This window comes from bacterium (assembly GCA_023150945.1).
In the GTDB taxonomy this organism is placed as follows: domain Bacteria; phylum Zhuqueibacterota; class Zhuqueibacteria; order Zhuqueibacterales; family Zhuqueibacteraceae; genus Coneutiohabitans.
Genome location: JAKLJX010000001.1, coordinates 230686 through 288356, shown reverse-complemented (window position 1 = coordinate 288356; position 57671 = coordinate 230686). Strand labels below are relative to the sequence as shown.

General features: G+C 59.0%; 34 protein-coding genes, 3 tRNA genes, 3 rRNA genes and 1 pseudogene (2 of these 41 only partly in view). 6 read left to right on the top strand and 35 right to left on the bottom strand.

The window, feature by feature from the left end; translation table 11 throughout:
* Positions 1-598, bottom strand: partial view of a 23S rRNA (adenine(2503)-C(2))-methyltransferase RlmN gene (gene rlmN, locus L6R21_01160; protein ID MCK6557778.1) — the 5' portion only. Its footprint begins 455 nt before the window's first position; the window shows 598 of its 1053 coding nt (coding positions 1-598); the start codon lies at positions 596-598; the stop codon falls past the left edge of the window.
* 799 nt (positions 599-1397) lie between these two features.
* Here rlmN and L6R21_01155 point away from each other — a divergent pair.
* The gene (locus L6R21_01155; protein ID MCK6557777.1) at positions 1398-3767 is read left to right on the top strand and encodes a multicopper oxidase domain-containing protein; all 2370 of its coding nucleotides are present in this window, start codon (positions 1398-1400) and stop codon (positions 3765-3767) included.
* Between the two features lie 142 nt (positions 3768-3909).
* On the opposite strand, the gene glsA is transcribed toward L6R21_01155, so the two are convergent.
* The 8 genes and pseudogenes from glsA to L6R21_01115 form a co-directional block, all read right to left on the bottom strand.
* Positions 3910-4854 (bottom strand): glutaminase A, encoded by a 945-nt coding sequence (gene glsA, locus L6R21_01150; protein MCK6557776.1) that lies wholly within the window; start codon positions 4852-4854, stop codon positions 3910-3912.
* 15 nt (positions 4855-4869) lie between these two features.
* A complete protein-coding gene (gene cdaA / locus L6R21_01145; protein ID MCK6557775.1) occupies positions 4870-5652 on the bottom strand; it encodes a diadenylate cyclase CdaA in 783 nt (260 codons plus the stop codon).
* Positions 5653-5741: 89 nt separating this feature from the next.
* Complete coding sequence (gene folP / locus L6R21_01140) at positions 5742-6959, bottom strand: dihydropteroate synthase (protein MCK6557774.1); 1218 nt, start codon at positions 6957-6959, stop codon at positions 5742-5744.
* On the bottom strand, positions 6956-8515 hold the full coding sequence (locus L6R21_01135; protein ID MCK6557773.1) for a tetratricopeptide repeat protein: 1560 nt from the start codon (positions 8513-8515) through the stop codon (positions 6956-6958). The genes folP and L6R21_01135 overlap by 4 nt, the downstream gene beginning before the upstream one ends.
* Positions 8516-8565: 50 nt before the next feature.
* Positions 8566-10506, bottom strand: a pseudogene (ftsH, locus tag L6R21_01130) (ATP-dependent zinc metalloprotease FtsH).
* 146 nt (positions 10507-10652) lie between these two features.
* Positions 10653-11195, bottom strand: coding sequence for a hypoxanthine phosphoribosyltransferase (gene hpt, locus L6R21_01125; protein ID MCK6557772.1), 543 nt, complete (start codon positions 11193-11195; stop codon positions 10653-10655).
* Positions 11196-11240: 45 nt separating this feature from the next.
* Positions 11241-12674, bottom strand: coding sequence for a tRNA lysidine(34) synthetase TilS (tilS, locus tag L6R21_01120; GenBank protein MCK6557771.1), 1434 nt, complete (start codon positions 12672-12674; stop codon positions 11241-11243).
* 173 nt (positions 12675-12847) lie between these two features.
* Positions 12848-12920: transfer RNA gene (locus L6R21_01115), tRNA-Met, on the bottom strand.
* 276 nt (positions 12921-13196) lie between these two features.
* Here L6R21_01115 and L6R21_01110 point away from each other — a divergent pair.
* Positions 13197-13661 (top strand): hypothetical protein, encoded by a 465-nt coding sequence (locus tag L6R21_01110; protein ID MCK6557770.1) that lies wholly within the window; start codon positions 13197-13199, stop codon positions 13659-13661.
* Between the two features lie 117 nt (positions 13662-13778).
* On the opposite strand, the gene L6R21_01105 is transcribed toward L6R21_01110, so the two are convergent.
* Together L6R21_01105 and L6R21_01100 are read right to left on the bottom strand one after the other, a co-directional pair.
* On the bottom strand, positions 13779-14861 hold the full coding sequence (locus L6R21_01105) for a DUF2270 domain-containing protein (GenBank protein ID MCK6557769.1): 1083 nt from the start codon (positions 14859-14861) through the stop codon (positions 13779-13781).
* A 13-nt stretch (positions 14862-14874) separates the two neighbouring features.
* On the bottom strand, positions 14875-15054 hold the full coding sequence (locus L6R21_01100; GenBank protein MCK6557768.1) for a hypothetical protein: 180 nt from the start codon (positions 15052-15054) through the stop codon (positions 14875-14877).
* Between the two features lie 701 nt (positions 15055-15755).
* Here L6R21_01100 and L6R21_01095 point away from each other — a divergent pair.
* Both L6R21_01095 and L6R21_01090 read left to right on the top strand, forming a co-directional pair.
* Positions 15756-16793 (top strand): DUF3298 and DUF4163 domain-containing protein, encoded by a 1038-nt coding sequence (locus L6R21_01095; protein MCK6557767.1) that lies wholly within the window; start codon positions 15756-15758, stop codon positions 16791-16793.
* A gap of 28 nt (positions 16794-16821) precedes the next feature.
* Positions 16822-17808, top strand: a complete 987-nt coding sequence (locus L6R21_01090) for a cytochrome c (GenBank protein MCK6557766.1) — start codon at positions 16822-16824, stop codon at positions 17806-17808.
* Positions 17809-17947: 139 nt separating this feature from the next.
* Here L6R21_01090 and L6R21_01085 read toward each other — a convergent pair whose 3' ends face one another.
* The 16 genes from L6R21_01085 to L6R21_01010 all read right to left on the bottom strand — a co-directional run bounded on the left by L6R21_01085 (position 17948) and on the right by L6R21_01010 (position 46943).
* A complete protein-coding gene (locus L6R21_01085) occupies positions 17948-19828 on the bottom strand; it encodes a T9SS type A sorting domain-containing protein (protein ID MCK6557765.1) in 1881 nt (626 codons plus the stop codon).
* A 994-nt stretch (positions 19829-20822) separates the two neighbouring features.
* Positions 20823-23924, bottom strand: coding sequence for an efflux RND transporter permease subunit (locus tag L6R21_01080; protein MCK6557764.1), 3102 nt, complete (start codon positions 23922-23924; stop codon positions 20823-20825).
* Positions 23925-24376: 452 nt separating this feature from the next.
* On the bottom strand, positions 24377-25330 hold the full coding sequence (locus tag L6R21_01075) for a ring-cleaving dioxygenase (GenBank protein ID MCK6557763.1): 954 nt from the start codon (positions 25328-25330) through the stop codon (positions 24377-24379).
* Positions 25327-25539, bottom strand: coding sequence for a hypothetical protein (locus L6R21_01070; GenBank protein MCK6557762.1), 213 nt, complete (start codon positions 25537-25539; stop codon positions 25327-25329). Before L6R21_01070 ends, L6R21_01075 begins: the two co-directional genes overlap by 4 nt.
* Before the next feature lie 30 nt (positions 25540-25569).
* A complete protein-coding gene (locus tag L6R21_01065) occupies positions 25570-26007 on the bottom strand; it encodes a GNAT family N-acetyltransferase (protein ID MCK6557761.1) in 438 nt (145 codons plus the stop codon).
* 131 nt (positions 26008-26138) lie between these two features.
* On the bottom strand, positions 26139-26288 hold the full coding sequence (locus tag L6R21_01060; GenBank protein ID MCK6557760.1) for a hypothetical protein: 150 nt from the start codon (positions 26286-26288) through the stop codon (positions 26139-26141).
* 22 nt (positions 26289-26310) lie between these two features.
* Complete coding sequence (locus L6R21_01055) at positions 26311-27222, bottom strand: hypothetical protein (GenBank protein MCK6557759.1); 912 nt, start codon at positions 27220-27222, stop codon at positions 26311-26313.
* Between the two features lie 166 nt (positions 27223-27388).
* A complete protein-coding gene (locus tag L6R21_01050; GenBank protein MCK6557758.1) occupies positions 27389-28480 on the bottom strand; it encodes an efflux RND transporter periplasmic adaptor subunit in 1092 nt (363 codons plus the stop codon).
* 406 nt (positions 28481-28886) lie between these two features.
* Entirely contained in the window at positions 28887-38222 is a 9336-nt protein-coding gene (locus tag L6R21_01045) for a T9SS type A sorting domain-containing protein (GenBank protein MCK6557757.1), read from the bottom strand.
* Positions 38223-38767: 545 nt separating this feature from the next.
* The gene (locus tag L6R21_01040) at positions 38768-40576 is read right to left on the bottom strand and encodes a protein kinase (protein MCK6557756.1); all 1809 of its coding nucleotides are present in this window, start codon (positions 40574-40576) and stop codon (positions 38768-38770) included.
* 249 nt (positions 40577-40825) lie between these two features.
* A 5S ribosomal RNA gene (gene rrf / locus L6R21_01035) occupies positions 40826-40942 on the bottom strand.
* A gap of 87 nt (positions 40943-41029) precedes the next feature.
* Positions 41030-44041, bottom strand: a 23S ribosomal RNA gene (locus L6R21_01030).
* Positions 44042-44127: 86 nt separating this feature from the next.
* Positions 44128-44200: transfer RNA gene (locus tag L6R21_01025), tRNA-Ala, on the bottom strand.
* A gap of 26 nt (positions 44201-44226) precedes the next feature.
* A tRNA-Ile gene (locus tag L6R21_01020) sits at positions 44227-44300 on the bottom strand.
* A gap of 115 nt (positions 44301-44415) precedes the next feature.
* Positions 44416-45975: ribosomal RNA gene (locus tag L6R21_01015) — 16S ribosomal RNA — on the bottom strand.
* Together the 16S, 23S and 5S rRNA genes with 2 tRNA genes alongside form the textbook arrangement of a ribosomal RNA operon.
* A 506-nt stretch (positions 45976-46481) precedes the next feature.
* Positions 46482-46943: a hypothetical protein gene (locus L6R21_01010; GenBank protein MCK6557755.1), complete on the bottom strand. Its 462-nt coding sequence runs from the start codon at positions 46941-46943 to the stop codon at positions 46482-46484.
* 373 nt (positions 46944-47316) lie between these two features.
* Between L6R21_01010 and L6R21_01005 the strand changes: the two genes are divergently transcribed.
* Complete coding sequence (locus L6R21_01005) at positions 47317-48981, top strand: amidohydrolase (protein MCK6557754.1); 1665 nt, start codon at positions 47317-47319, stop codon at positions 48979-48981.
* A gap of 128 nt (positions 48982-49109) precedes the next feature.
* Here the strand turns inward: L6R21_01005 and L6R21_01000 are convergent, their stop codons facing one another.
* Positions 49110-49859, bottom strand: coding sequence for a CDP-alcohol phosphatidyltransferase (locus L6R21_01000; protein MCK6557753.1), 750 nt, complete (start codon positions 49857-49859; stop codon positions 49110-49112).
* 334 nt (positions 49860-50193) lie between these two features.
* Between L6R21_01000 and L6R21_00995 the strand changes: the two genes are divergently transcribed.
* Positions 50194-51366, top strand: a complete 1173-nt coding sequence (locus L6R21_00995; GenBank protein MCK6557752.1) for a citrate synthase — start codon at positions 50194-50196, stop codon at positions 51364-51366.
* Between the two features lie 35 nt (positions 51367-51401).
* On the opposite strand, the gene L6R21_00990 is transcribed toward L6R21_00995, so the two are convergent.
* The 7 genes from L6R21_00990 to L6R21_00960 all read right to left on the bottom strand — a co-directional run.
* Positions 51402-52181 (bottom strand): hypothetical protein, encoded by a 780-nt coding sequence (locus L6R21_00990; GenBank protein ID MCK6557751.1) that lies wholly within the window; start codon positions 52179-52181, stop codon positions 51402-51404.
* Positions 52182-52341: 160 nt separating this feature from the next.
* Positions 52342-53046, bottom strand: coding sequence for an SDR family oxidoreductase (locus L6R21_00985; protein MCK6557750.1), 705 nt, complete (start codon positions 53044-53046; stop codon positions 52342-52344).
* 131 nt (positions 53047-53177) lie between these two features.
* Positions 53178-53588, bottom strand: coding sequence for a hypothetical protein (locus L6R21_00980; protein ID MCK6557749.1), 411 nt, complete (start codon positions 53586-53588; stop codon positions 53178-53180).
* 153 nt (positions 53589-53741) lie between these two features.
* On the bottom strand, positions 53742-55100 hold the full coding sequence (locus L6R21_00975) for an aminotransferase class V-fold PLP-dependent enzyme (protein MCK6557748.1): 1359 nt from the start codon (positions 55098-55100) through the stop codon (positions 53742-53744).
* 102 nt (positions 55101-55202) lie between these two features.
* On the bottom strand, positions 55203-56129 hold the full coding sequence (gene phnD / locus L6R21_00970; protein MCK6557747.1) for a phosphate/phosphite/phosphonate ABC transporter substrate-binding protein: 927 nt from the start codon (positions 56127-56129) through the stop codon (positions 55203-55205).
* A 358-nt stretch (positions 56130-56487) separates the two neighbouring features.
* Positions 56488-56976, bottom strand: a complete 489-nt coding sequence (locus tag L6R21_00965; GenBank protein ID MCK6557746.1) for a hypothetical protein — start codon at positions 56974-56976, stop codon at positions 56488-56490.
* Positions 56973-57671, bottom strand: the 3' portion of a protein-coding gene (locus L6R21_00960; GenBank protein ID MCK6557745.1) for a pyridoxal phosphate-dependent aminotransferase. Its footprint extends 468 nt past the window's final position; only the last 699 of its 1167 coding nucleotides appear in the window; the start codon falls outside the window, past its right edge; it ends in the stop codon at positions 56973-56975. Before L6R21_00960 ends, L6R21_00965 begins: the two co-directional genes overlap by 4 nt.

The window sequence follows — 57671 nt, the reverse complement described above, 5'->3', positions numbered from 1 at the left end:
TCTTGGGGATCAGCCCGCTGGTGGAAATCACAATGTGCCGTTGCCCAAGATTCGGGCCTTCGGCATCGGCCATGAGCTGGCAGGCCTTGATCACTGCCTCATAGTTGTTCAGCGGCTCTCCCATTCCCATCAACACGACATTGGTGACCTTCCTGCCGCACACGCGCTGCGCAGTCAGCAGTTGATTGATGATCTCGCCGGCGGTGAGATTGCGCAACAGCCCCATTTTGCCGGTGGCGCAAAACGCACAGTCAATCGGGCAACCGACCTGCGAAGAAAGGCACAGCGTGTGGCGCCCCTCCTCGGCCATCATCACACTTTCGACCTGCAGACCATCCGGTAGACGAAACAACAGTTTTTCAGTATCGCCGTTGCGGGAGATTTTGCGCTGCACGAGTTCGAGCGGCGCCAGTTCAGCGACTTCCGCCAAGCGTGCGCGCAACGCCAGCGCCAGGTTGGTCATCTCCGCAAAATGCGCGGCCGAGCGGCCATAGATCCACTGAAAAAGCTGGCGAGCGCGATAGGGTTTTTCGCCCAGCGCAACGCAGAAGGCGGCAATCTCTTCTCGGCTCATGCCGAGGAGGTTTTGCTTGGTCATGGTACTTGAAAAATGGCTTGACTTTGCATTCGTGACGGTTTACTGGCCCTGACCCACCGGAGGCGGGGCGTTGACTTGCGGACTCCACTCGCAAAGCACGCCGGCGATGGCCTTTCGAATCCTGCCGCTTGTGGCCGACCACATCTGGCCAGCAACATAATGAAGACGGTCGCTCCAAAAAGTTCCGCGGGATCTGGAAGGCCGGCCGCGGCCGGCAAACCGGCAGTCCGTGAGTGCCTGTGCCTTTCACCCAACTGAACGGAATTCAAAATATTCGCATTCTTGAAAAAATTCTCGTACCGCTTTCCCAATCATGCCAATTCAATTCATTCCAATTGTATTGCGGTTGCCGGTACATAATGATGCAGCGCTCATGGAAACACATGCTTAACTCTTGCAAATTATTCCCTGCTTATGCCGCAAAAACTGGCATCAATATTGTCTATCGAGGTACCCAGGTGGCTCCGGGTTTTGCTCAAACTCAGCAATTGACAGTAGATTGTGACTTGGAACTACAATCACCTCTCAACGCATTTGTGCGACCACACATTTCGGGTCGACTTTGTTTGATTCTGGCTGTCCCACCTACCAGGTTGTGATTTCAGTTCGCAGTAACGAGTTCATACCTTCTTTGGGAGTTGGCGTTTTTTCAATTCTATCCTGACCATGCCTGTTCTTTGCGACGGGAGGTGATGCCGGCAACTTGCGAGATGAGAGAGCTTCTGTTGTCGCTAATCAACGCACAGGTTTCTGGAGGTCGATTTTCCAATGATCGGCCACTCGAAAGAGGTGAAGCATTATGGATCGACGCGAATTCATCAAGATCACCGGCATTGCCGGCGCCGGCCTTTTTCTGCCCACAAAATGGTTGGGGACAAAGAAGCTCTTTGCTGCTCTGCCAGGCGGAACACTGGACCCCACCTTGCTGTCCAAGTACGTATCGCCGCTCGCCAAGCCGCCGGTATTCGCCCGCACTACCCAGATCAAATTCGGCAAGCTTGTCAAGGTGCAATACTATGAACTGGCGGTTCGGCAATTCCAGCAACAAATTCTGCCAGCCGGGCAACCAAAGACCACGGTGTGGAGCTACGGTCCGGCGAATGACCCGCGAACCGTGGCGCAGGGCGGGCAATACTTTTATCCCGCCTTCACCATCGAAAACCAGTGGCTCAAGCCGACGGCTATCAAATGGGTCAACGGCCTGGTTGATGCCAATGGCAATTATCTTCCTCATCTTCTTCCCATCGACCAAACGCTGCATTGGGCCAACCCGCCGGGCGGAGCCATGATGCGCGACATGCGCGGCAGTGACCCAACGCCTTACCTCGGGCCGGTGCCGATGGTCACCCATGTGCACGGCGCCCACACAACGGAAGAGAGCGACGGCTATGCCGAGGCTTGGTACCTTCCCGATGCCAAGAATATTCCGGGCGGCTATGCTCGCACAGGCACGTTCTACGATTACTTTGCACAGAAGTACGGGCTGCTCAATCTGCCCAAGTATTGGGGTCCGGGCAAGGCCACTTTCGCTTATCCCAACAACCAGCGCGCCACCACGCTATGGTATCATGACCATACGCTCGGCATGACGCGCTCCAACGTTTATGCCGGACCCGCCGGCTTCTACTTGATTCGCGGTGGCCCGAGCGATGCCGTTGGCGGCAAGTTGCCCGGCCCGGCACCCAGCGTCGGCTCCAATCCCTTCGGCACCTTCTATGAGATTCCGCTCGCCATCCAAGACCGCGCCTTCAATGCCGACGGCTCGCTTTTCTATCCCGAGCATCGCGCCTTTTTCGAAGGCTTGAACCCCGCGCAGTTGCAGATTCCCTTCATCCCGGAGGAAGCCTGCGATGGCCTGGCCAGCGAGGTCTCGCCCATTTGGAATCCGGAGTTTTTTGGCAACACCATGGTGGTCAATGGCCAGACCTGGCCCTATCTGGAGGTGGAGCAGCGGCGCTACCGTTTCCGGCTCCTGAACGGCTGCAATTCCCGCTTCCTGATTCTCAAAATGGACAACGGCCTGCCGTTTTACCAAATCGGCGCGGAAGGCGGTTTTCTGCCAACACCCGTGCAGCTTGATCGACTGTTGCTGTCACCCGCTGAGCGCGCGGATGTCATTGTCGATTTCACCAATGTGCCGGTTGGTACGGAGATTATTCTGTTGAACCTCGGGCCGGATGCGCCCTTTGCCGGCGGTGTGCCGGGAGTGGATTTTGATCCGGCCGATCCCTCCACCACCGGCCAAGTTATGCAATTCCGCGTCATCTCTTCGACCGGCGTGGACACCAGCACGCCGCCGATGCGATTGCGGCTGCCGGCTGTGCCTGCGCTGGGCGCCTCAGTGACCACCCGGCAGGTCTCTCTCAACGAGGAAGAATCCAGAACCGTGCGCGCCTCCGAGGATGGTTCGGGCAACATTGTGCTGGATTGCGAAAACGGCGCGCCCTTTGGCCCGACTGCGGCACTGTTGGGCACGCTCACTCCCGCCGGCACCGGTGCGCCACTCATGTGGATGGACAATATCTCGGAAAATCCCGGCGTCGGCGACACCGAAACCTGGGAAATCCACAACTTCACCATGGATTCCCACCCGATTCATGTGCATCAAGTTCAGTTCCAGGTTGTCAATCGGGAAAACAAGATGACCGGCATGGTGCGTGGGCCGGAGCCCTGGGAAATGGGCTACAAAGACACCGTCATCGCCTATCCGGATGAGATCACCCGCATCAAGGCAAAGTTTGACCTTCCCGGCTTCTACGTTTGGCACTGCCACATCGTGGAGCATGAAGACAACGAGATGATGCGGCCGTTCCATGTTGGGCCGATTCCGGCAAACGCGCCGGCACACAAGGCGTCGGCAAGCAATGCCACCGCAGAGGCCAAGCCACCGCGCGAGTTTGTTCTGGAGCAGAATTATCCCAATCCCTTCAATCCCTCGACCAACATCCGATTCCAGATGCCGGCCGCGGAACAAGTCGAGCTCCGCATCTTCAACGCGCTTGGACAGGAGGTTCGCACCTTGGCGAACGGAAGATTCGAGGCCGGCCGTCACACTTTCATGTGGGATGGCAGGGATAACCAAGGCCGGACCGTCGCCAGCGGCATCTACATTTGCCGCATGACTGCCGGCAAATTCACCCAAAGCCGGCTGATGAATCTCATCCGTTAGTCCTGAGTATCAGCGACCGGCCTTTCTGCTTTTCATCAAGCGGGCCGGAGGCGTGGTTCGGTTGACCTGGTGTCGCCGGGCTGCTGCCTCTGGTCCGCTTTTTTGAGGAGGAGGCCAGCATGCCAGCCGGTTGCCACCGGCCTCAACGCGGCAAAGCGAAGTGCCATCCCAATTGCTGCGCCAGAAACTCGAGCATGACATGGCCGCGCACGCTGCCGCCTTTGCTGTTGATGCGCGGGCTGGCCACAGCAATGCCGCCGCAGCCCGTGGCCACCGCCACGATCACGCCCGAAACGCCGCTCTTCGCGGGCAAGCCGGTGCGCACGAGATGGCTGCCGGATTCATCATACAAGCCGCAGGTTGCCATGATCGCGACAATCGAGCTGACGGTGCGGGCCGACAGCAGGCGCACGCCTGCCGCCGTCAAGCCGCCGTGCGCCAAAATCATGGCCAAGTGGGAAGCGTGCGCGACATGGGTTTCCAGCGAACACAGCGCGAAGTAGGTATCGAGCACGTCCTCGACTTCACCCATAACCACGCCGTTGCTTTTCATCAAATACGCCAGCGCGCGGTTGCGGTCGCCGGTGCGGCGCTCCGATTCATAAACGCTGAAGTTGAGGTTGGGCCGCATGCCGAGCAGCCGCTCCGCCCATTTCTCGACCCACGGAAAACGCTCCGCCATGTTGGTGCCGGGCAGATGGCTGCACAGGGCAATCGCGCCGGCATTGACCAGGGGATTGGGCGGCACCGGGCCGTGAAAATCAAGCTGGGCCACGGAGGCGAAGGCACTGCCGGAGGGTTCCACGCCGATCCAGGAAAATACCTGATTCTCGCCAAACTCTTCCACCATTCCCAACAACAGAATCAGCTTGGCTACGCTCTGCAGCGTGAAGCGATGTGCCGCGGCATCGCCGGCGGTCAGGCAGGTGCCGTCCAACAGCGTGATCGCCACGCTGGTCAATTCGGGATCGACGCGCGCCAACTCCGGAATATAGGACGCCAGCGTTCCGGCGTGATGAGCACGCGCCTGCGCCACAGCTTGATCAAGCACGGACTGAATGCGATCGTGTGACAGCGGCAAGCTCATGCCCGCTCTCCGGTTTCACTTTTTGGGCAACACATGCAGCGAGGTCAGCAAAATATTCTCCAGCTCTTCTTCGCTCAAGTCCGCCAGCAAATGCCCGTCTTTGGCAATGGAAATCTGCCCGGTTTCCTCGGAAGTGACGATCACCAAAGCATCGGATTCTTCCGACAGCCCCAGGGCGGCGCGATGGCGCGTGCCGTAGCGCCGTTCCAGCATGTCACTTTGCGACAGCGGCAAAATGGCCTTGGCGGCGATGACTTCTTCGTTCTCGATGATAATGGCGCCGTCATGCAGCGGCGATTTGGGACTGAAGAAGGCCAGCAGCACCGGCGCGGAAACCGCGGCTTGCAGCTTGATGCCGGTCTCCACCACCGAGCGAATGGCGTGATTGCGGACGATCACAATCAACGAACCGTGTCGCACGCGCGACAATTCCTGCACCGCGCGGACGATTTCATCGACCAACTGTGAGCCGGTGACTTTGACGAAGAAGCGAATCAGCGGGCTTTGGCCGAGATGCACCAGCATGCGGCGCAGCTCCGGCTGAAAAAGAATGACAAAGGCTATGAGCCAGATGGTTTCCAGCCGGCCGAAAATCCAACTCAAGCCGCTCATGCCCAAAATTTGCGCGAGCAGCGAAACGGTGAGAATGAGCAGCAGCCCGACTGCCATCTGCGCCGCGCGCGACCCTCGAATGAACAAATAGAGGCGATACATCACGAAGCTGATCGCCAGGATGTCGAGCACATCCAGCAGCGTGACGCGCAAAAACGCGATGCGGAAGAGTTCGAGGTCAGGCATAGACGGTCAATGGATGAGGGCGCCGGCAGAGGCGGCGCCGGAATCTGGCGGCGGGCTGCTCCCCCGCGACGTACGGCGGTCGCCGTGGTTTATGCGGTATATCCGAAGCGGCCGGCAATCAGGTCGGCAATGTGTGCCACCCGCCGCATTTCTTCGACGTCATGCACGCGCACGAGGTGGGCACCGTTGTTGACGGCGAGCGCCACGGCCGCGGCCGTGCCTTCCAGCCGCTGATCCGGCGGCAGATTCAGCACGGAGCCGACGAATGATTTGCGGGAAGGTCCGACGAGAATTGGGCAGCCCAGTCCGTGCAACTCCTCCAGGCGGCGGAGGATCTCGAAATTGTGTTCGAGACGTTTGCCGAAGCCGATGCCGGGATCGATGAGAATGCGTTCATGTGGAATGCCCGCCTGCATGGCGGCTTCCACCCGCGCCTCCAGATGCAGGTAGATTTCATCGAGCAGGTTTTCGTAAGTGGGGTCCGACTGCATGTTCGCCGGCGTGCCCTTGAGGTGCATCAAGATCACTACGGCCTGATGCTGCGCCACGACCTCCGCCATGTGGGGATCGAACAAGAAGCCGCTGATGTCGTTTACGATCGCCGCGCCGGCTTGGAGCGCTGCCTCCGCCACGGCTGCTTTGTAGGTGTCGATGCTGAGGGGAATTTCAGCTTTTTGGCTCAGGGCTTCGATCACCGGCAGCACCCGTGCCATCTCTTCTTCTGCCGATACCGGCTCGGCGCCTTCGCCATAAACACCTTTCGGCCGGGTGGATTCGCCGCCAATATCGATGAGATCCGCGCCGGCCTCCGCCATCTGCAGGCCGTGGGCGATCGCATGCTCGTGGCCATGATAACGCCCGCCATCATAGAAGGAGTCCGGTGTGCAATTGAGCACGCCCATCACCAGTGTCGGTCCCCCCACGATCATGCTGCACTTTGGGCTGTCGATGACGAATTCGGTGCGCGTTTGATTTTCAAGGAAGACGCGCAACTCGCGCGCAAAAGCGGCTTCATTGCTGGCGAACAACTGGCGGCCCAGCGCCAATTGCCGCAGTTGCTCCTCATCGGTGAAGAGATAGGCAAGGCCGGGTGCGGCGAGCCAGCACGGTATGTCACGCAATGAAAATGCCGAGAGTAGATTCTTGGAAAACTCCTGCTCCCGGCAGATGACTTTCAAAACCCAGGGATAACGGCGCACGCGGCGGGCAAACTCCTCGGCGCGCAGGCCGCGCTCGCCCTTCAACTCGGCCTGCAGATCCGGTTCATGGTCGAGAAAGAGGCGGCGGATCGAATAGCTGGCCATCATTTCTTCTCGAGTTTCTCCGGCAGCAGGTTCTCGGGCACCTCGCCGCGCTGCAGCAGGAGATTGTAGAGATGCTCGCGCGCCTCGCCGGCAAACGTATCGTGATCGCCCGTGCTCAAGCGAATGCGTTCGCGCAAGTACTGAATCGCCCGGTCCATCTCCTGCCGTTTTTCATAGATATAGGCAAGATAGAGCCGCGCATCGGCGTGATCGTTGAGGCGGAGGGCGCGTTCGAACAAACGAATCGCCGTGTCGAAATCATCCTGGTTGTAATAGGCAATGCCGAGATTGTAGTAGGCATCGGCGTTGCGGGGATCCAGCTTGAGAATATGCTCGTACAGCGGCAGGATTTGCAGCAAATCGTTGCGGGTGAGGTAAATGCGGCCCAGCATCATGAGCACCGGCAGATGATTGGGATTGAGGCGGCGATACTTTTCCAGCAGCGCGACGGCTTCCTCGCGGCGATTTTCCAGCAGAAGCTGATTGGCCGTGGCAATGGCGGCTTCGACATCCAGCGGATTGAGCGCCAGCGCCTGCGCGCACAACTCGTATTCGTCTTCGAATCCCAATTCACCGAGGCGGCTGGCATGCAACTGCGCGAAGCGGAGATAGATTTTGCTGTGCAGCGAATCCCGGGCGAAGGCGCGGCGCAAGGCTTGATCGGCCTCGTTCCATTTTCTCGCATAGAGATAACATTGGCCGAGCGCCAGCCAGGTTTCGGCGCGCAGAGTGTCCCGTTGCACCGCCGCAGCCACAACCGGAATCAGCGGACGCAGAGAATCCTGCCAGGCCCGTTCGGACAGCCGCAGGCGCGCCAGGTGTTGCAGCGTGCTGCGCGCCGCCAACACCGCAAACTCCGGCGTCAGGCTGTCACTCGCGGCCAGCGCGCGGGCGGCCGGCGCAGCCTGCGCGTAATCGCCGCGCAGGAATTCGAGATAGGCTTGGTAGTAACGAGGGTCCGCGGGAAGCAAATGAGCCGGCGACTGTGCCTGGGCATTATGCGGCTCAGAAATATCGAGATGTTGGAGAGTCTTTGTTTTGATTTCGGCAATCGCCGCGGGAGCATGGTTGCCGGCGGCCGCAGCGTCTTCCTGAAACAGCGGCTGCAACCGGCCCGCTGCGTAGAGTTGGAATTCGAGCTGCAGATGGCCATTCGCGCGGTGATAAACGCCGCGACCAACGTAATCCAGCCCCAGCTCGCCGGCGAGATGGACCAGATAGCCCGGCCGTGACAGCGAATCAAGGGCGGCGATTTCGAAGAGGGATTCCACCGGCAGAACGTGGATGGCCTGCCGGCCGGAACTGCGCAATTGTGCAGCCAGCATGTCCGCAAACGCCAAACCCTCTGCCGTGAGCGCAAGGGTATCGCCTTCTGCATGCAGGAATGGCGCCAGGACCAGCCGTTTTTCCACATCGGCGAAGCGGCGGTGTTCGCGCAGAGAGAGGGCGAATTGCGCCGCCGCGCCGGCAGCCACCACCAACAAGGCCGCTAGCAGGAATGCCCTCGTGCTGAGGGCATTGCTGTAGCGGCGGAGATTCCACAGGATGAGTAAGACCACTCCACAACCAATCAGGATGAAAATTGTCCCTGGCGGGATCGTCATGGCGGTCAGGCTTCAGTGGCGGGTTGAGTGGGTTGCGTGGGTTGCGCCTCCGTGCTTTCACTGCCGGCGGTGGGACGGCCGTTGCCGGCTTCCCCGGGGCCTTCCAGTTGCAGCCGGGCGCTGTTGAGCACGGCATCGATTTCCGCGCCGTCGAGCAATTCCTTTTCCAACAGCGCGGTGGCGAGCGCGTGCAGTTGCCGCACGTTTTCGCTGAGAATCTCGTACGCTTTTTGCGAAGCTTCCGTGACGATCTTTCTCACTTCATCGTCGATCTTCTGCGCGGTCAGTTCGCTGTAGTCGCGATGCTGGGCGATTTCGCGGCCGAGAAAGATCTCTTCCTGCTTCTTGCCGAAAGCCAGCGGGCCCATCACGTCGCTCATGCCCCAGTCGCACACCATGCGCCGCGCCAGTTCGGTGGCGCGCTCGATGTCGTTACCGGCGCCGGTGGTGGTTTCCTGAAAAATGATCCGCTCGGCTTCGCGGCCGCCCATGAGATGAACCAGCAGGGCTTCGCAATAGCTCTTCGAGTAGTTGTGCTTTTCGTCCATCGGCAGGGAGGTGGTGAGACCCAGCGCCCGGCCGCGGGGAATGATCGTGACTTTGTGAATCGGGTCGGAGCCCGGTGTGTACTTCGCCACCAGCACGTGGCCCGCTTCATGGTAGGCGGTGATGCGCTTTTCCTTGTCGCTGATCAACAGGCTGCGGCGTTCGGCTCCCATCAACACGCGATCCTTGGCTTCTTCCATGTCGCGCATTTCGACGAGATTCTTGTTCTTGCGTGCCGCCAGGAGCGCGGCTTCATTGACCAGGTTGGCGAGATCCGCGCCGGAGAAACCGGGCGTGCCCTTGGCCAGCACGGTCAGATCGACGTTGTCAGCCATCGCGATTTTTTTGGAATGCACTTTCAGGATGCCTTCGCGGCCGCGCACGTCCGGCCGGTCAACCACGATTTGGCGGTCGAAACGGCCGGGCCGCAGCAGTGCCTGATCGAGCACATCGGGGCGGTTGGTGGCGGCGATGAGAATCACGCCTTCATTGGAGTCGAAGCCGTCCATCTCCACCAGCAATTGATTCAGCGTCTGTTCGCGCTCATCGTGGCCGCCGCCCAGGCCGGCGCCGCGATGGCGGCCGACCGCGTCGATCTCATCGATGAAAATGATGCAGGGCGCATTGCGCTGGCCCTGTTCGAACAAGTCGCGCACGCGCGAGGCGCCGACGCCGACGAACATCTCGACGAAGTCGGCACCCGACATGCTGAAGAACGGCACACCGGCTTCGCCGGCCACGGCTTTGGCGAGCAGCGTTTTGCCGGTTCCGGGCGGACCGAGCAGCAGCGCGCCTTTGGGAATTTTGCCGCCCAGGCGCTGGAATTTCTCCGGGTCGCGCAGAAATTCGATGATCTCGCGCAATTCCTGCTTGGCTTCGTCCGCGCCGGCGACGTCATCAAAGGTCACCTTCGGCCGGTTGTTGCTGGCCAGCCGCGCACGCGAGCGGCCAAAAGTGAAGATGCTCTTGGTGCCGGCGCCCTGCATGCGGCGCAAAAGGAAAAGCCAGAAGAAGGCGACCAACACCCACGGCAGCAGATTCAGGAAATAATTCCACCACTCCACCGTTTTGGGTCGCACGTCGACTTCGAGGTTGTACTTCGAGTTCCAGGCGCTCACCGTCTCGAAGGAGAGCTCGCGCGGCAGAAAAACTTTGATGTTGGCATACTGCTTGGTATCATCGGCCGCCAGTTGCAGGGGCGTGCGCAACTGGCCCTGAATCTCGTCGCTGCGAATCACCACCTTCTGCAGCTTCTGGCCCTCCAGCAGCTCGATGAATTGGCTGAAGGTGATCTGTTTTTCCTCCGGCTCCTGCCGTTCCCAACTGAGCGTGATCCAAATCGCCAGCAGCAAAACCGCCAGCCAAAAGGTCAGGGTGCGCGAAGCGCGAGCCCACTGGAAGTTGTTGTTGTCATCCCGCCGCGGCGGCTGCGCGGGGCGTTTCCGCTTCGACGAGTTATTCGAATTGTCTTTTTTCTTGCTGTTACTGTTCATCAGATCCAGAAACGTTTAAAGGTAACAGGAAACGGCCGGCGGGCCCATCCGCTTCAGTCCATGGTGTAGATTTCGGGAAGATTGCGGAACTTCTGGGCATAATCCAAACCGTAACCCACGACGAAGCGCGTGGGTATGTGAAACCCGACATAGTCACAATGATAATCAACCTGCTTGCCGCCGTCTTTGACCAGCAGCGAAACGAAACGCAGCGAGGCCGGGTGCATCTCGCGCAGCTTGCGGTCAAGATACGTAACCGACAGGCCCGAGTCAATGATGTCCTCCACCACGATCACGTGGCGGCCCTCGATGTGGCAGTCGATCTCCTTCTTCACTTTGACGACGCCCGAGGACTTCATGGCTTCTCCGTAGCTTGAAATCTTAATGAAATCGACTTCGCAATCGATGGTGATTTCCTTCATCAAGTCGGCCATGAACATGAAACAGCCGTTGAGCACGCCGATGAACACCGGACACTTGCCGGCGTAATCGGCGGAGAGCTGCCGGCCCAGCTCCTGCACTTTGGTCTCGATCTCTTGCGCGGACAGCAAAACCTGGTAATGACCTTGATGAAAACGGGCTGTTTGCTCAGACACTCATTTCCTCCCGGGGAAAATCGCCGTGCGTGCCGCGGTTCCGAGTCACTGCCGCTCGGCCTGCAGATGCAGCACTGCCGTGGTCGTCGCGTCGATCTTGAAGCGCTCATCCAGCCGGTAACCGCAAACCCAGACGATGCCCGTACTGCACGCCACCACCGGAATCCGGCGGCGTTGATGCAGCGGCACCTTCCGGTCGATGAGGAAATCCGACAGCTTCTTGAAACCGGCCATGCCCAACGGCTGAAAGCGGTCGCCGGGTTGTGGGAAACGCACGCACAGGTCGCCGGTCACGGCGGCCGCGTCGATCCACTGAGAGTAGGCCGTCACATGATTCCGCCAATCCGGCGGGAGGCTTTGCCGCGAAATGGTGACCACCATTCCGGCCTCTGGAACCGGGCAGCGCATTCCGATTTCGAGCAAACGCGTGGGTAACGCAGGATGGATTCTGCTGAAGGCAACCTCGGTCTGCGCGACAACGACCTCGACCTCTCTCCGCCAGAGGTAACGCCGAGACCCGCGGGGAGGGCGAACCCGTGCCGCGTCAATGAGGGAAAGAATGCGATCGGTCTCGTCGAAAGTCAAATCGCAGCGAGACTCGGTGATCTGCTGCATCACACCTCGCACGACGTACGCTTGAATCGAGCGAAAATACTTCCAAAATTGCTGAAGATCAAGGACTATTTTCTCCGGCCCACGGCTGCGCATCACGTCGCGCAGCGCGCGATCGGCTTGTTCCTGCAAATCAGCATCGACTTGCGCGGCAATCGCCGCCAGCCGCAGCAGACTGTGATCAAAGGCGGGCTGAAAGCGTGTACGCAGCAGCGGCATCAGCTCGTGGCGGATACGGTTGCGCAAAAAGGCGGGGTCGGCGTTGGTGACATCTTCCCGCCATTGCAAGCCGCGCTGCCGGGCATAATCGTGCAGCTCGGCGCGCGAGAACGGCAGCAGCGGCCGCATTAACGTCGTTTCGCCTTCCGGAGAGGGCCGTCGCGCAGCCATGCCGGCGAGTCCGGCCAAACCACTGCCGCGCAGGAGATGCGCCAGGATCGTCTCAACTTGATCGTCGCGTGTGTGCGCGGTCACCACCGCATGTCCCCCAACCTGCCGGCACATCTCCCCAAGCGCACGATAGCGCAGCTTGCGGCCGGCTGCTTCGAGGCTCAAACGCTGCTCCCGGGCAAACTCCCGCACCGCGACCCGTTGAGCCATGAACGGCAGGTGATATTCCCGGGCGAGTGCTTCGACCAGCCGGGCATCGGCGTCAGCTTCCTCCCCGCGCAGTTGATGATGCACATGGCCGACGACGAGCGCCAACTCCCATTCGCCGCCTAGCGCGCAAAACAAATCCAACATCACCCGCGAATCCAGCCCGCCGGACACGGCCAGCAGCAGCCGGGCGCCGTGGGGAACAAACTGCAGGCTCTGCCAGTGGCGACGAAACCGCCACAACAAATCATCCTCTGCCGTTCTTGCCATGTCATCATGCCTGGGGTTGCGGCCGCCGTGCCAGCGGCACGTTTGGCGCGTGTCGTTCGCAAATGGTGAAATCATCCGAATGATCCTGCTCTCAAACGGAGATCCACGATGATCCGGCACCAAAAAAATAATCCCGACTTTCCACGCAGGAACCGTCGGGATCTTGCTTCAGGTAGCGGCGGAGGGACTTGAACCCCCGACCTACGGATTATGATTCCGCTGCTCTACCGACTGAGCTACACCGCCATTTCCAAACACCACCTAATCTAAAAATGCCGGAACGAAACGCAAGGGCTTTTTCCCGAGGCTTGCAGGCGAAAGCAGACGTTCGCTGATCTCTGCTGCCATCACAGCGCGCGGCAGCTCGGCAAAGTCGCAGGGGACAGCACAGATTGGCGGTCTTGTGCCATTTTCGCCAGGGCCACCTGCTGCTTGGAATCCTGTTGCCGCTTTGTTATATTTCGCCGGTCGACAATCATTGCTTGGAGAAAAATGCACTTGCCTTCGCAACCCGCGAGGACCATGACAACTTCTCTGATCTGCCGGAGCCTGCTGTTGAGCCTGGCATTGAGCACGCTCGCTTGCGGCGTTTCCCAACGCGAGCCGGCCGCACCCAGCCGTGACTTCACCATCATCTGGGGTACCGGCGGCGGCTTCACGGGATTTGCCGACGGCTTCATTCTGTACAGCGATGGCAAAATGGAGCGCTGGTCAGGGCAATATTTCCGCCGCGAGAAAATCCAGCCGCTGGGCGTGACCGGCGCGGCGCAACTCGAGTCGCTGCGCCGCACGCTTGCCAAGCACAATCTGAGAAAGTTGCATTACCAGGAAACTGGCAACATGACCACGCGGGTGTGGTGCATCACCGGCTCGGATACCACCGTCGTCTCCTGGAATGGCGTGGAACCCGGCGCCGAGGTTCCGGCCGCGCTGCAAGAATTGTATGAAAATCTGCAAATGGCTGCGGCTGCGGCGCAGCAGCGTTGACGCGAGGCACAAGCGTGCGTGCTGCCAATTGCGCGCACGGCACTGCCTTATTCTTCTCTGACAATTGCGCTTGTCAATCGCCGGGCCGTGATGCCGCTCCGCCCGGAGCACCTCGCCTCAACCTTCCAATGCCTGAAACCCGCGGCCCATCACTTCGTGCGCCGGCATGACGATGACGAAAGCGTCGGGATCCTCGGCTTTGACCGTGGCTTTGAGTCCCGGCATTTCACTCACCGTGGCGGCGACCATCAACACCTCGCGTGCCTGTTGCGTGTGCATGCCCGTGCCGTGGAATTCGGTCACCCCGCGCTTCAATTCCCGCATGATGCGGCCGGCAATGGCTTCCGGCCGGTTGGCGATGATCAAACACAGCAGTTGTTGGCGCTTGCGCGGACGCGGCCGGCCGCCGTGATGGTTGGCCTCCTTCTCACCGTTGTCCTTGACTTCCATGGCTTGCCACATTGCCGTCAACACCGGATAGTCGCTCGCCTTGGGCAGCACTTCGCCGGTCGCTTGCTGCAAGCCCGCAGTGCCGAAGCCAATGAGAAATAGCAAGCCATTGTAGGCGATCCCCAGCGCCAGGATCACCCAGCCGGAAACCGGGCCAATGGCCAGGCGCGTCACGAATTCCGCCCAGGAAGTGGCGGTGGTGGGGTGGATGAATCCTTTGAGCAGCCAGGCGAAGCCCAGCACCAGAAAGATCCAGACATAATTGCGGCGGAAGCGCCGGCCAAAGGCCTCCCACATGCTGATGGGGAATTCCGGTTCGCGCAGTGTTTTCGCCAGGCTTTCGGCCCATTCGGCTTGCGGCGCAAAGGGCGGGGCAATCATCGCCGCGAAGAAATCGGTTTCCATCAGGCGCGTGCGATAGGCCGCAAGCTCATAGTAGCGATAGCGCCGCGCTTCGATCCACAAAAAGAGAGTGACCAGCAGCGTGTTCAGGATGATCACGCCGTAATGATGGTCGGGCGCGGAGAGAGCGAAGGAAATCGCGGCGCTGGAAGCCAGGACGGCCCAATTGGTGGTGTTGTCCAGGCGCTGCCGCCAAACGTTGGAGCGTTGAATTTCGGCGCGATAGTAATGCACCATCGCGGTGTTGAATTCTCCCGGCCGCATGCGATAGCCGCGATAGGTCCACACCGGCTCGCGCGCTTCGGAATCTTCGTTCAGATTTTTTCCGGCAGATTCATTTTGGTTCATGTGAGTCCCTTCCTCAAAACGCTTGGAACATAAGCAAGGGAATGGCCAATTGCAACTGGGGGAAGGGGCAAGGATTGACGGCAACGGCGAGAACAGCCGGTAAATGTTGCTCCTTGCGACAATCAGTTTTTGTTCGAGAAGAGTCCAGCCCTGGCTGGGCCAGGGCTTCTGCAGGGTTTTCCAGATCGAACACTCAGGTATCCCACAGCTCAGCCGGGGGCGGATCCAGTTCGTGAAGCATCCAGGCATGGTCTTGGACAAGTGGAAGACTCGTGCCTTTCGGGCAGCACTGAAATTCTCCAGCAGATGGAGACAACCCAATCGATAGAAAAGCAGCCACTGGGTTATTTCCATCTGTTGGAGAAAAAATTGAAATCATATTCAAAGCTTGACAAGCCAATCGCAGTTTTCGGACAATCAGCAGTCATCTGGTCACTAAAGAGTAAACTCGTCGAAAAAAGCAAAGATTTGTTCGGTGGCTGCTTTCTCGGCCCGTATTGATGCGGATTTGGTATCAATTCTGTAAATCTCCGGCCTTTGCCACTGTGGGCAAAATAATCCACACAAAGACGCAAAGCCACAAAGATTTCCCAATCATTTCTTGCCGGCAATCATGAAAGACAAAACTCGAATCTTTTCTTTGCGCGGCTTTGCGTCTTTGTGGCCACTTCTGCCTTTTGGGGTTCCGGCTCGTTCGGGCTGGGTATCGCAGTCGTCAAACGAAGCCGAAGAGCTGGCCCCGCGCCAAAAAAGTCACCTTGACTCTCTCCGTCACCGACACTATTTTGTCACCACTTGAATTGCGGATCAGCGTCAAGCCGTTCGAAGCTGCGCGGAGATGAGATTGACTCGACTCAACCGCGAATGACTTTCAAAACTTCAGATTGCAGAATCATGATTCACTCCACAGGCCCACTGTCCCGCGCGCGCGTACGTTTCTTCACGCTCCTCGCCCTGCTGTGCGCGGCGCCGCTGGCGGCGCGGCCGGCATTTCGCGGCTATTACACCGGCACTTTGGGCGGCCGCTTCGCGATTCAAATGGACCTCACCATTGACTCCAGCGCGGCGATTACGGGAAATTATTTCTATGAAACTGTGGGCGAACGCCTGAATTTGCAGGGACGCCTCGGCACGCCCACGCTGTTGGAAGAATTGGATTCCGGCGACAACGTCACCGGCCGCTTTGCCGGCAGCCTGGCACCACCCTATGCCTCGTTCGAGGGCAACTGGACCAGCGCCGACGGCACGAAATCACTGCCTTTCACATTGCTGCGCGTCGCCGAGTACCACTTCTACAGCACCGAGGATGAACTTATTCAGGCGGAAGCTGCTTTTCCGCGTTTTGCGGGGAGAACACCGGCATGGCGGCAGCTCAACTCCAAACTGCACACCCAGGCCATGGTAGCGCACGGCCAGTTCGTGCACGACAGCGATGAGATGCTCGCCGCAGAAGAGCTGTATGCCGGCATGCGCTGCGGCTACAGCCATGATTGCAGCATCATGTACTATTCGGATGATTTGATCAGCCTGCTCATCACCGAGTGGTCTTTCACCGGCGGCGCGCACGGCAACACCTCCTATGCCGCGGAAAACTACTGGCGGCAAGCAGACCGCTTCCAGCCGCTGGCGTTGGCAGATCTGTTTCTCCCCCAGGCGGACTACGCGGCGGCGCTCGCGCGGTTGTGCGCTCAAAGCCTGCGGGCGCAGGGCGCGGCGTGGGTGCAACAGGGCGAGATCAAGACTTTCAGCGGGGAAGATCTGCAAGTGTTCAATGTCATGCCGCGGGCGCTGGTCTTCACTTTCGCGCCCTATGCCGTCGGGCCGTATGCCCAGGGCACATTTCATGTGCGCGTGCCCTATCGCCAACTCGATGAGGTTTTGGACCCCGCCGGCCCACTCAAACGATTGCTCTCTTTCAAGCAACCGCAGTGAAAACGAACCATCTTCGGAGGAGCATTTGATGAAGAGATTTTTCAAGGTAGTGGTCGGGATTATCGCGGCCATTCTGGTGTTGATCGCCGGCGGCCTGATTTATCTGACCACCAGCCTGCCCGATGTGGGGGAAGCGCCCGATCTCAAGATTGCGGCCACGCCTGAGTTGGTTGACCGCGGCCAGTATCTCGCCCATCACGTGACGGTCTGCATCGATTGCCATTCGCAACGCGATTTCAACTTCTATTCCGGGCCGGTGATGCCGGGCACCGAAGGCCAGGGCGGCGAGGAAATGGTGGAGACGATCGGCAAGCTGCGCGTGCCCAATATCACACCGGCGGCGCTCGGCAACTGGACCGATGGTGAGATCGCACGCGCCATCGCGGCCGGGGTGGGGAAAAACGGCGAGGCGCTCTTTCCCATGATGCCTTATCCGATCTACAACGAGCTGGCGGAGGAAGATCTGCACGCCATCATCGCCTACTTGCGCACGCTGCCGCCGATCGCCAACGAAGTGCCGCGCACGCAGCTCAACTTCCCCATGAATCTCATCGTTCGCATGATCCCCAAAGCCTATGCGCCGAAGCCGCGGCCGCCGGCCGGCGATACGCTGGCACACGGCAAATATCTCAACACGGTGGCCGGCTGCCACTTCTGCCACACGCCGGTGGATGACAAAGGCCGCGCTCTACCGGGCATGGACTTCGCCGGCGGCCATGAGTTCCGCCTGCCCGGCGGCGTCGTGGTGCGCACGGCCAACATCACACCGGAGATGGATACCGGCATTGGCGCTTGGGACGAAGCCTACTTCGTCAATCGCTTCAAAGAATACGCCGACTCCACCGCCAGCCGCATTGCGGTGCCGGCCGGCGGCGAAAACACCGTGATGCCCTGGACCATGTACGCCGGCATGACGGAAGAAGACTTGCGCGCTATCTACCGCTACTTGCGCACGGTCAAACCGGTGATCCATCAAGTCGAAAAGCATCCCCAACCCCAGACTACCGAAAAGTAAGGCGCGCAGTGCTGCACCGGCACACCGGTGGTGATCACTGCCTCTCAGTCCCCCCAATAAAAAAGTGACCAGCCCCTCACCAGAGAAGATGGCTGGTCACTTGCTATCAAACCGCAAAAAGCAACGGCTGGGCGCAGTGCTACTTCATCAACACCAGTTTGCGCTCCGCCACAAAACTGCCCGCCTTGAGAACATACACGTAGACGCCACTCGCCACGCGCTGACCGCTTTCATCACGTCCGTCCCACACGAAGGCATGGCGACCCGCCGCATATTCACCTTTTGCCAGCAGGCGCACGAGCTGGCCGGCGGTGTTGTAAATCGCCAGCGAAAGCTCACCCGCTTGCGGCAGGGCAAAGCGAATGGTGGTGCTGGGATTGAACGGGTTGGGATAGTTTTGTGCCAGTTCGTAGCTCGTCACGGTGCCTGCCGCCATGTCCTGGGCGAGCACCGGCTTCGGCACCGGCAGCGAGCCGCTGGAATAATGATGCAGCAAGGTCACGTCGCGCTCAACGTAGATCTTGTCCGCGATCAAAGAGCCTTTGAAGCTGGTGTTCTTGCCCACCAACACGCAGGCATTGGGCGCAATGATGGTGCCCAGCAGGTAGCATTCCTTCGCAATCACCATCTGCGTGCTTTGCCGTGTCGTGAAGGTCACACTGGTCGTGCCGGCTTCGCCGGAGGGCAGAATATTGCTCGTGGTCTCCGGGTTGAACCGCAGATTGGTCACGACCTTGATCGCCACGCTGCCGTTCGTGACATCGAGATTGAGGGTGGTGGCTTCATCCTTGGTTTCGAGACGGTTGAAACGATACGTGCCACTGCTCAGGTTGAGCGTTCCCTTTTCCCTGACATAGACATTGCCGTAAGAGCCCGGCGGCAGAGTCAATGAACCGCCGGTGGGCACGGTGTAGCTGGGCCCGCCCGCAGTGAAATAGGGATCCGGCAAGTTCAGCGGCGCAACACCGGCATAGGCATTGACAGCGCCGGTGATGCCGGCAGCCGGGTCGAGCTTGATCGCGCCGCCGGCGGTCACGTCGCCATCGATCAAGTTTTCCTTGTCAATGGTGATGCAACCCACCGCCGTCAGGTTGCCGGTGTAGGTGGTGGGATCGCCGCGCAGGAAGTAGAGGTTGCCATTGCAAAACATATTGCCCTGGCTGGAAAACTTGCTGCGCGTGATCTCAATGTACTCATTGGCAACGAAGACAAAATTGTGCACCAAGCTGAGATAGCCATTCACTTCGAGGTCTGACAGCGCCACCGGGCCGTAGCTGCTGCTGGGCGCCCACAGACCGGCAAAGACCTGCATCTTGGCCATGTCGCCCTTGAAGCTCAGCCCCGCGGGAAAATAGTCCGGCGCGCCGGCATGCCAATTGGGCGTGAAGAATCCCGTGGCAATGCCGTTGAGCGTGACGAACATCGTACCCAAGCCGGAGTTGATGGCGTGGTAAGTGATCACCACGTCATAGACGCCGCCGGTGTTGTAGGTGCCGCCATCAACCGCGCCCCAGCCCTGCGCCTGCCATTGGTCCACCCCGTCACGGTCGAACCAAATGCCATAATTGGCATAACTGCCGATGGGTGAAACCACGGTGCCGGGCGCGGTGGCATCGTAGTCCAATTCACCGCGACCACCCGAGGCCGACAGATTGTGCTTGTCATGCAGGTTTTGATTGTTGGGGTTGGGAGTGAGATCGCCCACCAGCGAGGTCAACCAGCCGCCCGCCCCGCCTTGGTAGGTGTTCCACGGGCCGGGATTGAAATTCGAAGCGCCAATCTGGCGCAGGCCGACCTCGGTGTAGGAGGTCTGCCACGGGCCGGGCTGAACAATACCGGTCATGTCGATCGTGTAGGACAATACCAAATCACCCTGAGTCAGATCCCACACCTCGCTGAAGTTGGTAGCGGAGTAGCCGGGATTCAGGGTCAACGCGCCGTAGTTAATCGTCGTCTGGGCAGACGCGATTCCGGCAACGACCATGGTCAAAAGGATCACAGTCGCAAAAAGCCTCTTCATGAGAACCTCCTCAAGTTGCTCCCAATGCACTTGCTCCCATCTCTCAATTGAGGGACAGTTGCCACGATCTGTGATTTTGACAGGCAGGAATCTTGAGGCTCACCCCCTTTCAACTGAATAGTTGGCGCCGGCAGGCGAAATGACCGCAGCTTCCGCGCGGTGCCGGTCGCTGCCCGACAAAGAAGCAGCAACCAGCCCATTCGTTCCACCACATTCCGGCGAAACGGCCGGCAAACTCATCGCCTTCCGGCGCACACCGAATGACCAACCCAACTGCATGATGACCCCTTGCGCTCTGCACCACTGCCAGCTCCTCCAACAGAGTAGCACTGTCATGCAAAACGCAAAAGAAAAACGGGCACAGCAACGCTTGGTTGTGCCTGCAGTCCGCGATTGAATGTTGAATGATTAAAGATGATGAAGGGTCTTTCCCCGAAAACTGACGTGATACAAGAAGTTGGCCTTCACGTTGAATGGCAGGAGGGTCAACAGGAAATACTTCAACAAGATGCGTGCCATGTTCGCGCCACCCACAACGGCACGCCTGGCATCAGACGGCCTGAGAAATCATTAGTTTGGCGAAGCATGACTTCTTTGCGCCAGGCGACAGCAGCCAGGATTTTCCCAACTCTAAGAATGATTGCATGTTTTTTCTCAAGAGTGAGAATCTACACGATCGCCAGGACAGTGGTGACAACGTTGCAGTGGCAGGAAAAATCATTCCCCCGGCAGGGACTCCGGTCAGCGAGAGGGAAAGGCAGTGCTCGGAAGGCCAGCGCTGGCCGCGTGCATTTCATGGCCAACGCTCCCGGCGGGCGCACAACGCAAACACAATGAGGCCGGCAGGAGCCGGCGCAGTTCGTTCTGAAGTGCAGGGAAAACGTCGTGCCTGCTGAGCACCAACGACCCTGCCCGGTGCACTTCACACTGACGCCGGTTCATGCCGAAGCACAAGATGAAGCACACTTCGCAGCCGGTGTTCACTTACCGGCACTCAGACTTCGACTCCCTCGATCCGCGCGGGTGTGGCAGCCGCAGTGCGCGCCCGCGTGTGATGAAACTCCTTGGAGAAGTAGGAATAAACGGCGGGAATCACATACAGCGTCAGGCCGGTGGCGAAAATCATTCCGCCGACGACGGCAATACCCATCGACACGCGGCTCTCGGAGCCGGCGCCCAAACCCATTGCAATCGGCAGGATGCCGAGAATGGTGGACAAGCTCGTCATCAAGATCGGGCGGAAACGCGCCACCGCCGCGCTCTGCACGGCTTCCAGCACCGAGAGTCCGGTGGCTTTGCGCTGGTTGGCGAACTCCACGATCAAGATGCCGTTCTTGGTGACCAAGCCGATGAGCATGATCTGGCCGATCTGGCTGAAGATGTTGATGGTTTGATTGAAATACCACAGCGAGAGCAACGCGCCGGCAACGGCGAGCGGCACGGTGAACATGATGATGAACGGATCGCGGAAGCTCTCGAATTGTGCCGCCAGAATGAGATAGGTCAGCACCAGCGCCAGGATGAAAACAAAAATCAAGCTCGACGAGCTTTCGGCGAAATCGCGCGCCGCGCCCGCCAGCGTGGTGCTGAACGATTCATCCAAAACTGTGGCCGCGATTTCATCCATGGCTTTGATGCCGTCGCCCAGCGTGTAGCCGGGCGCGAGGCCGGCGGAGACCGTGGCCGCGATGTAACGGTTGAAGCGAAAAAGCTGCGGCGGGTTGGATTGCTCGTAGGTTTTGACGAGATTGTCGAGCTGCACCAATTCGCCGCTCTTGCTGCGCACGAAGATCGAGGTGAGATCCATCGGCTCGTCGCGGTTCTCCCGCGTAAGCTGGCCGAGCACTTGATACTGCTTGCCGTCCTTGATGAAATAGCCGTAGCGCGAGTCGCTCAATGTGAGTTGCAGCGTTTGCGCCACGTCGCGCACGGAGACGCCGAGCGTGCGGGCGCGATCACGATCGATTGCAATCACCAATTCCGGCTTGTTGAATTTCAAATTCAAATCCACCGCGCTGAAGGCCGGGTGATCGTTCGCTTCTTCCAAGAATTTCGGCAACACTTCTTTGAGTTTCGCAAAGTTCGGCGCCTGAATCACGTATTGCACCGGCAGGCCGAAACGCGCCATGCCGCCGCCGACCGCGATGGTCTGCTCCTGATTGACGATCGTGCGCGCGTCGTTCAGGCTTCTCACCGAACGCGACATGGCCTCGGCAATTTGCTGCTGTGTGCGCTTGCGCTGTTCCGGCGGCACCAGCGTCACCGTGGTGTTGCCGGCATTGGCGCCGCCCGCCCATCCGGAGGTATTGGCGATGACGGCATCGGCTTCCGGCACTTCTTGTCTGACGAGATCGATCACGCTGTCCATGTATTTCTCCATGCGCTCGAACGAGGTGCCTTCCGGCGCCGTGGAAATCAGACGGAAGCGGCTGCGATCTTCCATCGGCGCCAGTTCCTGCGGCAGAATCGTGCCGAACAGCAACATCAGGCCAACGGCAAACACGATGGCCACGAAGCCGAGCCAGCGCACGCGCATGAAGGAAGCAAGGGAGTTCTCATACGCACGGATCAGCTTCTGAAAAAACGGTTCGGTTTGGCGATAGAACCAGCTATGATGCGCATGGGCTTTGATCATGCGGCTGCTCAACATGGGCGTGAGCGTGAGCGCGACAAAAGCCGAGATGGCCACCGATCCGCCGATGACGATGCCGAACTCTTTGAACAGCCGGCCGGTGAGTCCCTGCAGGAAGACGATGGGCATGAACACCGCGACCAGCGCGATCGTGGTCGAGATGATGGCAAAATAGACTTCCTTCGAACCTTTGAGCCCGGCCTCGATGGGGTTCATGCCGTCTTCGATTTTAGCAAAGATGTTTTCCAACACCACGATGGCATCGTCCACCACCAGGCCAATGGCCAGCACCAATCCCAGCAGCGTCAGCACGTTGATGGAAAAGCCGGCGAGATACATGACGAAGAAGGAGCCGATCAGTGAAATGGGAATGGCGAAGACGGGGATGAGCGTCGTGCGCCAGTCGCGCAAGAAGAGAAAGATGATCAACACCACCAGGCCGAAGGCCGTGAAGATGGTTTCCTGCACTTCCGAGATGGATTTGCGAATGTACTGCGTCGTGTCCCAGCCGATGCTGAGCGCAATGTCATCGCCCAAATCGGGTTTGATCTCCTCGAGGCGGCGGAAGAAGGCATCGGAAATCGCGATGTGATTGGAACCGGGTTGCGGCACGACGGCCACCGCCACGCGCGGGCCGGCCAGGCCCTTCGAGACTTGCCGCAGGTTTTCCGGCGCCAGCTCGGCATAGCCGAGGTCGCTGAAGCGCACCAAACGGCCGCTCTCTTCGCGGATGATGAGATGGTTGAACTCCTCCGGCGCCTCCAAACGGCTCAAGGTGCGCACGGTCAATTCCACGTCGTTGCCCTCGATGCGGCCGGAAGGCAGCTCGAGATTCTCGGCCTGGAGCGCGTCACGCACATCCAGCGGCGTCACTTGATAGGCGGCGAGCCGGTTCGGGTCCATCCACAAGCGCATGGCGTAACGCTTTTCGCCGAAGATGCGCACTTCCGCCACACCGGGAATGGTTTGCAGCCGTTCTTTGAAAATCTTGTCCGCCAGGTCGCTCAACTGCAGCAGGTTGCGCGTGTTGCTGCTGATGTTGACGACGATGATGGGGAACGCATCAGCATCGGCTTTGGAGACGCGGGGAGGATCGGCATCCGGCGGCAGATTGCCCACCGCGCCGGCGACTTTGTCGCGCACGTCGTTGGCTGCGGTTTCCAAGTCCACCGACAAATCGAATTCGATGGTGATGCTGCTGCGGCCCTCGCGGCTGGCGGAGTTGATGGTGCGAATACCGGGCACCGCGCTGATGTCCTCTTCGAGAATCGCGGTGATTTGCGACTCGATCACCTCGGCGTTGGCGCCGGGATACGAGGTATCGACGGTGATGACGGCCGGATCGACGTTCGGATATTCACGCACGCCGAGGTAGGTGAAGCCGATGACGCCGAACAGAACGATGGTGATCGCCAGCACCCACGTCAACACCGGGCGCTGAATGCAAGTGGCGGAAAGGCTCATGGGGGGATCTCGCTCTGAAGCTGCAAATCATGAAAAGTGCTGCTTCCTCAATAATGTCAATCACTTGGGAAGCCGCTTCGAGTTGTAAAACGCTTGGCGCGCTGTGCTTATGATGAAAGGGAGTTGTAATGCGCGCGTGACGAGGGAAATTTTTGTATCGAAAGACTTGCACCTCTATCCTGTATTGCGACGATCGTGGGTTTTCTGCCGGATGCTGCTTGAAATGATACTCGCTTCAGACACGTCGAGGTGGCTGCCGTCAAGCATCCCGCACGCATTGGAAACGGCCTCGTAGATCATCTGGTTTTCTACGATCGCCCAGTTTTTTGTATCTCTCGCGCGTGCAGCCGGCGCGCCAGCGCTCCGCCAGAGTGCACGGCACAGTGGGAACGACGAGAAGCAGGGAAGGGAAAAGCAGCACCATCAATCCGCTCCGACGCGGGCGGCCTGTTTCAGTTCTCCCTCTTCGGCATCTCCAAACGCGGCAGCGCTGCTTCGATCTGCTGCCGTTGCGGCTCCAGCCAGGGCGGCAAAATGAGTTGCTCGCCCAGACGTTCCATATCTTCGTCGCGATCAAAGCCGGGGCCGTCGGTGGCCAGTTCGAACAGCACTTCGCCTGGTTCGCGAAAATAAACCGATTTGAACCAGAAACGATCAATCTGCTCGGTGGGGAAAAGACCGGCATCGAAGAGCAGTTCGCGCATGGCCATTTCTTCCGCGGAATCTTTCATGCGCCAGGCGACGTGATGCACGGCACCGGTTCCCCAGCGGCCGCGGCTCTCTTGCGGCAGCTCTTTGACTTCGATGATCTTGCCGGAGCCGCCGCCCTCCACAGCAAAGCGTGTCCAGCCGTTTTCAGTTCCCAACCGGGCAAAGCCCATGCACTGCGTGAGCGCCTCCGCCGTCGGTGCAAGCCGGCGCACCCACAACCGAACCGAGTGCATGCCGCGTAATTGCTGCTCAACCGGAACTGCGCTTTTCTCCCACGGCACAAATTCGCGCGGGTCATCGCTCTCCACCAACGCCAGTTGCAGGCCGTGGGGATCCTTGAACGGCAGCGTCGTTTCGCCGAAGCGTGTTTCAACCGCACCGTATTTCACGCCCATCTGGTCGAAACGCGCACGCCAATTTTGCAGACTCCCATGCGGCACGGCAAAAGGAACTTCCACCACCAAGCCGGTTCCCGCTCGCCCCGGCCCCATGCTCGGCCAGGGAAAGAAGGTGAGATCGGTTCCCGGTGTGCCGGCGCCGTCGGCATAAAACAAGTGATAGGTATCAGGAACGTCTTGATTGACGCTCTTTTTCACCAGCCGCATGCCCATCACGCCCACGTAGAAGTCCAGATTCTCCTGCGCGTCGCCGGCAATGGCGGTGAGATGATGAATACCGTGAACGGAGTTTTTCATGATGATGCACTCCTGAATATTTGCATTAATGAATCAATCAACTCTTCGCGCCAAGCGGCGCCGCGTAGCATGGCCGTTTCCGGGCGATAAGCTGAAGCCATCGCCGAAGCAGTGGCGCCAATGAAACTGCCCAACGCCGCGCTGGCGATTCCTGCCGCGCCTAGTTGCACCCACACCGATTGCCAACCGTCAAGGATGAGATATTCCATAGAAGCATTGTCATGTCGGTACAACGCAGTTTATCGAAGCTCCAGCAGCATTGTCAACGAAGTTCCGGATGTTCCAACTCGCTTGAAACCTAATTTCTCGTAAAGCGCGCGCGAATAATTCTCCGGCTCGACGCTCAAGCTTATTCGCGCGATTGCGGAACGCCGCGCTTGTTGCAACAGCGCCGTGAGCAACGCCGTGCCGATGCCACGTTGGCGAAATTCTTGGCGAACTGCGATGCCAAGCTCCGGCGTGTCTGCATCAACAAAGCCGTAGGAGTGATTTTCTGCCATCCAAGAGCGATACCACGCGGCGCCGACCGGCATGCCATCTTCCCATTCTGCCACAACGGCGGTGTCGCCATTTCTTCCCCAACCGCTCAAGAGTTTGGCCAGCTCCGGCTCGGCCAAAACTTCTTCGAGTGGAGGTCGCGGCTGATGCGGACGCCAGCACACGGCCTCATAGAGCATTTCTCGCAGAAACGGAACGTCGGTTTGCGTCGCAAAACGAATCTTCCAGGTGGTTTCCAGCATTTCATCATCATGCAAAAAAGCGGATAACAGAAAGATGGAGGTCAGAAAAATGATCCATCCCGTTTTCGTCAAATTTTCCGCAACATATCAAACACTATCGACACGATCGGTGAATAAATCACCGCGCTGAAAACCTTCGCCAGCGGAAGATCGTCTTCCCGCCAGCAACGAAAGCCCAGCCGGCTGGTGGTGAGGAAATATTTCGGGGAATCGTGCATCGCCACCTCGCCGTCGGCGGCATCAATTGGCGGATCCGCCTTGCCCGCCCGAATGCCGTGTCTGTGTGGCGGCCAGCAAATGCCGGCCGAAATCGTCGTCCCAGAACGCCGCAATCTTGCCGTCCCGCAGCCAGTAAATGCGCGGGGCACTATCGCCGATGAGCGCCACCAGTTCCTGTTCGGAGATGAGGTGATAGGGATAATTGGAATTGGTTTCCTGCAAGAAGGCAGAAACCGCGGCCGGACTTTCGGCAAAGATCAAGGCATGGAGTTGCGGGAAATTCGCATGCTGCGCCGCCAGCTCGCCGAGGCTGCGCGCCGTCTCCCGGCAATGGTCGCAATCCGCGCTGAACACCGCCACGAAACGTTCGCCGCTGGTGAGATCAACGCGGCCACCATGCTCGAACTGTGTGTACTGCGCGAATCTCGCTTCATAGTTCCGGCGCACCGGAGCGAGCAGCAAGACGGCAAACAAGCTGGCCACAGCCAACAGGGCGGGAACAGCAGGCCGGCGCCTCTTGACGGGCGTAATCGTGAACAGCCAGAGGCTCATGGCCAGCAATAGAATGTTCTTCACCAGGGATTCCGCCGATGACATGGGCAAAAGCGCGCCAAAGCAGCCGCAATCGGGCGTCTGCTCGCCCAGCGTCAACTGGTAGACCTGCAGCGCCGTGAACGCAACCAGCAGCGCGATGACCAGCGGGAGAATGGCGCGTTTCAGATAATACGGAAACAGCAGCGCCGCGCCGAGAAACAACTCGAAGGCGATCACCAGCCGCGCGGGATATGCCGCCTGGCTGCGCGTGGCAGCCAGACCTTGCTCGACGATCGCGATTTCAAACAAGCCGGCCTGCGGCAATTTGGAAAGGGCCGAAAGCAGAAAAACGCCGGCCAGCAGCAACCGCAAGGTAATTCCGATTCTCGCAACAGTCATATGACGCCATCAAAAATTGAGACTATCCACGCGCCCGCCGGCAAGTGATGCGGCCGCGGTGCAGGGATTTTGCCGGGCAGCAGCACGCCTGCAAGCAAGCCTCCCGAAACCAGCAGTACAAATTGGCTGGCGTCCAGGGCCGCTGCGCAATCGGCAACCCTGCTTCTTAATTCGCCGGTGCAGCAACGCCCGCTGCCGGCATCACCGCCATGCCCGGCCGCAATTGCAAAATGCCGGAGGTGATCAACGTATCGCCCGGCTGCACGCCCTGGGTGATTTCCACGCGCTCGTCGGTGCGGCTGCCGATCGTCACGCTGCGTGACTCGGCCTTGCCGTTTTTGTACAAAAACACCCGATGCCCTTTCAGCTCCGGGATCAAAGCAAAGGAGGGAACCATGAGCGTTTCCTTTTCGCGCAACACGATTTCGACGTTGGCAAAAGCGCCCGGAATCAAAACGCCGTTGGGATTGGGGCTGAGGGCGCGCAGGTGCATGGTGCGTGTGGCCAGGTCAATCTTGGCTTCCTGCGCATAGACCGTCCCTTCGAATTGCTGCCCATTGCCTTGCACGATGAAACTGATCTTGTCACCGACTTTGATCAGGCCGGCATATTTTTCCGGCACGGTGAAGTCGATCTTGACGGGATGATTGTCCTGCAGCGTGGTGATGCGCGCGGCCGGCGAAATGTAGCTGCCCTCGCTCACCTGGCGCAGACCAATGGTGCCGGCGAAAGGCGCGCGAATTTCAGTCTTCTCGATTTGTGCGGTAACGAGCTGGATTTCGGCCTGCACGATGTTCAACTCGTTCACGGCATTGTCATAGTTTTCCCGGCTGGCCAGATTTCTCTCGAACAATTGACGCTGGCGCTCGGCCTCCTGCGCGGCTATGGCGCGGCGAAATTGGGCGCGCGCCAGTTGGGCCTGCAGCTCGGCGTCATTGATCTTGAGCAGCAGCTCCCTCTTGCTCACCCGGCCGCCTTCTTTGAAATGGATCTTTTCAATCTTGCCGGAAATTTCGCTGCGGATCTCCACTTCTTCATTCGAGAGAATCGTTCCGACGGTCTGGACGCGGTCGCCCATGCGCTCGGCATGGATGATCTCCATGCGCACCGGCAGGCGCGGGTCACGCGGCGCACCGTTGCCGTTGGCCGGGCCTGATGGGGAGCGGCCCCAGGATGATCCGATCTTGGGCAGCGCGAGGGCTGCCACAACCGCCACGGCGGCGATGGCCAGCCAGACGCGTTTGGATTTCTTGCTCATGCTTCACTCTCCGCGGGGCAAATTGTCAAAAGGAGAATTCAACCAAAAAAGGTGTGTGACGATACGACAATTTTGAATGAGAAACAAGCTGATCAATCGGTGTTGCTGGCCGGTGGTCCCGGCAAAAGCGGGAACGGGCCGGCCGTGCGGCTTGGACTGCGGCTGGGCGCCTGCGTGCAACCCACATCGCGACTGACCAGAGGGACACCGTCGGACTGCAAGCTGTTCAATGCGATTTCCGTCCGGCTCGCGCCGTTCTCACCGCCGCGGCGTCCGGCACGCGGCGCGTGGTGTTGCGTGCCGCCGCTCTTGCCGGCGCCGGCTTGCAATTCACCAAAACAAAAAGCCACCGGCTCTCTTGTCGGGAGCGGGTGGCTTTGCAGCAGTCACTGAGGCCGCGTGCGGATCATTTGATCATCTGCATGCTGCCGGTGAAGACTTTCTCTCCGAGGGCCAGCCGGTAGAAATACATGCCGCTGGAAGAAGGACGGCCCGATTTGTCCCGGCCATTCCATCTCACCTCGTGCACGCCCCGCGGCATGTCCTTGTTTACCAGGGTGCGCACCAGCTCGCCGCGCAGGTTGAAGATTTGCAGACGCACACTCTTGTTCTCCGCCAACACGAAGCGAATCGTGGTTTCGGGATTGAATGGGTTGGGATAACAGTGCGCCCCTTCAATCAGCGGCGTCACGGCCAGAGCCGCTTCCGCCGCGCCAAACTTGGCAGTGCCGGGGATCAACTGATTGTACCAAATGGCATCATCAGTGAGATTGGCGGCCACCACCAACAAGCCGGTGGCGGCGGTAAACGGCTGCGCCGGCACACTGAGGTTGTCAAAATCATCATTGCCGTTTGCAAACAAGACTGCGGCCGGTTGCGTTTCCAACGTTGACTCAAAGCCAAGCTCGCACATTTTGTATTCGCCGCGCGCCGGCGCCGTGGTGCGAATGCCCATCACATAGAGGCGGTTGTTGGCCTCGTCGATCGCCAACGCCGGGCTGCGCCACGGCTGACTGCTATTGGCAGTGTTGACTTTGAACTTGCTCCACGAGCCATTGCTGGCGCGCCGGTAAAGCGTGTTGGCGGGGTCAGTGCCGGCCGCGTTGCTGTTGGCGGTCAGAACATAGATAGTGCCATCGCCCGCGGCCAGCGCGGAGAGTTGCGCCTCGGCCTTTTCGTTACCAAAGAAAGTGAGCGCGGCGCTCTCGTCCGACCAGGTGCTGGCCGCCGCATTGTCGTCATGCTTCAAGAAACCATAGGTCGTGCCGCCATCGGAAGCCAGCATACCATAGATGACACCGAAATAGTTGTTGCCGCCGGCGCTGAATTTGACGGCATCGACCATACCGTGATCGCCGGTGATGCCGGATTTGAGCGTCATGGTATTCGACCAGGAGGTGCCATTGTCGGTGGATTGCCGGGCTTCGAGGCTGCCGGTGTTGACGCGAAGCACCCAGAGATGGCCATTGGCGCCGCGCACGAGACATTGTGGCCGCAGTTCATCATCATGCGTGAAGCCGGTCAGCGTCGTTGAGGATTGTACCGCCCATGCGCCGTTGTTGTAGCCCACCCTGCCGAAGCGCGAACCGGTATCCAGCGAGGCCAGACCGAAGAAGCGGTTGTTGGCGGGATCGGACACGAGGTCGATGCGCGAGTTCTCGTTGTACTCCATCAGTATGTCGCGCGTCCAACTGCCGCCGGCATACTTCCAAAGATACCAATCATTGACCGTGCGATCATAGGCCACCAACCACCAAACGCCGTCATGGTGGAAGATCTTGCTTTGATTGGAGGCATCGAACAGCCGCGTGGTGTTGGCATGCGTCAAGGTACCGGCAACCACCGGCGGCGGCGCGACCAGCGAGTACGCTGGTGAAGTTGCATCAACCGGCTGGCTGCTGGTTTGCACTCGCAGCGTGTAACTTCCCGCGGCAGCCGGATTCACGATACCGGCGCCCACACTGAACTGCAGCGTAACATTCGCGCCGGCTGCCAGCGAGTTCGGCACCGTCACCACAGCGCGCCGCGCCGCGGGCGTGGTCGTTATACTGGCCGTGCTCGCGCCATTGACGGTCACGTCAGTCGTCGCGATGCTCGCCGGAACGGTGGTGCCTTCCGGCCAGGTGACGGTAATGGTGCCGCTGGTGCCGGTCAAATCACCCTGGCTGCCCAGGGTGAGTGGAATTTCATAGCTCGCCAGCCGGCTCACCGTGTCGGGTTGAACGGTAATGTTCCCCACTGCCACCGGCACCGGAGCCTGCAAGTTGTAGGCCGGCGAAGCCGCCTGCACCGGTTGCGCACTCGTTTTCACTTGCACCGTGTACGCGCCCGCCGTGGTGGGATTGATGATGCCGGCAGCGGCGGTGACGTTGAGCGTGACATTGGCATTCGCCGCCAGGTTGGCGGGTACAGTCATCACTGCAAAACGGCCGGTGGTATTGGTGGCGACACTACTCGCGGGTGTGCCATTCACCGTGATCGCGCTGTTGGCAATCGTTGCCGGCACCGTCGTGTTGGCAGGCCAGGTCACGGTGATCGTGCCCGAGCCGCCACTCAAGCCGCCGGAACTGCCGAGCGTGAATCCCACCGTGTAAGCCGCCACCAAGCTGGTGGTGGTTGGATTCACCGTCACGCTGTTGACCGTTACCGGGCTGGGCGGCGGCGCCCCGCCGAGATTGACCCGGTTATAGTAAAGCTGCAGCTCGGAATCGTTCTCAATGGCGATCATAACGCCGCTGCCGCTGGTGTGATTGTGCTGCGCCACCGAGGGATTCACAAAGTAGTTGTTGCTGCCCTCGAATATCGTCACCATACTGGCCGATTCGAAGTCACCCTCACTGCCAATGGCTGCTTTCTTGTAGAACCCGCGGCGGGTGGAGCCTTCCGGCGCACCGATGGCATAGAGGAAATTGTTGCTTTGATCGATGGCGAGCGCCGGCCGCGTCCAGCCACCGCCGCGATTGACCGCGAACAACTGCCAGGTGCCGTTGGTCGCGCGCTTGTATAAGCCGTTATCGACGATCGAGCCGCCGCCGCCGTCAGTCTTGGTGATGAGGTAGACTGTACCGTCATTGGCGACCGCCATGTTAATGTGATCATCGGAGACCGTACCGCTATAGGGCGGCAGGTTGGTGCTTTCATCCGTCCACGCCGAAGAGCTTGTGCCGTCTTGGTGGCGCAAAAATCCGACGATGGAATTGGTGGTGGAATTCTCGGAGTAACACACGCCCATGAAGTCGCTGCCGCCGGCAGAGAAGGCATGGCAATCGGTGAGTGCGGTGTTATGCAGGCCGGTCTTGAGGACAATCACCCCCGACCAACTTTGCCCGCCGTTGGTGGACACCACGCCCTCGAGCTGGCTACTGTTCACCCGGAAACCCCACAGCTCACCGTTCTTCGCGCGCGAAAAACTGATCGAATATTCACCGGAGTGGGTGAATTGCGGCAAATTCACCGGATAGCCGGAGTCTTTGCTCCATGCGCCGGAGCTGTAGGTCAGACGCAGAAACTGCGATTGCGACGTGCCCGAAACAAAGATGTAAAGCTTGTTGCTGGCATTGTCGATAAAGCAATCGGGGCGATAGGATTTGACATCGCCGAGGACCAGGCCTTGATCGGCCCAGTTGGTGCCATCAAATTTCCACAGCTTCCATTTGTTCTCACTCTTTTTCAAGCCTGCCAGCCACCACTTGCCGTCATGATAGAAAACGCGGCTTTGATGTGGCTTGTCGAATTCGCCGCCGGTGCCCGCAATGGCGGTGCCGGTTCCCGAAGGCGGCGGATTGGGCGAAGGATCGATCGTGTAACTCGGAGAGGCGGCCTCGGCCGTCTGCTTGCTGGTGCGCACCATGAGCGAGTAATCACCGCTGATGCCGGGATTCACGATTGCAGCCGCGACCGTGAACACGAGCGTCACGCTGGCATTATTGGCGATCGCATTGGGTACGGTCACCGTAGCCTGGCGTGTCGCGCTGTTGGCGCTCACTGCGGCCGCACTCACACCATTCACCGTAACATTGCTCGCGGAGATGCTGGCTGGCACTGTCGTGCCGGAGGGCCAGGTGACGGTGATCGTGCCGCTGCCGCTGGTCAAGCCGCCATAAGCTCCCACCGTGACTGGAATGGTGTAACTCGCCACTTCTCCTGCAATCGTGGGATTGACGGTCAGATTGCCGACCACCACCGGCGGTTGCGCGGTGATTGCATAGCTCGGGGAGGTCGCGAGTGAATCCTGCCTGCTGGTAAAGACAGACAGCGTGTAGGATCCCGCGGCAGGATTGACCACTCCCGCCGCCGCGGTGAAGAGCAATGTGACACCGGCGCCGTTGGCGAGCGTAGCCGGAACGGTGACCATTGCCCGGCGCAGTGCCGGATTCGTCGTCACCGCGCTTGCCGAAGCGCCATTCACTTTGACATTCGCCGGCGCCATGGAGGCGGGCACGGTCGTTCCTTGCGGCCATTCCACTGTGATCACGCCGCTGCCGCCGCTCAAGCCGCCATAAGCGCCGAGCGTTAGTGGCATATTGTATTCTGCCGCTTCACCGGCGTAGTTCGGGTTGATGCTGATCGCGCCGACTGCAATCGGCGGCTGCGCGTCGATAAAGTACGCGGGAGAAACTGCAATCGAATCCTGCTTGCTGGTCGTTACCTGCAGCGAGTAATTGCCGGTCGTGGTCGGATTCACCAGGTTCGCTGCCGCGGCAAATGCCAGCGTCACGCCGGCACTGTTGGCCAGCGTCGCGGGCACCGTCACGGTGGCACGGCGTTGCGCCGGTTGCGTGGTCACTGCCTGAGCGGCAGTGCCATTCACGCTGACATTGGCAGCATTGATGCTTGCCGGCAGATTGGTATCATTGGGCCAGGTTACCGTGATCGTACCGCTGCCGCCTTGCAGCCCGCCGTGTGGACCGAGCGTGAGAGGAATGCTGTAGGCCGCGGCCTCGGCCTCAAAGTTCGGAGTCACGCCAACGGCGCCCACGGCCACTGCCGGTTGCGCGATAATTTGATAGACCGCCGAAGTGACGCTGCTAGTTTGCGCGCTCGTAGAAACGCTGAGTTGATAGCTGCCTGCTGCTGGATTGGCCACGCCTGCCGCCGCCGCGAAAACCAGCGTGGCATTGGCATTGCCGGACAAAGTCGCCGGGACCGTTACCACAACACGGCGCTGCAGCGAATCAGCGGTGACGGCGTTCGCCGCTACGCCGTTGACCGTTACGTTGGCAGCAGCGATCGTCGCGGGCACGCTGGTGCCCGCCGGCCAGGTGACGGTGATCGTGCCCGTGCCGCCGGTCAATCCTCCATTCAAACCCAAAGTCATTGGAATCGAGTATGAGGCCGCCGCAAAGGCACGATTGGGATTGACGGTGACATTGCCAATCACCACCGGCGTCGTGTCGATCAAGGCATAGGCCGGGGAGCTGGCCGGCGGCGCCTGCTGGCTGGTGAAAACTTGCAGGGTATAGTTGCCAATCAAACTCGGATTGATGAGATTTGCCGCCGCGCGGAAGAACAGCGAAGCGGCGCCATTCGCCGCCAAATTCGCCGGAACCGTGACCACCGCCCGCCGCAATCCCGCATCAGCCGAAACCGCCGCGGCAGCCACGCCGTTGACTGTGACGTTCTCCACAGCAATCGCCGCCGGCACCGACGTGCCTTCCGGCCAAGTCACGGTGATCGTGCTCGCGCCACCGGTCAAGGCGCCCTGCGCGCCGAGTGTAATGGGAATCGTGTAAGCTGCCGCAGTGGCGACTTGATTGGGTTGGACCGTAATCGCGTCGACGGTCACCGGCACAGCCGCTGCGATACTATAGACCGGCGAAGTGGCCGGTGAACTTTGGCCGCTGGTGAATGCTTCGAGCGTGTAGTTACCGGCCGTCGTGGGATTGACCAGACCGGCGTTGGCGCTGAACGCCACCGAGACATTGGCACCGCCGGCCAGCGTGCTTGGCACCGTGATGACGGCGCGGCGCAATGCCGGGTTCGTGCTCACACTGCTCGCGGCTGCGCCGTTGATGGTCACTTGACTCGGCGTAATCGTTGCCGGCACAACGGTGTTGTTGGGCCAGGTTATGGTAATAGTTCCGACGCCGGCAGCAAGCCCATTGGTCGCGCCCAAGGTGAGACCGATGGTGTAGGCTGCCGTCAATCCCACGGTCGTGGGCGATACCGTCACACTGCTGAGACTCACCGGACCGGCTGGCGGCGGACCGAGCGTGAGCAAATTGTACCAGGTCTCGACCGCCGTTTCATTTTGCACCGCCACCAACATGCCCGAGGCGCTGGTGTGATTGTGTTGCGCCATCGAGGGATAGATGAAATTCATCGCCTCCCGCGCGAAGAGATTGATGGTCTCTGCATTTTCCAGTTGGCTCTCACTGCCGAATGCGGCCTTCTTGAACTGGCCATATTTCGTGGGGGTGGTGCCCGTGCCGATGACGTAGATTTCGTCGTTGGTTTCATCGAGGCCGATCACCGGCATATGCCAGCCGCTGCCGCGGTTGACCGCAAATCTCTGCCAGAAGCCGTTGGGGGTGCGCTTGTAAAGTCCGTTGTGCACGGCTGAAGCGCTGCTGCCATCCGTCTTGGTGACGAGATAGACCGTGCCGTCGTCCGCCACCGTCATGGCAATTTGGTCATCGGCATTCGTTCCGGTAAAGGGAGTCAACTGCGCCGTCTCGTCGGTCCAGACGTTGCTGGCCGCGCCATCTTGATGGCGCAGAAAGCCAAACACCGCGCCGGTCACGGTGTTCTCGCCATAACACACGCCGAGATAATCAACGCCGTTTGCCGTGAATGCGCGACAGTCCACCATACCGGTGCTGGCGTGCAGCCCGGATTTCACCACAAAGATGCTCGACCAATTCAGGCCTTCATTGGTGGAGCGCACCGCTTGCAACGCCGAGTTGCCGATGCCGAAAATCCACAGCTCGCCGTTGCGGGCGCGCGTGAAGCACAAGGGATTGTCGTCAATGTGCCGCACATTCGGCACGTTGACGGGATAGCCGGAATCAATCGACCATGAGCCATTGCCGCTGTTGTAACTCAAACGCAGAAAGGTGGATTGTGAAGTGTGCGAGAGCAAAACATAAAGCCGGTTGTTGAGGCCGTCAACGAAGCAGTCCGGCCGCGCCGCACTTGAACTTGAAATCTCGAGCTGTGCAGTCCAGGTCGTATCCACCAGACGCCACAGCTTCCAGCGCTGATCGGCCTTGTTGAGGGCCGCGAGCCACCAGTAACCGCCGTGATAAAACGTGCGGCTTTGATTCGGCCGGGCCAGGCCATCACCTGTGCCGGTGACCGGCCGGCCGGTGCCGGGCGCCGGCGGCGCGACGGGATTGATGGTGTAAGCAGGCGAGGTCGCTTCGGGAAGTTGCGTGCTGGTGTGTGCGGTCAAAGCGTACTGGCCTTCGGTGCCGGGATTGATGAGGCCCACGCTCGGCGTGAACACGATACTCACGCTCGCGCCGTCCGCGAGGCTGGCCGGCACCGTTACCGTTGCCTGCCGCTGCGCCGCTGAAGCGGTGACGGCATATGCCGCCATACCATTTACCGTGACGGCACTGCTATTGATGTTCGCCGGCACCTGCGTGCCCTCAGGCCAGGTGATCGTGATCGTGCCGCTGTTGGCTGCCAGTCCGCCGCCCTCGCCCAGCATGATCGCAATGGTGTAGGCAGCAAGCGCTCCCGCGGTGTCCGGCGCCACCGTGACGGCGGAAATCGTCACCGGCGTGGCAGGATCGATGGTGTACGCCTGCGACACCACCGGTGTAGGTTCCGCCGTGGTTTCGACCTGCAAGGTATAGTTTCCGGCGACCGAAGGATTGGCGACATCAGCGGTGGTCAGGAACACCAGCGTCACACTCTCGCCGGCGCCAAAGCTGGCCGGCACGGTGACCGTGGCCTGCCGCAGTGCGCTGTCACTCGCCACAACTGAGGCGGTCACGCCGTTGACTTTGACGCTCGAATTCAGAATCGCCGGCGGCACCGTCGTGCCTGCGGGCCAGATTACGCTGATTTGGCCGGCGCCGGCGAGCAGCGCGCCGGCAGAACCAAGCGCCATCGGGATGGTATACTCCGCCGTGTTCAAAGTGAAATGCGGTGTCACGGTGACATTGCCGACCGTTAGCGGAGAGACGATGGCATATGCCGGTGAATTGGCCGGCAATGGCTGCGCGCTCGTCGCAACCTGCAGGGTGTAGTTTGCCGGCGCCGCAGGATTGAGGATGTTGGCGGCGCTCGCAAACACCAGCGTGACACTGGCACTAGCCGCTACCTCGGCCACCACCGTGACCGTGGCTTGGCGGGCGCCGGGATTGGTCGAGACTGTGCTCGCCGCAACGCCATTCACGGTGACATGCGCGGCGTCAATCGTTGCGGGGACCGTCGTGCCCTCGGGCCAACTCACCGTGATCGTGCCGTTGCCGGCCGCCAAACCGCCGGAAACGCCGGTGGTGAATGCGATTGTGTATTCTCCCGCTGTGGCTGTCGTTTGCGGATTGACCTTCGCCGAGTCAACCACAACCGGCGCACTGCCGGCGGTGATATCAAGCTTGTTGAACCAGATGTCGTTGGCGGTGATGTTATCGGCGGTGATCAACAAATCCGTGTTCGAGTCCAGCAAGCCGGCGGGTACGCTCAAGTCGCTGAATGCCTGCGTGCCATTCGCCAATGCCGTCTGAATGGAGGCCGCGGCCAGGGTATGCTCCTGGCCGATGAGGGCGGTCTTGTATTCGACAATATTGCTGGGGACATTGCGGCCCAACAGATAGAGCCTGCCATTCTCGCCGTCAATGGCAATCGCGGGCGATTGCCAGGCAACATTCGAATTCACTGCGTTGACGACAAAAGCCGACCAGGTGCCGTTCGCATTGCGTTTGTAGAGGGTGTTGCGCGGATCGCTCGGACCGCCGCTGTTCGTGCGCACAAACATGTAGACGTTGTTTCCGCCATCCACTGCCATGCACAGGTTGTTTTGCGCGTTCTCCGTGCCGAGGGGCATCACCTGCGCAGACTCGTCGCTCCACACGTTGTCAGGATCGCCGTCGCGATGGAGAAAGAACCCGAAGCGTCGCGTGCCATTGCCCGCTTCGCCATAGCCCACGCCGACATAATTGCCGCCGGCGGTGGTGAAAGCCACGGCATCGGCTGTGCCCTTGGGGTCATTGAGATTCGACTTGATCGTGGTCACGTTGCCCCAGGTCACACCGGCGTCGGAAGAACGCTTCGCCTGCAGCCGGCTGCTGTCCACGCGAAAGATCCACAGATCACCGTTCTTCGCCCGTGTCATGCTGACCGGATTACTGTGGTCGAGGTTGACAAAATCCGTGAAAATCTTTTTGGGGAAGCCGGGATCGATCGTCCACGTGCCGGCGGAGTAGGTGTAGCGCCGGAGTTTGGGCTGGGTGTGATGCGAGCTGAACACATAGAGCTTGTCGTGCGCGGCATCGAGCACAACATCAGGAAGGTAACTCGTGCTCTTCTCGAGCTTGTTCGTGCGGCTCCAGGAGGTGCCGTTGTATTTCCAGATATACCAGGTGGCCTGGCCCTCATGGAAGGCCAGCGCCCACCAGACGCCGCCATGAAAGAAGATTTTGCTCTGGTTGGACTTTTTGTACTCGGCCGTTGTCGTTGTAGCGAGCGTTGCGCCGGTCTGCGCCAGACCGCGGCCGCCGAGGCAGAGAATCAGCAGCAGACTCGAAAGCGCCACCTGAAGAAACCGCTGGCATCCTGTGTAACGAGACATACCTCTTGTCCTGTAGATTCGTTTGCTGAGTGATTCGCAGCATGTCAGGCATTCTGCGCATGCCCCTTGGTGGCATGGCCGGCCGCAAGCACGCGACCGGCTCGCCGGCAGTTGCCGGTTCAAAAGGAAAACACCGGCACTAAATCGTGATCGTAAGTCGAAGTCCGGAGTTGCGGCACACCGCCAGTTTTGACGCAAGACCATCGCATGCAACTGGCCGGGTTGAGATTTGCTTCAAGGTGCACAAAATTGTTGAGTGAATTGATCATTCAGTCCCCGCCTGGCGGGTTCGAGCCGGTGGCTCGTGGTAGGTGAATGCAATCGACCAGCCATAACCTGGGCAAGGTGATTTCGATCAGGAGATGATCATGAGGGCTGCTGAGGGTTGGCAGACAGAGTTTACATCAGCGCAGCACAGTTCTCATCGCGAAGGTAATTTGTATATCCGCGATAGTACTTGCGGCTCAACGAGACTGCGGAATTCCGGCGGCCACCAGATTTCGAGGACTTGAAACGGAGCGGGGGTTGGCGGGAGTGTGGGGGCGCTACTCTCTCTTCATTTGAATGACAATGGGCTGGTATTCACCGCCGCGCACACTGACTTTTTTGGAAGGCTCGGCCATCACAAAACCAAAGCTCCTGACGGTGATTTCATAGTCGCCGATGAGCACGCGCTGGCGCGAGCCATCCGGCTTCCAATCGGCTTGCTGTCCATTCAAAAAGACGGCGCCGAACACCGGATCGCCGGCTTCATCGAATGCTTGCAGGCTGATTTCTCCCAACAAATCAATGGCGAATTCCTGGGATTCTTCCGCTTTCACGACAAGGCGGCGGTTGACAGCCGGGTAAGCGACCAGCTTGAATTGCAGCTCATGCGGCCCGGGAGTGACCGGTACGGTGATCATGCCGGTGACGGGTTTGCCGAGGCTGACGCCGTCGAGATAGATTTCACTCGGCGGCCGGGAAATGATGCGCAGCCTAACATTGGTCACCGCGGGCCGTGCCGTCACAGCAACCAGCGCTGCTGACAGCATGGCGGTGCCCTGCCTTTCGATCGTCACGGCCTCGCGCCACACTTGAAAACCCGGCAGATGCAAACTCACAAGATAACGTCCCGGCCGCAGGCTGTCGAAACGCGCGGGCGTCTTGCGATCCTGGTTGAGGCCGTCGATCTGAATCATTGCGCCTTCTGGAATACTCCGGATTTCGAGGCGGCCCGTTTGCAACGGCGTTGCTGCCGGCAGGCTGGTGGGGATCTGCGAATGGGCCGTGCTCGAAGCTGGCTGCGGCGGCCGCGCTTCGGGTTGAGGCTTGCGAAAGAAATAGACCAGCGCAATCACCAAGGCAATGGCCGCGATTCCCACAAACGAAATGGCGGGCCAAAGCCGGCGGTTGGAGTTTGTGGCGGGTGCCGGCGCAGGAGTCGTGGCGATGGGTGGCGCCACTGGCGTCAGTGCGGGAGTCGTGGCGGGCTTGGGCGTTACCGGCAGCGTCGGCTGGGAATAGATGAGTCCCGGCTGGCTCTGCCGCCTCGGGAACTCAGCGAGCGCCAGCAACACCTCTGCTGCAGCTTGATAACGGCGCTCGGGCGTTTTTTCGAGCAATTTGAGAATCAACGCCTCGAGTTCGATTGGCAAATCCGGGTTGAGCGTCCGCGGGCTGTCCGGCACTTCATTGACGTGTTGATGGCAGACGCTCATCAAATCGCCCTTGAAAGGCGGCGAGCCGGTGGCGCATTCGAAAAGCAACACGCCCAGGGCATAGAGATCTGAGCGGGGATCGAGTGCCTTGCCGCGAATCTGTTCAGGCGACATGTAGGTGGGAGTGCCGATGACGCTGTCCCCCACGGTCAGGCGCGCGAGTTCGTCGCCGCGGATCAGACCAAAATCCGAAAGCACGGCGTTATGGCTCTGATCGAGCATGACGTTTTCTGGCTTGAGGTCGCGATGGACGAAATTGTTGACGATGGAATGAGCGTACGCCAGTGCTGCGGCGAGTTGACTGGCGATCTGAAGGACGATTTCGACGGGCAGGGGACGATTGGGATGAAGCAGGCTGCGCAGGGTACGGGGCAGGAAATTCATGACATAGTAGTGCACCTGCCCTTCCTGGCCGTGGTCAAAAATCTTGATGATATTGGGGTGATCAAAGCGGGCCACGGCAGCCGCTTCCTGATGAAAGCGCCTGACCAGGCTTTCATCACGGGTCGAGGCTTCATTGAGCACCTTGACCGCCACGTCACGATTCAAATTAAGCTGGCGGCCGCGATAGACCTCAGCGAACGCGCCTTTGCCATAGAGCTCGAGGATTTCGTAGCGACCGCTGCCGAGTATGCGGCCCACGAGCGAAGCCATGCCAGCCACCTGAGATTAGCGAGAATGCCCATACCGAGTTGCGGCATGGGGAATATTTCAGTTCCTTGGGAGGGCAACATACTTGACGGTGTGCACCGTCTGAAATGCCGGGCCAAACCTCACCTGGCGGAAATAGGAAAAACGGAGGCAAAATGCAACAGAATTGTCGTACCGCGGTGCAAGGGGCAGAGGGGGGACAGCAAGAGACAAAAAAGGCCTCCCCAATTTTCATCAGGAAGGCCATATAATTTCCGGCAACGACCTACTCTTCCACCTCGTCACCAAGGCAGTACCATCGGCGCAGGAGGGCTTAACGACTCTGTTCGGAATGGGAAGAGGTGTGACCCCTCCGCCAAAGTCACCGGAATTTTTTTACGACTATAGATCAATGGATGTATGCTTGCGAGATGAAGAACAAAATCCAGAAATCATCTAGCGCTGAGAGTGAAAAAAATGGTTAAGCCGCACGGCTGATTAGTACCACTCGGCTGAAAACGTTGCCGTTCTTGCACCTGTGGCCTATCGACCTCGTCATCTGCGAGGAGCCTTCAGCGTCGCCGAAGCGACAAGGGAAATCTCATCTTGGGAAGGGTTTCGCGCTTAGATGCCTTCAGCGCTTATCCCATCCGGACACAGCTACCCAGCTATGCCACTGGCGTGACAACTGGTATACTGGAGGTCCGTCCACTCCGGTCCTCTCGTACTAGGAGCAGCATCCCTCAAATTTCCTACGCCCACAACAGATAGGGACCGAACTGTCTCACGACGTTCTAAACCCAGCTCACGTACCGCTTTAATTGGCGAACAGCCAAACCCTTGGGACCTTCTCCAGCCCCAGGATGCGATGAGCCGACATCGAGGTGCCAAACCGGGCCGTCGATGTGAACTCTTGGGCCCGATAAGCCTGTTATCCCCAGAGTACCTTTTATCCGTTGAGCGACGGCATTTCCATACACGACCGCCGGATCACTAGCCCCTGCTTTCGCACCTGTTCGACCTGTTAGTCTCACAGTTAAGCTCCCTTATGCGCTTGCACTCTACGCATGATTGCCGACCATGCTGAGGGAACCTTTGGGCGCCTCCGTTACAGTTTGGGAGGCGACCGCCCCAGTCAAACTACCCACCTAGCAGGGTCCCTACACCCGATCAGGGTGCCAGGTTAGTGTCTCAATATAACAAGGGTGGTATTTCAAGGTTGACTCCCCGACGGCTGGCGCCGCCGGATCGACGTCTCCCACCTATCCTACACATGCAATACCGAAACACAGTGCTAAGCTATAGTAAAGGTTCATGGGGTCTTTCCGTCCCGTTGTGGGAAACCGGCATCTTCACCGGTACTACAATTTCGCCGAGCCTCTGGTTGAGACAGCGCCCAAGTCGTTACACCATTCGTGCAGGTCGGAACTTACCCGACAAGGAATTTCGCTACCTTAGGACCGTTATAGTTACGGCCGCCGTTTACTGGGGCTTCGATTCAAGGCTTCTCCCGATTGCTCGGGATGACCTCTCCTCTTAACCTTCCAGCACCGGGCAGGTGTCAGTCCGTATACGTCGTCTTGACGACTTCGCACAGACCTGTGTTTTTAGTAAACAGTCGCCCAGGCCATTTCACTGCGATCCCGCTCAGCTTTGACCCGCGTAGGATCTGACCAAGCAGGACACCCCTTCTTCCGAAGTTACGGGGTCAGTTTGCCTAGTTCCTTAACCAGAGCTCGCTCGAGCACCTTAGGATTTTCTCCTCATCTACCTGTGTCGGTTTGCGGTACGGTCGCCTATCGATCTCACTTAGAGGTTTTTCTTGGCAGCATGGTACATGTCAGTTGGTTTGGCAAAAGCCGCATTTCCCATTCGCTTCTCGGAGTCGTGGTCGAGCGGGTTTGCCTACCCGACCCTCCTACCAGCTTAGACCAGGATATCCAACACCTGGCTGACGTTCCCTTCTGCGTTACCCCATCGTTCAGACGATCTCAAGACGGTACAGGAATATTCGCCTGTTTCCCATCGCCTACGCCATTCGGCCTCGGCTTAGGAACCGACTAACCCTGAGCAGATTGACTTTACTCAGGAAACCTTAGATTTTCGGTGTCCCGGGTTCTCGCCGGGATTATCGCTACTTATGCTGGCATAATCATTTCCACTTCCTCCAGCGCACCTCGCAGTGCACCTTCGCAGGTTGGTGGAACGCTCCTCTACCGCTCAACCTTGCGGTTGAGCCCACGGCTTCGGTGGTAAGCTTAGTCCCGATTATTATCGGCGCAAAATCGCTTGACCAGTGAGCTATTACGCACTCTTTAAATGGTGGCTGCTTCTAAGCCAACATCCTGGTTGTCTGTGCGATTTCACATCCTTTCTCACTCAGCTTACACTTAGGGACCTTAGCCGATGATCTGGGTTGTTTCCCTTTTGGCGAAGAAGCTTATCCCCCCTCGCCTGACTCCCATAGAGCAAGTGTACGGCATTCGTAGTTTGGTTGGGTTTGGTACCCTTGTGAGAGCCCTAGTCCATCCAGTGCTCTACCTCCGTCACTCTCCTATGAGGCTAGCCCTAAAGCTATTTCGAGGAGAACGAGCTATTACCAAGTTTGATTAGCCTTTCACCCCTACCCACAGCTCATCCCCTGAATTTTCAACTTCAGTGGGTTCGAGCCTCCACGACCTGTTACGATCGCTTCACTCTGGCCATGGGTAGATCACCTGGTTTCGCGTCTACTCCATGCAACTCAATCGCCCTATTTGGACTCGCTTTCGCTTCGGCTTCTCTGCTCAACAGATTAACCTTGCTGCACAGAATAACTCGCCAGCTCATTATGCAAAAGGCACGCGGTCACCCCGAACAAGTCGGGGCTCCCACTGCTTGTAGGCATATGGTTTCAGGTACTATTTGACTCCCCGCTAGGGGTGCTTTTCACCTTTCCCTCACGGTACTGGTTCACTATCGGTCACGAGAGAGTATTTAGTCTTGGATGATGGTCCACCCGGATTCCCACGGGATTCCACGTGTCCCGCGGTACTTGGGAGATGAACTCAGGAAGACACTGACTTTTCGCCTACAGGGCTATCACCTTCTTTGGCTGGCTTTCCAGATCGATTCGACTAAGCCGGTGTTTTGTCACTTCCCGACAGGTCTGCACACCCGTCTAGCTCATTCCCGCAACCCTTGCTGTACAACGCATGCAGGCTTGACATACAGCAAGTTTGGACTATTCCCATTTCGCTCGCCGCTACTTTGGGAATCGCATTGGCTTTCTTTTCCTAGAGGTACTGAGATGTTTCAATTCCCTCTGTTGTCTCCATTCTGCCTATGTGTTCAGCAGAAGGTATTCCGCTCAGGCGGAATAGGTTGTCCCATTCGGAAATCTCCGGATCTTCGATTGTTTGCATCTCCCCGGAGCTTATCGCAGCTTACCACGTCCTTCGTCGACTTCTCGTGCCAAGGCATCCACCATATGCCCTTAGTAACTTAACCAAAAATCTTCATCTCAACGATAGATGATTTCTGGAAAATACTAAAGCATACATTCATGAACTTTTCAAAGAACAATCACTCTGCTATGGAGCTGATCGGGATCGAACCGACGACCTTCGGCTTGCAAAACCGACGCTCTCCCAACTGAGCTACAGCCCCTTCTAGTATGGGTACTGATTGCGCAGTGGGCCTGAGTGGAGTCGAACCACTGACCCCTGCGTTATCAGCACAGTGCTCTAACCGTCTGAGCTACAGGCCCAAAACTAGAATGATCATTCGAAAAAAAAAGCGTGCACATCATCTGCTGTGAAGTCAAGGTGGTCATCTCTGAATTCCGTCGGCGGACAAGCCGCTTGCGGAACGAGACTCCCTAGAAAGGAGGTGATCCAGCCGCACCTTCCGGTACGGCTACCTTGTTACGACTTCGCCCCAGTCATCGATCTCACCTTAGGCGCCTCCATCCTTGCGGTTAAGCCGGCGACTTCGGGTGCTATCGACTCCCATGGCGTGACGGGCGGTGTGTACAAGGCCCGGGAACGTATTCACCGCGGCATGCTGATCCGCGATTACTAGCGATTCCACCTTCATGCAGTCGAGTTGCAGACTGCAATCTGAACTGAGGCTGGTTTTGAGGGATTTGCTCCACCTTGCGGTATCGCTCCCCGTTGTACCAGCCATTGTAGTACGTGTGTAGCCCTGGACATAAAGGCCATGAGGACTTGACGTCATCCCCGCCTTCCTCCGGCTTATCACCGGCAGTCTCTCTAGAGTTCCCAGCATGACCTGATGGCAACTAGAGACAAGGGTTGCGCTCGTTGCGGGACTTAACCCAACATCTCACGACACGAGCTGACGACAGCCATGCAGCACCTGTGCTGGCTCCTTGGCAAGCCAAGGTCCCTTCCCTTTCAGGTTGGTAACCAGCATGTCAAGCCCAGGTAAGGTTCTTCGCGTTGCATCGAATTAAACCACATACTCCACCGCTTGTGCGGGCCCCCGTCAATTCCTTTGAGTTTCAACCTTGCGGCCGTACTTCCCAGGCGGGGCACTTAATGCGTTAGCTGCGGCACTGACCCCGACGGTTCGGGGCCAACACCTAGTGCCCATCGTTTACAGCGTGGACTACCAGGGTATCTAATCCTGTTTGCTACCCACGCTTTCGCGCCTCAGCGTCAGTGACGGACCAGAAAGCCGCCTTCGCTACTGGTGTTCTTCCCGATATCTACGCATTTCACCGCTACACCGGGAATTCCGCTTTCCTCTTCCGCACTCAAGAACAGCAGTTTCAGAGGCAGACTCGAAGTTAAGCCTCGAGATTTCACCACTGACTTACCATTCCGCCTACGCGCCCTTTACGCCCAATAATTCCGGACAACGCTAGCCCCCCCCGTATTACCGCGGCTGCTGGCACGGAGTTAGCCGGGGCTTTCTCTGAAGGTACCGTCAAGTCCCGAGATCATCGGGATTGTTCGTCCCTTCTAACAGAGGTTTACACACCTTGGTGCTTCATCCCTCACGCGGCGTTGCTGGTTCAGGCTTTCGCCCATTGACCAATATTCCTCACTGCTGCCTCCCGTAGGAGTCTGGGCCGTATCTCAGTCCCAGTGTGGCCGATCACCCTCTCAGGCCGGCTACTGATTGTCGCCTTGGTGAGCCGTTACCTCACCAACTAGCTAATCAGCCATAGGCTCATCTCAAAGCGTTACCATGATAAATCACAATAACCTTTACCAGAGCGCCCATGCGAACTCTCTGGAGTATTCGGTATTAGCCCCACTTTCGCGAGGTTATCCCAATCTCTGAGGTAGATTGCCTATGTGTTACTCACCCGTTTGCCGGTTTACTCAGGGTATTGCTACCCCTTTCTCCCTGACTTGCATGTGTTAGGCACGCCGCCAGCGTTCGTCCTGAGCCAGGATCAAACTCTTCGTAGTTTGTTTTCTTGACTCAAAGCAATTGACTTTCACAACGAAATGCTGTGCACGCTATATTTTCAAAGAGCAAGTGTCACATCTGCGATTTCTCGCGCCGCGTATATCGCGACAGCGCAAAATATAATCAAATGAGTCCCGGAATGCAACCTCTTTTTTGCATTCCTCACAGAAATATTCGAACTTGAATCAATCATCGCCTAAAGAATAATGATTGATTCAACTTACCTCCCACTAAGAATCCCTCCCCCCATCACGCCATTCCCTGCCCTAGTCTCTGTTAACGCGCGACTTGCACACGAATGAACACAACCCGAAATAGTCGCGCGTTATCATTTGCAGAATCATCACAACATGACGAAAGCAACTATCCCGCAGTTCAAACACTTCGATTCTGCGCAGGGCTCCGACCTAACTCTCACGTCATCCTATAGTTCCATCCTGACCGGATCAACCACGCGGTCCTGCCCCTACAACTCCCATCAAATCCACGCTGGCTTCTTGCTGATTTACTTCTTCGCGGAAGGCTGCGGCTCCACCTGAATGGTAAACGGCTGTAGGCCTGTATTCTTGATCGCAAAGCCAAGTTGCTGATCTTTCTTCGCCTTTTCCTCCGCTTCCTTCCTCCGATCACCAATGAAATCCACGACTTTCTTTGGGTCCGGATCCTTGGGAATCTGAGACAATTCGTAGCAAACGTCTTCCGCTTCAAAGCTCAATGTGGCTTTGTCTGGACTCAAGGCAGGTTTGTTGATTTTATCTGCGCTCACCCTTTTTGCGCTGGCTTTCTCGCACATGGGATTGGTCACGTAAAGCGCGTCCCCTTTGTTCGTCACGGCCATGCCTGTGTCGATCAGCTCCGTGCCTGCTGAAGTCTTGATTGCGCTCTTTCCCTCGATGTATTGCTCAATCTTTTCATCGGGCTTGAGTTCCTTCTCGACGAGCTGCTTGGTCTTCTTGAAGTTGAACATAGTCTCGCCCTTTCATTGGAATGATGAACAAAAGTGGACTGACCCACCGTGAGCACTCCTGCACACCGTATTTGAAACCGCAATTCCTGCTTGATTAGACCCGGATTCCACGAGCGTTTTCACAACCTTCCTTCGTCGCGCTTGCGCCGCCGGCGGGAATCGAGCTTCGCTTATCCGCAGGAAAATGGGTAGCAAGAGCTGATTCCTCTATTTCAATCGAATTCACTTGCGGATTTGCGGCTGCCGTGTTTTATTGGGCGCAATCCCAAATAGTGTGCGTGAACCTCTTGTTCCGTTCCGCCTGAAGGAGGAAGATGAAATGAGTCGGACCGCCAGCCTTCCAATTGGCCTCTTGCTTGCCGGAGTCTTGCCCATGATCTCCTGCGCTACCAAACCTCAACCTGCCGATCTCGTGCTGCAAAACGGCATCATTCACACCGTCGATTCCAACCACACCGTTGCGCAGGCTGTTGCCGTTAGCGGCGGCCGCATTGCCTTCGTCGGCTCGAATCAAGAAGTCGGGCGCCTGATCGGCAGCAAGACACAGGTCGTCGATCTTCGCGGCCGCACCGTGGTGCCGGGCCTGATCGATAGTCACTACCATTTTCAGGGCGTGGGTAAACGCGAGTTTGACTTGAATCTCGATGGCTGCGCTTCGCTCGCCGAGTTCCTCAGCCGGCTGGAGGACTGGGCCGCCGGCAGACCTGCGGGTGAGTGGATCACCGGCCGCGGCTGGATGGAGGAAGACTGGCCGGTCAAGCAATTTCCCACCCGCCATGATCTCGATCGCGCCGTTCCAGACCGGCCGGTCTACTTGAATCGCGCTGATGGCCACATGGCCGTGGTGAATTCCAAGGCATTGGAGATTGCGGGAATCAACGCGGCCACCCCCAACCCTCCAGGCGGAGAAATCTTGAAAGGCGAATCCGGCGAACCCAACGGCCTGCTTGTTGATCACGCCATGGCGCTGGTGACGCAACACATTCCCACCAACTCGCGCGCAATGCAAGAACGCTACGCGATCGCAGCCAACGACGTCGCCCTCGCTTACGGCTTGACCACGGTGCACGATGCCGGCTCAGGGTGGGAAACAGTCGATTTGTGGAAATCATTGTATCAACGCGGCCAGTTGAAAATTCGGCTGTACGCGTTCATCCGCGGGCCGGGCGCCGATGCCGATTCCCTGCTGCAGCATGCGCCTGAGATCGGCTTGTTCGATCATCGCCTGACCATCCGTGGCATCAAGATCAGCGCGGATGGCGCACTCGGCTCGCGCGGCGCCGCGTTGCTGGAAAAGTACTCTGATGACGACTCGCACGGATTGTTCCTCTTGAGCGACGAGGAGATCTATCCCGTGATCAAGGCTGCCACGGAGAAGGGCATTCAAATGGCAATTCATGCGATCGGGGATGCCGCGAATCGCAAGGTGCTCGGCTTCTATGAAAAGGCGCTGGCCGAAGTACCGGCCGCAGCGCGCCAGATTGCCGAGCCGCGCCACCGCATCGAGCATGCGCAGGTAGTCGCGAGCGAAGATCTGCCGCGCTTCGCCAGGCTGGGCGTGCTGCCCGTGATGCAAGCCAGCCACGCCATCGGCGATCTCCATTTTGCGGTGCGGCGTCTGGGGCTGGCGCGCTTGCACGGTGCCTATGCCTGGCGAACGCTGATCGATTCCGGCTGCCGCCTCGCCGGCGGCTCGGATGCGCCGGTGGAGGAAGGCAATCCCATGATCGAATTCTATGCGGCCGTCGCGCGCAAAGACACCACCGGTTTCAGCGGTGCAGGCTGGCATCCTGAACTCAAAATGACTCGCATGGAGGCCCTAAAATCACTGACGCTTTGGGCGGCCTACGCGGCCTTCGAAGAAGAGTTGAAAGGTTCGATCGCAGTCGGCAAGCTTGCAGATTTGAGCGTGCTGGATCAAGATCCCATGACCGTGCCGGAGGAGCAGCTCTTTCGCATCAAGAACATGTTGACGATCGTGGGCGGGGAAATCGTCTATGATCGTGAACAGGGGGGAATCCTGATTCCCAGAAACTAAGCGGCGCGTAAGGCAGACTGCCATCGCTGGAAATAGTGAAGGACCCTCGTCCAACTGCTTCCAGCCGGCGCAGCGGAAGGATTGGCATCTGCGTTTACCGCAGCACACCGGACGGCAAAATTGCGGCTTCAATTTTGCGGAAAGAACAATTCCAGCAGCGTGGCCCGCTGAGGGCGTGCAGCCGGCGCCGCAGTCTTGCCCCAATCGCGAGGGCGTTCGGCACGGTCACGTTGGTCAGCCGCGCTGAGCAATTGCGCCAACTCGAGCCCATCCACAACCAGCAGGGCCAGCGTTGCCAGGCTGGTCAGCAGTAGCAGGCTGCCCGGCAAAAATATCTCCCCCAGCACGGCACAGGCGAGCAGCAGCCGCACTTCCGTCGGGCCGATTTTGCCGCTGTCGATGCGATAAACCTTTGCGATCGTGTAGTGCACCACAGCAATCAACATGCGGCCGCCATAGGCCACCATGAAAACGATGGGCACGAAACGCAGCGAACTGAAATACAGCGCCAGCCCGGCCGCCACCACGCACAGCGAAATCCAATCCATCATCAAGTCGAGCGCGAAGCCAAACCACTTGCGCGAGCGATTGCGAAAATAAGCCAACCGGCCATCGAGAGAGTCACCCAGCCAGTGAAGGGCCAAGCCGGGGATCGCGCCCAGCAGCCACCAGCGATTCTGCCCCGCGGCAGTCAAGCTCAAAGAGATTACAACGGCGCCAACCAGGCCGAGGCCGGTTAACATGTTCGAAGTCACAAATTGCGGCGTGCGCTGGCACAGCCACGTGATTGCTTGGCGCTCCTGCCGCCGCAACCAATTGCTGCGCTCGCGCGTGTCGTTCTTGCTTGCCTGACGAATCACCAAAGCTGTTACCGGCATAACGGTCTCCAATCTGAGAGTCGAACTTTCTCTTCGTCCATCAGCAACCGATATGCCAGCCATGCCGGCGCGCCGCCTTACTAGAAATCACCTGACCTTAGCTCAATTTTTCAGGCCACCCTGCTGGAAATCCGCTGCCATCGGCGCGGCGAACCACTGTCTCGCGAATTCGAGTGTGAAGCAAGTGACCGCAATCTGCGCAAGAGCTGTACACACGGCTCGCGCTTGCTTTTCGCACATTTTTTACTAGAATATCGTCACCAAATTCGATCATCGTCATTGGACGCCGGCTGCGGAGCCGGCATTGTGAAGTATGCCGGAAAGGAGAGAAGCGATGGCAGAAAAAGTAATGGAGTTGACCGACGCCGCAGGCAATAAAGTGGAGTATCGGCCGGGCTTGGATGGCGTCGCCGCCGCACCCAGCACGATTTGCTCGATCGATGGCCAAAAAGGCGTGCTGCTCTACCGCGGCATTCCCATCGCCGAGCTGGCCGAAAACTCCACCTTCGAAGAAACCGCGTTCTTCCTGCTCTCCGGCCATCTGCCCACGCGCAGTGAGCTGGCTGATTTTGAAAACGCGCTCAAAGCAAAACGCGACCTGCCGGAGGCCGTGCTCGCGCTGCTGCAATCCTTTCCGCCCACCGCCAATCCCATGGATCTGCTGCGCACGGCTGTCTCGGCGCTCGGCCTGTTTGATGATGCCCCTGCCGACAACTCTCTCGCAAAGAATCACCAACGCGCGCTCGGCTTGATTGCCGCCTTTCCCGCAATCGTAGGCGCGATCCAACGCTTGCGCAAGGGGGAAAAGCCCGTGCCGCCGCGCACCGACCTGAACCATGCCGCCCACTGTCTGCATCAGATCAACGGCGTGGTGCCGGATGAATTCTCCGCCAAAGTGCTCGACGTTGCCCTGATTCTGCATGCCGATCACAGCTTCAATGCCTCCACCTTCACCGCGCGCGTTTGCATTTCTTCACTGACGGACATGTATTCTGCCGTCACCGCGGCAGTGGGCAGCTTGAAAGGCCCGCTGCACGGCGGCGCCAACGCCGGCGTGATGGAAAACCTGCTGGCGATCGGCAAGCTGGAAAACGTGGAAGCGTGGGTGATGGACAAGCTGCAGAGGAAGGAAAAGGTGATGGGGTTTGGCCACCGCGTCTACAAAACCTATGATCCGCGCGCGCGCCTGCTCAATCAATACTCGGAAAAACTCGCGCAAATCACGAGCAACCTGAAGTGGTATGAGATGTCTCGGAAAATGGAAGAAGTGATGGCGCGCGAAGTGAGCAGCCGCGGCATTTATCCCAATGTCGATTTCTATTCCGCCTCGGTGTACTACTATCTCGGCCTCGAACCCGAGCTGTTCACGCCGATTTTTGCCGTCAGTCGTGTGGCCGGCTGGACCGCGCATGTGCTCGAACAACTACGTGACAATCGCCTTTACCGGCCGCGGGCAGTCTATCAAGGCCCACCAGAAATGAAGTACGTGCCGATCGCGCAGCGCTGAAACAATGCAGCGACTCACCGCCGAGACTTCTTCTTTCACGGTGAGAGGGAATCGCCCGGCGCAGCAACCGGCGCGCTGATTTCCCAGACGATCGCCAATTCCGTCTTTTCGCCGCGAACCACCTCCACCAATTGGCGCTTCACGCCTAGCCGCTCGTGCCACAAAACCAGGTCATACTGGCCGGCGGGCACACGCTCCAGGCTGAATTCGCCCTTCTCGTTGCTGATGGTGAAGAAGCGGTGCGGCAGGACCAGCACGCAGGCGCGCATCCAGTCATAGCCAATTTCGCTGCGAATTTCCAGCAAGCCGGGCTGGCGCAAGGTATCCGCTGCTACCGCGCCCGCGGTTGGAAAGGCAAAATTGAACACGCTCGTTGCTTGATCTTCAAAAATATCCTGGGTGACCACACCCTGCCAGCCCGGCCGGAATTTGCGCAAGTATCCGCGGCTGTGATGCAGCGTGGCGTCGCGATTTTCAATCACCAACCGATCACCGGCCAGCAACGCTGCCACATGCGGCCGCAAAACGCATTTCGAAATCTCCAGCGTGACTTCGGCCGGCGGCAGTGAGTCCGGCCGGACATTGGCCAAGAACACCACGGCATTCTTCAGCTCCAGCTTTTTGCCCACCACCAACGACTCGTCCACAATCATACTGCCGCACAGCGCGGGATTCTTTGTGGCCGGCCGGCCGGCTGCCAGTGCCGGCAGGCCGGCGAGTGTCACCTTGCCCTTGATTTGCCCAAACGTCGCAGTGAAACTTGCGGCAATTGCCCACAAGATTGCCGTGACGAACAGGCGCGTGCCCAGCCTCATTGCCAACCCTCCTTGTTCTGGTTTGATAATGATCTTCATGCCGGCCGCGCAGCCGTTTTGCCAGCGGCTCGCGTTTGCGACTCCGGAATGTGCCCTGCTGTAACCGGCCCCAGGCGTGACATTGCCGCACGCCGTTGCAATCGGCATCGCACCCACGCGGCTAACCGAAAACCGGCAGCGAGGCCCCGGTGATCGCTTCCGCCTCCTCCGCAGCCAAAAACAGAATCGCATGCGCCACGGCCTCGGGCGTCACCCAGCGGCTGAAATCCGCATTGGGCATGGCTTGGCGATTGGCAGGTGTGTCGATCGTGCCGGGAATAACCACGTTGGCGGTGATGCGATGCGGTTTTCCCTCGGCGGCCAGTGTTTGGGTGAAATTGATAACCGCGGCTTTGGCCGCGCCATAAGCGGAAATGCCGGTGCCGCCGTGCTGTCCGCCCTGCGAGCTGACGTTGATGATGCGGCCGGCGTTCTGCTGCTGCATCAGCGGCAACACATGCTTGCAACACAGAAAGACTGATTTCAAGTTCAACGCGATGATTTTGTCCCACTGTTCAAGGGACATGTTGGGAACGGCAACACCGCCGAAGAATCCTCCCACCAAATTCACCAACACCTGCACCGGCCCGAGCGCGGCGGTTTGCTGCACCATGGCCTGCACGCTGGCCTCTTCCACAAGATTGGCCGCAAAGCCGTGCAGCCGGCCGGCGGATGCTCCTGCCATTTCCTTCAGCTTTTCAAATTCCTGCGGCCGGCGATAGGTGACGGCAACGCGGCCGCCCGCCTGCAAAAACGCCGCGGTCACTGCCGTCCCCAAAGGACCAGTGCCACCGGTAATCAACACAACTCGATTTTGAAAACGCATCGGTTTCACCTGTGTGGTTTGATTTGGAATGTTTGCCGCAAGATCAGCGGCAGAGAAGAGCCGCCCTCAAAACTCGAGTCTCGCGGTACTGCTGCACATGCTGCTGCCACAGGAGATAACAAAAAAACGCCTCAGGACATTTCCAAATCAATGATCCAGCTCGAAGCAAATTCCCCGGCGCGATACAAGACCCCGCGGTTTTGATACTCCGTCGGCGAGATTTGCAGCAGAATCTCGCTGCCGGTGAATTCGCCGTTGTTCGAGAAAAATGTCGAAATGATGGCATCATCCACGAAGGCGAAATGCCCGTGCAGCTCGCCCAGCGCGGGATTGAAGCTGCGCCAGGCGGTAGACAGACTGCCGGCCTTCATGGGCCTGATCTCGTAGCGATTTTCGATCTCACCCAAGTTGGCGGTCAAGATCCAAGCCTGTGCCGTGTGGACGATGCGTGCCTCGCCCGCCACCGGTGTCTCACGGCCGGTTTGATCGACGAAGACGCCGCTCGCTTCCCAGGTGGCCGGCTGCAAAAGGTAGCTGTGCATGATCCTTCGCCTCTCACCTCATTCGGCTGGGCCGCTTGAGTTCCCAATGAACCTAACCTCACCTGCGCCGATCCGCATTGGCGGCGGATCAATCAGCTTGACAATGTCAGGTTGGATGGCCGGCATCACTCTCCGGGCCTGATCGGGCCGGAATCAGCGTTTCGCAATGCTTTTCGCGGCGCGAATCATGGCAGCAAGACTTTGCTCCACGTCGTCAGTGGTGGTGGCCCAGGAGGAAACACTGATGCGCATCGCGGTTTTGCCCTGCCACACCGTGCCGCCGCACCAACACGTGCCGTCAGCTTGAAGCGCGGCGATGACGCGATTGGTTGTCTCCGCGTCGCCGAAGGAAACCAAGACTTGATTCAAGACAACTTCATTGAGAATTTGGAAACCGGCAGCGCTCAGCCCTTCGGCAAATCTGCGGGCGTGGCGGCAGTTGCGTTCGATCAAATCCGCCAGCCCCTGCCGCCCCAAACTCATCAGGGCGGCCCAGACTTCCACGCCGCGGCCGCGCCGCGACAGTTCGGGCGTGTAATCGGAAGGATTGCGCTCCGGGCCTTCCGTCGGCAAATACTCGGCGGTGATTGCCATGGCAGCGCGCAAGTTTTCCGGATGGCGTACGAATGCCAAGCCGCAATCGTAGGGCACATTGAGCCACTTGTGGGCATCAGTAGCCCACGAGTCTGCGTGCGCAACGCCGGTGAGCAGGGCGGTGTGTTGCGGCGAGGCTGCGGCCCACAGGCCAAAGGCGCCATCGACGTGCACCCACGCGCCTGCCGCGTGCGCAATATGGCAGATCTCTTCGAGGGGATCAAAGGCGCCGGTGTTGACGTTGCCGGCCTGCACGCACACGATCGCCGGCGCGGAAATTGGGGGAATCGCGTCCGGCCGAATGCGGCCTTGTCCATCCACCGGAATTCTGATGACGCGGTTGCGGCCGAGTCCCAGCAGTCCCAGCGATTTGAACAGCGTGGGATGTGCTTCCTCACCAACAACCACTGTAATCGGCGGCGCGCCAAACAGTCCCTCTGCCTCGACATTCCAGCCCGCGGCCTTCAGCACCGCATGCCGGCCCGCGGCGAGCGCAGTAAAATTCGCGACGGTTGCGCCCGTGACGAAAGCGCCGCCGCTTTCCGGTGGCAACTGCAGCACTTCGAGCAGCCAGCGCAATGCGACTTGCTCGATGACTGCCGTTACCGGCGTCACTTTGTATAATGCACTGTTTTGATCCCAAGCGCCCGCCAGCCAATTTGCGGCCAGCGCTGCCGGCAGCGCGCCGCCGATGACAAAACCGTAGAAACGTGGCCCGGCCATCGCCATGGTGGCTGGTGATCCGATTTCATCGAGTGTCTGCAACACCAGCCGCGGATCCACGGGTTCGGTCGGCAGAGGTTGTTGGAAGCGTGCCAGTCCGGCAATGGCCTCGGGCGTCGGCGCAACGCTGCGCGTCTGAATGTCCTGCAAATAGTGGGAAGCGCAGTCGGCCGCCATTTCCAGTAATTCCTTCAAACATCACTCCTTTTGCTGCGCGATTCACTGCCAAAGTGGAAGAAGCCGCGGCTCGCGTTTGGGCAATCTGTTCCTCATCAGCGCCGGCCGGGCGTTCTGCGGTCATTGCACGAATTGATTCACGATTCTCAACAAGTCCTGCCGGCTGCCGCTGGTGCGGCGCACCGGATCATAGTCGGCGTCGGTCACGCTCGCATAGAATTGCGCATGCTTGGCTTCAGTCCAGCCCTGGCAGAGGGCCGCAAATGCCGCCGGGTTGTCTTGCTGCAGCGTCAGCAGAATCGCTTTGACGCGCTGTTGCAGACTGACGGGCAGGGAGCGCAAGCAGACCACCGGGCCGAGGGGAATTTCTGCGGAACGCCAGAGCAGGCGAATCGCCTGCCGCGCGCCGGGATCAGCAGCGATGAGCTTGTCATACTCCTCACTGCCGCAGGCGCCGAAATCCGCCTTTCCCTCTTTCACCTGCAGAATAGTGTTTGCATGCGTCTTGCCGTAAACGACTTCTCTGAAGTCCGACTCCGGCTGCGCCAGCCCCAGCCCGGCGAGAAACAGCCTCGGTACGAGATTGCCCGAGGTGGAACCCGGTGCCACGAACATGAAGGAATGATCGCGCGCCAGACGCGGCAAGGCCGCAATCGTATCGATCGCAACGGAACGATGCGCGACGATGGCGCTGCGATAATTGCTGCTCACACCTGCTGGGATTTTCAGCGCCACCAGCGGCACGATAACCGGCGTGGAATCGGCCTGCAGCATCAAATAGCCGAAGGTATTCGGCAGCGCGAGGTCAACCTCACCGGCTTGAATGGCCTGATTCAGCGCCTTCACGGTCGGGAAACTCACCACTTTGACCTTCTGCTGCAACTGCGCAGCCAAGTGATCGCCGAGCGGTTGCAGATTGGCAACGCGATCGTTGCTGGCATAGGCATAAGTCGCCAGCACCAACTCGTCGGCGGGCGAAACGGAAACTTGTGCCGACAGCGCCTGCGTCAGGAAGATGAAACCGGCCACCAAAATAAGAGTCTTCATGCTTGCTCCGGTTCGCTCAAGACTTCATTGCGATAAGGATTCTCCAAATGAGCCGCGTCCCGCAGTTCGCGGTGCCTGACTCGTGCGGCCGTCTGCCTTCAATGCCGCCGACTTCTGATGGTGAATGTGTTCCAACCTTGACTGGACCAAGGTTTGGTGATTGTTTGTGCGACGTGGATCCGATGCTACGGCACAGCCGTGGCAAGTGCCTCGCCGTAGATTCGGTGGCATTGGTCATCGCCGCCGGCACAAGCAGACGACGGCGCCTTGCCGGAATGCCGCGGCGTGGTGATACTATGCCGAAATATTGTGTTTCAAGCAAGCCCAAAAACCATTGTTTCGCGCCGCGCTGCCGCGATCAATCGAATTCAACGCGCCGGTCAGACTGATCCGGGCCCACGCGGCCGATCGCGATTTCGGCTTTGTGATAATTTTCTCCGCGCACCGGCGCGCCTGCCAGGCGCCGCAGCATCGCCAATTGGCCGACGTGCGTGAGCGCATCGGCAATCGGCCCTTGGAAGATCTTCTCAGCGGGCCGCCCCAAAGCCGCAGCAGAGGCGAAATAATCGTCGAGCTTTTTCAGAGCCTGAAAGAAGCGTTCAATTTCCTGCTCCCACGGCAAGGGCGGGGAGTCACTCCATCTTTGTCTGCCTTCGGCAAGCGAGAGTGCCCAATCGAGCAAGTCGCCAATGTGCGCCAGAATCTGCGCGGGTGTGCGCGTCGTTTCGCCGGCGCGAAAGGCGGCAAACCCTGCGGGCGCGTCGCGCAACGTTTTGCCACCGCGATAGGCCAGCGTGGCAACGGTGTGGCGCAGCATCTCACGTTTCGGATCAGTCGGGGTACTCATGGTTTCCTCCCAGGAGAAAGCAGCGCGCGCCGCACGCGATCACCCAGCGTCGCCAGGCGCGCAACCGGTTCGTTACTGAACACCAAGCGCACGAATTGATCGCCGTTCACCCGGCCCCAATCGCGCATCGGCGTCGCGGCAATCCGTCCCTTCTCCAACAACAACTGTGCGGCGGTGAATGAATCATAACCCAGTGCTCTCACGTTCAGAAGCTGCGACCAGCCGCCGGCAGCCGGGATCATGGCAAAATCGTGGAGTTGCTCGCTCACCATATCGCGCCGGCGTTGCCACTCCTGCACGCACGCCTGCAAATCCTCCGGCGGTGTCTGCAGCGCCGCCAGCGCGCCGGCTTGGGCAATGCCGGTGGCGGTGACCACGTTATAGATGTGCACGCGCGCCACGTCATTCATGATTGCGGCCGGGCCCGCAACCCAGCCCAGGCGCCAGCCAATCATGCGAAATTCTTTCGATACGGATCCCACGATGAGGGTGCGTTCCGCCATGCCCGGCAACGCTGCTGGATGAATGAAAGGCCGGCCGTCGAATAAGATGCGTTCCATCGCGGCATTGTAGATGAGCCAGAGATCGAACTGTTGACAGAGCGCGGCAATGGCCTGCCAATCATCGGCCTGCAGCACGGCTCCCGTTGGCATCGAGGGATTCATGAGAAACAGCGCGCGCGTGCGCTTGCTGAT

Excerpts from the sequence above, each read along its gene's own strand:
- L6R21_01155 (MCK6557777.1), top strand. The coding sequence starts at position 1,398 with ATGGATCGACGCGAATTCATCAAGATCACCGGCATTGCCGGCGCCGGC.
- glsA (MCK6557776.1), bottom strand. The coding sequence starts at position 4,854 with ATGAGCTTGCCGCTGTCACACGATCGCATTCAGTCCGTGCTTGATCAA.
- cdaA (MCK6557775.1), bottom strand. The coding sequence starts at position 5,652 with ATGCCTGACCTCGAACTCTTCCGCATCGCGTTTTTGCGCGTCACGCTG.
- folP (MCK6557774.1), bottom strand. The coding sequence starts at position 6,959 with ATGATGGCCAGCTATTCGATCCGCCGCCTCTTTCTCGACCATGAACCG.
- tilS (MCK6557771.1), bottom strand. The coding sequence starts at position 12,674 with ATGGCAAGAACGGCAGAGGATGATTTGTTGTGGCGGTTTCGTCGCCAC.
- L6R21_01110 (MCK6557770.1), top strand. The coding sequence starts at position 13,197 with ATGACAACTTCTCTGATCTGCCGGAGCCTGCTGTTGAGCCTGGCATTG.
- L6R21_01105 (MCK6557769.1), bottom strand. The coding sequence starts at position 14,861 with ATGAACCAAAATGAATCTGCCGGAAAAAATCTGAACGAAGATTCCGAA.
- L6R21_01095 (MCK6557767.1), top strand. The coding sequence starts at position 15,756 with ATGATTCACTCCACAGGCCCACTGTCCCGCGCGCGCGTACGTTTCTTC.
- L6R21_01090 (MCK6557766.1), top strand. The coding sequence starts at position 16,822 with ATGAAGAGATTTTTCAAGGTAGTGGTCGGGATTATCGCGGCCATTCTG.
- L6R21_01085 (MCK6557765.1), bottom strand. The coding sequence starts at position 19,828 with ATGAAGAGGCTTTTTGCGACTGTGATCCTTTTGACCATGGTCGTTGCC.
- L6R21_01080 (MCK6557764.1), bottom strand. The coding sequence starts at position 23,924 with ATGAGCCTTTCCGCCACTTGCATTCAGCGCCCGGTGTTGACGTGGGTG.
- L6R21_01075 (MCK6557763.1), bottom strand. The coding sequence starts at position 25,330 with ATGAAAAACTCCGTTCACGGTATTCATCATCTCACCGCCATTGCCGGC.
- L6R21_01070 (MCK6557762.1), bottom strand. The coding sequence starts at position 25,539 with ATGGAATATCTCATCCTTGACGGTTGGCAATCGGTGTGGGTGCAACTA.
- L6R21_01065 (MCK6557761.1), bottom strand. The coding sequence starts at position 26,007 with ATGCTCTATGAGGCCGTGTGCTGGCGTCCGCATCAGCCGCGACCTCCA.
- L6R21_01060 (MCK6557760.1), bottom strand. The coding sequence starts at position 26,288 with ATGCACGATTCCCCGAAATATTTCCTCACCACCAGCCGGCTGGGCTTT.
- L6R21_01055 (MCK6557759.1), bottom strand. The coding sequence starts at position 27,222 with ATGACTGTTGCGAGAATCGGAATTACCTTGCGGTTGCTGCTGGCCGGC.
- L6R21_01050 (MCK6557758.1), bottom strand. The coding sequence starts at position 28,480 with ATGAGCAAGAAATCCAAACGCGTCTGGCTGGCCATCGCCGCCGTGGCG.
- L6R21_01045 (MCK6557757.1), bottom strand. The coding sequence starts at position 38,222 with ATGTCTCGTTACACAGGATGCCAGCGGTTTCTTCAGGTGGCGCTTTCG.
- L6R21_01040 (MCK6557756.1), bottom strand. The coding sequence starts at position 40,576 with ATGGCTTCGCTCGTGGGCCGCATACTCGGCAGCGGTCGCTACGAAATC.
- L6R21_01010 (MCK6557755.1), bottom strand. The coding sequence starts at position 46,943 with ATGTTCAACTTCAAGAAGACCAAGCAGCTCGTCGAGAAGGAACTCAAG.
- L6R21_01005 (MCK6557754.1), top strand. The coding sequence starts at position 47,317 with ATGATCTCCTGCGCTACCAAACCTCAACCTGCCGATCTCGTGCTGCAA.
- L6R21_01000 (MCK6557753.1), bottom strand. The coding sequence starts at position 49,859 with ATGCCGGTAACAGCTTTGGTGATTCGTCAGGCAAGCAAGAACGACACG.
- L6R21_00995 (MCK6557752.1), top strand. The coding sequence starts at position 50,194 with ATGGCAGAAAAAGTAATGGAGTTGACCGACGCCGCAGGCAATAAAGTG.
- L6R21_00990 (MCK6557751.1), bottom strand. The coding sequence starts at position 52,181 with ATGAGGCTGGGCACGCGCCTGTTCGTCACGGCAATCTTGTGGGCAATT.
- L6R21_00985 (MCK6557750.1), bottom strand. The coding sequence starts at position 53,046 with ATGCGTTTTCAAAATCGAGTTGTGTTGATTACCGGTGGCACTGGTCCT.
- L6R21_00980 (MCK6557749.1), bottom strand. The coding sequence starts at position 53,588 with ATGCACAGCTACCTTTTGCAGCCGGCCACCTGGGAAGCGAGCGGCGTC.
- phnD (MCK6557747.1), bottom strand. The coding sequence starts at position 56,129 with ATGAAGACTCTTATTTTGGTGGCCGGTTTCATCTTCCTGACGCAGGCG.
- L6R21_00965 (MCK6557746.1), bottom strand. The coding sequence starts at position 56,976 with ATGAGTACCCCGACTGATCCGAAACGTGAGATGCTGCGCCACACCGTT.